Genomic DNA, 56,356 nt, shown 5'->3' on the forward strand with positions numbered 1-56,356 from the left:
AAGACGACCACGTTGATAGGCTGGGTGTGGAAGTGCGGCAACGCATGAAGCTTACCAGTACTAATCGTTCGATTGGCTTGATCGTTCCCATTGCTTGTGCTCATCACCAAATGAGCGACGTGTTCAAAACAAAACGAGTTGGCATCACCAACTCACCAGCTTCTCAATCCGGTTTGAGCCCGCAAGCTCAAATCTTGCGCTTTGCCGACCTGGTGGTTCTGGCGGGGTGGCTGCACCCGTTCCCATTCCGAACACGGCCGTGAAACGCCCCAGCGCCGATGGTACTTCGTCTTAAGACGCGGGAGAGTAGGTCGCTGCCAGGTCTGCAAAGCGCAAGAAATACCGGAAAACATCTTCTCTTCATCCCTCGGCCCAGCCGAACACGGGCCGCCACCAAGCGGCCCTTTTGTTTTGCTAGGTTTGAGACAAACAACGGGATTTTGCGCACGCAAAACCCGGACCGGAAAAGCATAAACCGCAAAGCGGTTTACGCGATCGCGCCAAATCCCAAAGGGATTTGCGCTGGACGCGGGGTGGAGCAGCCCGGTAGCTCGTCAGGCTCATAACCTGAAGGCCGCAGGTTCAAATCCTGCCCCCGCAACCAAATCATAAAGCCCGCTCGGAGAAATCCCGCGGGCTTTTGTCCGTTCTAAGGCACAGGAAACCGAGCAAACGCCGGCGCTAAACTCAACCTCGCTCCTGTGACCCAATGACATCGCGCAGGATGGCATTCAGCGCCAACGGTCGCTCCAGCGGGACTTAATGGCCGCAAGCCGGGAGGATGTGCAGGTGGTCAGCGATGGTGCTTGCCGCTTCACAGAGGATGACATCCCGCAAACATCGAGATCAGGCACGAGGCCTGAGCGCCCAACGCAACCGATCTATTACGCCCCCGACACCGACACCGACACATAACGACCCGACGCGTAACGCATAGGCTTGGCTCGCTCATCGGAGGAAGAGCAGGGCCTTTGTCGCAGTGTTCGGCAAGGAGAAGCGTCGTGCGAGGCGCTCAAATCGGAGCGCATCGTCGGGTTTCGCTTCGGAGAATGGGCGAGGCAGCTGCATGGTCTGCTTCGATGATTGGCGTTACCCGTTTATTAAGATATGCAATCGATAGTTGCTTTCATCCTTGATTCCCGCGATAGCATGAGGCTGTGCGCACCCATTCGGCAGGCAGGTGCAGGAGCACCGCCTTCGCCGCGGAGATCCACCCGTGACCACCATATCGCCAACGAGCAATGTTGCCTTGGAAATCCTCAGGCGGACAGCCACCGAGGCCGAGGAGAAAGCTGGTTCTGCCGACAGCGCGAACAGCATCCTCAAGGTCGCGAACGGCGTTTCAGCGGAGCCTGGCAGGGCAACGACGCAGGCGCAGGGTGCGGTCAACAACAGCATGCTGGAGCTGAAGGCGAGGGCTGACGCTTTTGTCGGAACCGCGCTGGAATTGCTGAACTCCGACCGCTTCAAATCCAGCGACCCCAATGTGAAGGCAGTGCTGAAGGAGATCCTCAACGAGCAGGGTGAGATTTTCGCGGGCCGGGTCGAAGCGGAACTGGTCAACAATCCCGGTCTCAGACATGAAGAGGCGATCGCCAATGCGCTAACCGCGACGGTGCGCGGCAATCGCAGCCGTTTTGCCGAGACCGAGATCGTGCTCGGTTATAATCTGAAAACCGCCGGCAGGCAGTTGCACCATGTTGCCGATGCCGAAGGCCATAGCTCAGGCCAGTTCCTGGCGGATGCGCAGGCAGAAGCGCGGATCGGTCTCGACATCGCGCAAAAGGCGCGCGCCAATGCAAAGGGTGATGCGGCGCTGGCGGAGGCCTTGAAAGCGGAGGAGGAGGCCGAGAGGATTTACCGGCGAACGCAACAGTCGGCGAATGATTGGAACGGCTATTGGACGAAGAAATTCGGCTGGCCGGAGCCCCGGTGACGGCGCGATAAGGCATCGCCTCTGCCTCGGATGAGGCGCGATGGGCGGGCCTTGGGGCGAACCTTCCTATGCCCGACCCGGGAAAGCGCCTTGCCGGTTTGTCTTCGGGCGCCTGACGCCCCCTCATCAACGATGCCTGTGTCTCGCCGGACTATCGTTTCCGGCGGAGTGACCAGCGATTGAATTCCACACGTTAGAGGATCTGCCAAGCACTTGGTCGCCGCCCCGCTCTGCCGCCTGCGCTCTAATACCTAACTAGCCGCGTAGCGTGACCACAAACCGCGGCGCATTTCCCGCTGCATGGTTCAGCCCTAAGCGCCGGTCTCTCCTTCGAAGAGATCCTGGCTTACCAGCTTTCCGTGATCGCGGCCGGAAAGCCATGCCCGCGTCTCATCGAGAATTTCCGTCGACAGGTCGGGGTCGTCGGTCATCCGCGCCAGGATAAGCGCGCCGATCATGGCTGCAGAACTGCCGATCGCCGCGCGGCGCTTCTCATGCTCATCCGTCCCCGGCGCCACCTTGCCGAACCGGGCGAACTGGCGCTTCAAGGCGCCTGTCATCTCCGACCGTGCAGCCCCCGGTTGGCGGCTCACCTCCGATGCGAGGGCTGCAAGCGGGCAGCCGTGGCCAAAATCGTCCCGATGCTCCGGCGTAAGGTAACGTCGGGCGACGGATGCCAGATCCATCGTTAGCGGCTCGGTTTCTCCCTGCAGCCCGGCCAATGTCTGCGCGATCAGATCCTCCTTCGACTTGAAGTAGCCGTAGAAGCCGCCATGGGTGAGGCCCGCCGCCTTCATGACATCGGTAACGGTGACGGCCTCAAAGCCGCGCTCCCGGAACAGCTGTCCGGCCGCCTCCAGGATCGTCTTCTTGTTCTCTTCGACCTGCTTCCGGCTCACGCGCATCATCGTCTCCTGAAATTTCGATTGACATTATACATGATGGCGATCATATATCAAAATACATGATGACTGTCATGAATAAACCCAAGGAGCACAATCGATGAGCAGGAAGCCTGTAGTCCTTGTAACCGGTGCCTCCACCGGTATTGGTGCCGTCTATGCGGAGCGATTTGCGCGTCGCGGCCATGATCTCGTTCTGGTTGCACGCAACGCGGAGCGGCTCGACGCTCTCGCGACGCGCCTCACGAAAGAAACCGGCGTGGCGGTGGATGTGGTGCCGGCCGATCTGACGGACGAGCGGGACCTCGCCAGGATCGAGCAGCGCCTGCGCGAAGACCGGAGCATCGGTGTGCTGGTCAATAATGCCGGGACCTCTATCCCGCGCGGCTTTCTTCAGCAGCAGAACGAGGACATCTCGAAGCTGATTGCGCTCAACGTCACTGCAGTCACCAGGCTTGCGCATGCGGCGGCCCCTGGTTTTGCGGAGAGAGGCGAGGGGGCGATCATCAACATCGCGTCGGTCGTCGGGCTTGCACCGGAGATGGGCGCAACTGTCTACGGTGCGACCAAGGCCTTCGTGCTGTTCCTCTCTCAAGGCTTGAATGTCGAGCTCGCACAGAAGGGGGTCTACGTTCAAACGGTGCTGCCGGCAGCGACACGCACGGAGATCTGGGATCATGCCGGCGTCGATATCGACACGCTTTCAGGCGTGATGGAGGTCGGCGATCTCGTCGATGCGGCGCTGATCGGCTACGACCGGCGCGAACTGGTGACCATCCCGCCGCTTCCCGATGCCGATCAGTGGAACACACTCGATACGGCACGGCAGGCACTGCTGCCCAATTTTGCCCAGTCGTTGCCGGCCGAGCGCTATCGGTCCGCGGCCTGACCGGTCCAGGCAGGGGCGGGCGTTCGACGTCTGCCCGGACCGCCCGCGCCTGTTGGGACGTCCGATGCCCTGACCTTTTCCGCTTGGGTGCAGCGGTCGCATAGTCTCCAGGGTTTGTCCCAAAGGCGTTTGCCAAGCGCCCTTGGGCTGCTTAGAGATTGAGGATCAAAGATTTCGCAAGGTCGGCCGCGCCGCACCTTTGCGAAAATCCTCCCTCGAAACGATGTTGATGGTGCGAGCCGATGAAAAGATTCAATCTGGGACCAACCGACCTTTCCGTTTCCTCTGCCGTTCTCGGCCTGATGCGGATTGTCGATCTCAGCGATGACGCCATAAACCGGCTCTATGGCAAGGCAAGGGACGTCGGGATCAACGTCTTTGACCATGCCGATATCTATGGTGGCGAGCTGCATGCCTGCGAGCGCCGTTTCGGCGATGCGTTGCGGCTGAAGACGGCAGAGCGCGAACAGATCGTCATCCAGAGCAAGTGCGGGATCCGCCGCGGTTATTTCGATTTCTCCAAAGAGCACATCCTGCAATCGATCGATCGATCGTTGGCGGCGCTGAAGACCGACTATCTCGACCTTCTCTTGCTGCATCGCCCGGACGCGTTGGTGGAGCCGGAGGAGGTGGCGGAGGCCTTCGACACATTGCACGCGGCCGGCAAGGTCCGGCATTTCGGCGTCTCCAACCACACGCCGCGACAGATCGATCTCTTGAAAACGGCGGTGCGCCAGCCGCTCGTCGCCAACCAGATCCAGCTCAGCATAGCGCATGCGCCCTCGGTCGCCTTCGGGATCGCCGCCAATATGGCAGGTCTCGAGCAATCGATCGATCGCGATGGCGAAGTGGTCGTCTATTCGCGCATCAACCGCATGACGCTTCAGGCCTGGTCGCCGTTCCAGCAGGGGTTCTTCGGCGGCGTCTTCGTCGGCGACGAAAAGAACTTCCCGGAACTCAACCGCGTGCTGGACGAACTGTCGGCGAAGTATGCCGTGTCGCCGTCGGCCATCGCCTATGCCTGGATCGCCCGGCATCCGGCCAACATTCAGGTGGTGCTCGGAACGACCAGCGCGGAACGGCTTGCCGACATCGCACCCGGCGCCGATATCACGCTGTCGCGCGAGGACTGGTATCGGCTCCTTACCGCGGCGGGCCACGTGCTGCCCTGATTTCGATCTTTCGTCGACATCAAAAGGCCCGCTCGGATCCGAGCGGGCCTTTTGTTTTTAAACGTTGAACCGAGCGATCAGCTGCGCGGCTTCAGGTTTTCCGGGTCGTAGAGCGGCTTGTAGCCGATGCCGACAACTTCGACCGGATAGGTCTCGGCGAAATATTCGACATTGAGCTTGCGGCCGACCTGGCAATGGGACCAGGGCAGATAGGCAAGCGCGATGTTCTTGCCGATCGTCGGGCCGAAGGCGATCGAGGTGGTGTAGGAACGGCGGCCGAGTTCGTCGATGAGAACCTTGCCCGTTTCTGGATCGATGACCGGCAGGGTTCCGACCGGGTAGCGCTTGACGCCGTTCCTGTCGGTGTTTTCCGTCATGACCAGCGTGCAAAGCATGGCCGGCTGGTGCTCGCGCGCCTTGTACTCGAGGTGCTTTGCCTTACCGCGGAAGTCGACGTCCTTGACCTTCGGACGGGCAAGGTCGGCTTCGATCAGGTTGTACTGGGTAAGAAGGTCGGCGTTCTGTAGGCGCAGGCTCTTTTCCATGCGGCGCGAGTTCGCATAGGTTTCGACGCCGAAGGCCATGACGCCGGTCGAGCGCAGCGCGTCCCAGACGGCCAGACCGTCCTCGTACTTCATGTGCAGTTCCCAGCCCTGCTCGCCGACGTAGGAGATGCGGAAGGCGGTCACATGTTTGCCGGCGATCTCGATCGGCTTGATCGCAGCGAAAGCGAAGTTCTCGATGTCGAGGCCTGCCGGATCGGCAACCACCTTCTTCAGGTTCTCACGGGCATTCGGCCCCCAGATGCCGATGGTGATGAATTTTTCCGACACATCGGTGATGGTGACGTCGAGGCCACGGTCCTCGGCGACACGGCGCATATATTGGAAGTCGCGCGGGCCGGCGTCGGCGCCGTTCACGAGACGGCCGCGGTCTGCCATGCGGAAGACGGTGAAGTCGGCCCGCACCATGCCCTCGTCATCAAGGAAGTGGGTGTAGATGCCCTTGCCGATATTGGCGTCGCCGCCGACCTTGGCGGCGCAAAGCCACTCCAGAAGCTCGACATGGTCAGGGCCTTCGATGTCGACCATGTGGAAGTGAGAGAGGTTGACGATGCCGCAATCCTCGCTCATCGCCAGATGTTCGGCGTTGGAAACACGCCAGAAATGGCGGCTGTCCCATTCGTTTTCACGTACCGGTACGCGGTCGCCGTACTTCTCCAGAAGGTGCTCGTTTGCGGCGTAGCCATGGGCGCGCTCCCAGCCGCCGAGTTCCATGAAGTAGCCGCCGAGCTCCTTTTCGCGCTCGTAGAAGGGCGAGCGCTTGACGTTGCGGCCAGTGGCATAAGGTTCGCGCGTGTGCACGGCGGGGTAATAGATCTTCTGCGCCGCCTCGAAGCAGCGGCCCTCGATGAACTTCTCTTCGAGCTGGTGCGGATAGAAGCGGGAGTAGTCGATCGAGGCGTGGTCGATCTTAGTGCGGCCGTCGGTCATCCAGTCGGCGATCAGCTTGCCGTAGCCGGGACCGTCCTTCACCCAGATGGCGACGCAATACCACAAGCCGCGCACCTTCTGGCTCTCGCCGCAGGAAGGACCGCCGGCGGCCGAAACCTGCAGCAGACCGTTGAAGGAATGGCTCTCGTTATAGCCGAGTTCGCCGAGGATTGGCGTCAGCTCCATGGCGCGCTCGAGCGGCTCGATGATCTGTTCCATCTCGAGGTCACGCTGCGAGGGCGACAGGCGCGCCTCGTGCTTTTCAAGGATGTTACGCGGATGGCAGAGGCGCGGATTGGTGGTCTCGTAATAGCCCCACTCGATCTGGCCGCCCTCGGTGGTCTTCGGGTCGCCGGTGTCGCGCATATAGGCGGAGTTGCCCTGGTCGCGCAGAAGCGGAAAGCCGATTTCCTTACCGGTGCCCTCGAACTCGTTGTACGGGCCGAAGAAGGTGAGCGGGTGGTCGACGGGCATGACCGGCAGATCCTCGCCGACCATTTCGGCGATCAGGCGGCCCCAGATGCCGGCGCAGACGATGACGTGGTCGGCCATGATCGTGCCGCGATGGGTGACGACGCCCTTGATACGGCCGTTTTCGACGATCAGCGATTTTGCCGGCGTGTTGCCGAAGACCTGCAGCTTGCCCGACTTTTCCGCCGCATCGACCAGCTTGCCGGCAACCGTCTGCGAGCGCGGGATGACGAGGCCGGCGTCCGGATCGAACATGCCGCCCATCACCTGATCTTCTTCGATCAGCGGGAACATCGCCTTGATTTCAGCCGGCGAAACATAGTGGGCGCGGGTACCGAAGGCCTTGGCGGAGGAAAGCTTGCGCTTGATCTCTTCCATCCAGACATCGTCACCAGTGCGGGCCACTTCCAGGCCGCCGATGCGGGCGTAGTGGCCCATCTTCTCGAAGAAATCGATCGAATACTGCGTCGTCCAGACCGAGAGATAATCGTGGCTGGTGGTGTAGCAGAAGTCCGAGGCGTGCGCGGTCGAGCCGATATCGGTCGGCACGCCCGACTTGTCGATGCCGACGATGTCATCCCAGCCGCGCTCGATCAGGTGATGCGCGATCGAGGCGCCGACGATGCCCCCCAGCCCGATGATTACGACTTTCGCCTTTTGCGGAAACTCTGCCATTGATTGCGACCCTGGTTGGATTGGATGCCGGATTTTAGGGCGTGACGGATCACGACCAGAGCCTGTCTACGACATAATCATCAAACTGCACGACCAGAGCCGAGCATTTTGCGGATCGCGGAACGAGAGCTGTCGAGACGGTCATGCCACTGATTTCTTGAGAAAAAGCGCCCTCCGCGCCAATCTGATTTCATCTAGCATATCGCAAATGGCGACGCATCCGAATGCGTCATCGCCGTTGCCCTGTTTCTCCGCAGACCGCGCCGTTCGCCATGAAAGATAATCCTATCGGGCAAGATTGACAGCGATGCCTGATCTTAATAAGTTCGGTAACAGAACGAATTAAAAGAGGTCCCCGTGAACGACAGCTTGCGCATCTCCCGGAAGTTCTCCCAGCGCTCCGTCATGGAGGCGATCGTCCAGGGCGGGCCAATTTCGCGTGCGTCGATCTCGAAGCAGACCGGCCTTTCCAAGCAGACCATTTCCGAGATCGTTCGCGGCCTCGAGGAAGAGGGCTGGGTGCAGGAGACGGGGCGCACCAGCGGCCATGTCGGGCGCACGGCCGTCACCTACGAACTGGTGTGCGATGCCGCCTTCATCATCGCCGTCGACCTCGGCGGCACGAAAGTGCGCGTGGCGATCACCGATCTCGCCTGCCAGATCTTTGCCGAAGACACGGCGCCGACCGATCCGCGTGGCGGCCGCTTCGTCGTGGAGCAAATTGCCGCCATGGCCTTTGATGCGGCAGACCGGCAGCAGATTGCCCGCGAGAAGATCCGGCTAGCGGTCGTCGGCGTTCCCGGCGCGCCCTGCAGCGAGACCGGCCGTGTGCTGCTTGCGCCGAATATCGCCGGCTTCGACACGATGGATGTCGTCGGTGCCTTCGAAGAGGTGCTCGGTTTCGGCGCGATGCTCGAGAACGATGTCAATCTCGCCGTCCTCGGCGAAAACTGGCTGGGGCAGGGGCAGGGCATCGACAACCTTGCCTATGTGGCGCTCGGCACCGGTGTCGGTAGCGGCCTGATGGTCGGCGGCCATCTGGTGCGCGGCGTCAGCAATGCCGCCGGCGAAATGGGTTTCCTGCCGCTCGGCGCTGATCCGTTCGAGGCGGAATCGCTGCGCACCGGCGCCTTCGAGCGGGCAGTTGCCTCGCATGGCATGGCGGAGCGCTACGCGGCACTTTCGGGCAACACGGTCACCGTGCCCACCATCTTTGCCAAGGCGGAAGCCGGCGATGCGGCAGCGCTGACGGTGCTGGACGACACGGCGCGGTATCTGGCCGCCGGTGTTGCGGCGATCGCTGCCATCGCCAACCCGCAGAAGGTTATCCTCGGCGGCTCGATCGGGCTTCGTCCGGAAATGCTCGAGCGGGTGAAATCCTTCCTGCCGCAGTGCTTCCCTTATCCGGTCAATGTCGAGACCGGTGAACTCGGCGCGCGCGCCGCAATCATCGGGGCGGCGGCGATCGGGCTCGGTCAGTTGCACAATACTCTCTTCGGGGTCGATGCACCCGACGGTCGGATTTCGCTGCCGCGGGCAAACGTCAACGCGCTTCGGGAGGCGATGTGATGACGATGAATGACGGTCTGGTCGAACGTTTGCGGGCGGTGCTTGACCGCGACGCGGCGGTCGATCTTTTTCGTGGCGCGATCGGGCGTGAGAGCATTACCGGCAACGAGGCGAATTTCGTCGCCTTTCTGGCCGAAACGATGCAGCGCCTTGGCCTTGAAGGCTTGCAAACGGCGGAGTTTTTGCCGGGTCGGCCGAACGTCTGGGCGGAGCGCAAGGGCCGTGGCAAGGGGCCACGCCTATTGTTCATCGGCCATACGGATACGGTGCATGTCGACGGCTGGCGCGAACATTGGGCCGGTACCGAGCGCGAGGATCCCTTCGCCGCACCGATCATCGACGGCGCGGTCTGGGGGCGCGGCTCGGGCGATCTGAAGGCCGGCATCTGCGCGTCGCTGGCGGCGCTGTCGCTGCTCGACAAGGCTGGCGTGGATCTGGCCGGCGACGTGGCCTTTGCGTTCATCGGCGACGAGGAAAGCGGCCAGCCGGGCACCGGCGTTTCGGCCGGTATCAAGGATCTGGTCGGTCGCATCGAAACCGGAGAGATCGAGCGGCCAGATTTCGTCGTCTATGTCGAGCCGACCCGGCTGTCCGTCTATCCGGCGCAGATCGGCTTTTTCATCACCGACATCACGATTACAGGCAAGTCCGCCTATTTCGGCGTACCGGAACTTGGCAAGGATGCGCTGCGCGCCAGCCATGCGGCGATGTCGGCACTCTGGAAACACTCCGACGAAATCGCTGCACGGGCCGAGCACAAGCTGATCGGCCGCAGTTTCCTGCTGATCACGGGCCTTGCCGGCGGCGGCTACATTGCCGTGCCCGAGCGCTGCACCCTGTCGCTGATCCGCAAGCTCCTGCCGGGGGAATCGCTGGACACGGCGGCAGCCGAGATCGAGGCTGCGGTGCGCTCGGCGATCACCGATCCGGAAATCACGGTCGAGTTTTCCTATCCGGCCGGTCGCGACCACGCGCTTGGCGGCACGGCGGCTGAAATCGACGAAACGGCCGGCGAAGTCGGCGCGCTGTCGACCGCCATGGCGGAAGCCATGGCCGGACGCGGGGTGATCGAGGGTGCCCCCTTCTGGTCGGAATCGCCGTTCTTCGTCAACCGCTTGGGCGTGCCTGCCGTCTACTGCGCGCCCGGCGACATCCGCAATTGCCATACCTACGAGGAACGGGTCGAGGTGGAGGAATACCTCGCCGGGATCGTCGGATTTGCCGCCTTCATGGCGCGCTACTGCGGCGTCATGGACTGAACTGCCAAACAAGAGGGAGAACGACAATGATCTTGAAGAAATTGATGGCTGCTGCGCTCGTCAGCGGTTTCGTGCTTGCCGCCAATGCCGCATCCGCCCAGACGGTCGGTCCGTCCGGGGAGACCGCGACGCCGAGCGCCGATGTCGCCTTGACCGATGCCGATATCGGCGCGCTCAAGGGCAAGGGCTACAAGGCAGCGCTGCTGTGGCACACCTCATCCGACTTCACCAATGCCGTTTCGGCCGGTGCCAAGGATGAGTTTGCCCGCGCCGGCGTCGAGATTGCGGTGACGACGGATGCAGGCTTCGACGCCGCCCGCCAGCGTAGCGACATCGAGACCGCGCTTGCCGCCAAGCCGAACGTCATCCTGGCGCTGCCGCTCGATCCGGTCACCTCGGCCGAAGCCTTCCGCCAGGCCGTCACCGATGGCAGCAAGCTGGTTTTCCTCTCCAATCTGCCGAGCGGTTACAAGCAGGGCACGGACTATGCCTCGATCGTCACCGACGATCTCTTCCAGATGGGCAAGCAGGCGGCCGATGCGCTGGCCAAGGCGATCGGCGGCAAGGGCAAGGTCGGCTACATCTTCCATGACGCCAGCTACTATGTGACGAACCAACGCGACCAAGCCTTCAAGTCGACGATCGAGAAGGACTATCCGGATATCAAGATCGTTGCCGAGCAGGGCATCTCCGACCCGGCACGTGCCGAGGAACTGGCAAGCGCGATGCTGCTGCAGAATCCTGATCTCGACGGCATCTACGTGACCTGGGCCGAGCCTGCCGACGGCGTGCTCTCCGCCCTGCGCTCGAGCGGCAATACCAAAACCAAGATCGTCACGCTCGATCTTGCCGAACCGGTGGCACTCGACATGGTCCAGGGTGGCAACGTGACGGCGCTTGTTGCCGACAAGGCCTATGAGCTTGGACGCGCCATGGCTGCGACCGGCCTGAAGTCGCTGCTCGGGCAGCAGACGCCGGCCTTCGTCGTTGCCCCGGCTTTGACCGTCACCAAGGAAAACGTCGCGGACGGCTGGAAGCAGTCGCTCAACCGCGATGCACCGCAGTCGGTGCTCGACGCGGCCAAGTAATCCGGCAGCGAAATAATCCGATGGCCGCCGGGAGAGAGGACGTTTCCGGCGGCACCATCCCAAAGGGAGGCAGAGATGCACAGGGCAGTGAGACATTTCGCGTTGCTGGCGACGGTATTTGCCGCAACATCCGGCTTTGCCGCAGACGGCAAGACCACAGGGCCGCATGGTGAGGCGCCGACGCCCGCGAGCAGCCTGACGCTGACGGCGGAGCAGGAACAACAGATCAAGGACGGCAAATTTACCGCAGCGCTCGTCTGGCACGAGATGAGCGAGTACACCAATGCCGTCAACAGCGGCGCCCAGGACGAATTCAAGCGCCTCGGCGTCGAGGTGGTCGCACAGACCGATGCCGGCTTCGATGCCGCCCGCCAGAAGGCGGATGTTGAGACGGTGCTTGCCAAGAAGCCCTCGATCATCCTGTCGCTGCCGGTCGATCCGGCGACCGCCGCCGTGGTCTACGATCCGGCGCGCACCGCCGGCGTGAAGCTCGCCTTCGTCGACAATTCGCCGGCCGGCTACGAGCATGGCAAGGACTATGTGACGATCGTCTCGGACGACCTGTTCCAGATGGGCAACAAGGCGGCCGTTGCCATGGCGGATGCGCTCGGCGGCAAGGGCAAGCTCGGCTACATCTATCACGACGCCGATTTCTATGTGACCAACCAACGCGACGGCGCCTTCAAGTCGACGATCGAGCAGGACTATCCTGACATGAAGATCGTTGCCGAGGCCGGCATGGCGGATCCGGCCCGCAGCGAGGAAATCGCGCAAGGCATGATCACCCAGAACCCGGATCTCGACGGGATCTATGTGACCTGGGCGGAGCCGGCACTGAGCGTACTTTCGACGCTGCGCGGCGCCGGCAACAGCCACACCAAGATCGTGACGCTCGACCTCAACGAGCCGGCAGCACTCGACATGGTCAAGAGCGGCAACATCGCAGCTCTCGTCGCCGACGAAGCTTACAATATCGGCGTCACCGCCGCGCGCGCCGCGGCAGGGTCTCTGGTCGGCAAGAAGGCCGAGCCTTTCCTGGTCGTCGACTCGCTTGCCGTGACCAAGGCGACCGTCGCCGACGGCTGGAAGAAGTCTCTGAACAAGGACGTACCCGCGACGATCGCGGATGCGATGAAGTGATGAAATGATGCCCGCTGCATGCGTCCCAAATCGTCGTCGATTTGGGACAGAACATGCAGCTTCTCATAGTGCTGCGGCGACCTTTGCGCGTCTGACTGGACGTGCGGCGCCGTAGTGCAGGGGGAGCATTCTCCCTGCCTTCGGAGGAAGAATAATGTCCAGTGCCCATTCCAGCGCGAGCGGCCAGCCGGCAAGCCTCGTCAGCCGCCTCAACCTGCAGCAATACGTCGTCTATCTCGGCTTCCTGGCGATCTTTCTGTTCTTCGCCATCGTGCTTCGGGACAGCGGCTTTCTGACGGTTCGCAACCTGTCGAACATCATGCTGCAGACAGCGCCGGTGACGATCATGGCGATCGGCCTCGTCTTCGTCATGTCGGCCGGCGAGATCGATCTGTCGATCGGCTCGACCGTTGCCGTCTCGGCGCTGGCGGCGGCGGTGACAATCAACGAATACGGCCTGGTGGCCGGCGTCGTCGCCGGGATCGGCGCGGGCCTGCTGGTCGGGCTCCTGAACGGCGCGCTGGTCGCCTATGTCAAACTGCCGTCGTTCCTGGTGACACTGGCGACGCTCGGGCTTTTCGCAGGCGTCTCCCGCTCGATGACGAACCTGCGCTCGATCCCGGTAACCGACAGCACCTTTACCGGCTTCTTCGGCTCGGGCTCGTTCCTCGGTGTTCCCTCGCTGATCTGGTGGACGATCGTCGCGGTCGTCTGCGGCCACATCATCTACCGCGAAACCCGCTTCGGCGCCCATGTGCTGGCGACCGGCGACAACAGCCGTGCGGCGAGCGTGTCCGGCATCAGCGTGCCGCGCATCCGGCTCGCCGTGCTTGTCATCAGCGGCGGTCTCGCGGGGCTTGCCGGCCTGCTCTACGCCGGCCGGCTGCAGGCGGCCAAGTACACCCTTGGCGAGACCGACCTGATGACGGTGATTGCCGCCGTCATCGTCGGCGGCACGCTGCTCAACGGCGGCAAGGGCACGATCATCGGCGCGCTCGTCGGCTCGCTGATGATGGGCATGCTCAACAATGGCCTGATCCTGATGGGCCTTTCCGTTTCCGACCAGATGATCGTTCGCGGTCTTATCATCCTCGCCGCGGTCGCCGTGTCGCTGCGCGAAAAGTCCCGCTGAAGGAGGATTTCATGTTTCTCGACGTTCTGCGCCGCCGCAACCCGGCATTCATCGAAGCGGCGATGGCCCTGCACCAGCAGGGCAAGATCCCGGCCAACGCCTACGTGCTCGACCTCGATACGGTCGAGGGCAATGCGGCGATCATGAGCAACGAGGCCCGTCGCCTCGGCCTGAAGACCTTTGCCATGACCAAGCAGGTTGGCCGCTCCAGCTCGTTCTGTGATGCCGTCCAGCGCGGCGGCATCGATCGTTCGGTTGCCGTCGACATGGCCTGCGCCCGCGCCACCCACAAGGCAGGCTTGAAGGTCGGCCATCTCGGCCACCTGCAGCAGGTCGCGCGCCATGAGGCGGCTGCCGCGGCGAAGACCTTCCGGCCGGACTACTGGACGGTCTTCAACGCCGAGAAGGCTGCAGAAGCGGCAGCCGGTGCCCATGCCGCCGGCTATCGACAGGATCTGCTCGCCCGCATCAGGGCGGAAGGCGACACCTTCTACCGCGGTCATGAAGGCGGGTTCGATGCCAGCGACGTTGCTGCGGTTGCCGATCGCCTCGACGGCCTCGCCGGTGGCCGTTTTGCCGGCATCACCACGTTTCCTGCGCTGCTCTTCGATCATGAAAGCCGCAAGGTGAAGCCGACGCACAACCTGGCAACGCTCTCGAAAGCGGCCGAGGCGCTGGCCAAGGCCGGGCGGACAGGGATCGAGGTGAACGCACCGGGCACGACCTCCAGCGTCATGCTGCCGGCCCTTGCCGAAGCGGGTGCGACGCAATGTGAGCCGGGCAACGGCCTGCATGGCACCACCGCGCTGCACGTGATGGAAGACCTGCCGGAACTGCCGGCGGTGCTCTACCTTACCGAGGTCTCCCATCTCTCGGGCGGCAAGGCCTATTGCTTCGGTGGCGGCTTCTACATCGACCCGATCTTCCCGGATTACGACGTCAAGGCGATCGTATCGACTGAGCCGACCACGGCTGCATCGGCGCTTCGAAGCGTCGAAGTGCCGCCACCCTCGGCGATCGACTATTACGCGATGATCGACGCCAGTGGACCGGCTGCGCCCAAGCCTGGCGATACGGCGGTGTTCGGCTTCCGCGGGCAGGCCTTCGTCACGCGCGCTTATGTCGTCGGCGTGTCGGGCATCTCCAAGGGCGCACCGAAGGTGGAAACGATCGAAAACGGTTTCGGCGAAACCGCAGCCTGGCCGGTTTGAGGGGGGATGACCGTGAACACGAATTCCGCAAACGAACCGGTCCTGAAGCTCAAGGACATCCGCAAGACCTTCGGCGGCGTCACCGCGATCGAGAACTTCTCGCTGGAGGTCCGTCCGGGCGAGATCGTGGCGCTCGTCGGCGACAACGGCGCCGGCAAGTCGACGCTGATCAAGATTATCTCCGGCGTCTACACGCCGACCTCGGGTACGATCACCATCGAGAACCAGACCGTGGCGATGTCGAACGCCACCATGGCGCGGGCTCATGGCATCGAGGTCGTCTATCAGGACCTGGCACTTGCCGACCAGCAGACGGTCTACATGAACATGTTTCTCGGCCGCGAGCCGGTAAACCGTTTCGGCCTGCTCGACCGTCGCCGGATGATTTCCGAGACGGAGACGCTGGTGAAGGAACTGGATGTCCGCATCCCCTCGGCCCATGCGACGATCCGCGACCTCTCGGGCGGGCAACGCCAGGGCGTCGCCATTGCCCGCGCCACCCATTGGGCGAGCAAGCTGATCCTGCTCGACGAACCGACGGCGGCACTCGGCGTTGCCGAAACCGCCAAGGTCGAGGAGATCGTGGAATCGCTGAAGAGCCGCAATATCGGCGTACTGATCATCAGCCACAGCCTCGATCAGGTGTTCAAGCTATCGGATCGCATCTGCGTCCTGCGTCGCGGCAAGCAGATCGGCATTCGCGAGACGGCGAAGACCGACAAGAACGAGATCATCGCGATGATCACCGGGCTTCAGCAACACTGAGGCACAAAGCAGCCAGCGCCGCCGCCTGCTCGGGCGGCGCCGCTTTCATGCTCACGGCGCCGCGCCGAAGAAGGTGAGGCGGGTGAAGAGCACGTAGTGCGATTCCGAGACCATCAGCGCCACGAAGACCAGCACCAAAAGCGGTGGCAGCAGGATGGCGTAGATCAGCGCCAGCCGCTCCCAGGCCATGTGCATGAAGATCGCCACGATCAATCCCGCCTTCAGCACCATGAAGATCAGGATCAGCGACCACCTGAGATAGCCTTGTAGCCCGACATAGTCGACGAGGTAGGAAAAGGTGCTGAGCACGAAGAGCAGCAACCAGACGACCAGGTAGAGGCCGATCGGATGCTGCTGGTGGGTTTGTGCGTGGCCTTCCGCTTTTGCTGCCGGTGCCGCGTGGGTGTGAACAGTCGTTTCCGTCATGGCCATGCCTCACCACAGATAGAAGAATGCGAAGATGAAGACCCAGACGAGGTCGACGAAGTGCCAGTAGAGGCCGGTGATCTCGACGATCTCGTAGTGTCCTCTTCGGCTCGTGAAAAAGCCGCGCCGTTCGGTGTCGAAATCGCCGCGCCACACTTTTCGCGCGATGATCAGCAGGAAGATGACGCCGATCGTGACGTGGGTGCCGTGGAAGCCTGTGATCATGAAGAAGGTCGAGCCGAATTGGGCCGCTCCCCAAGGATTGCCCCACGGGCGCGCACCCTCGGTGATCAGCTTCGTCCACTCGAAGGCCTGCATACCGACGAAGGTGGCGCCGAAAAGGGCGGTCAGAAGCATGAGAAGTGCGGTCTTCTTGCGATCGCGCCGGTAGCCGAAGTTGACGGCCATGGCCATCGTGCCGCTCGAGGTGATCAGCACGAAGGTCATGATGGCGATCAGGATCAGCGGCACGTCCGAGCCGCCGATGTGCAGCGCGAAGACCTCGCTCGGATTGGGCCAGGGCACGGCCGTCGACATGCGCGCCGACATGTAGGCGATGAGGAAACAGCCGAAGACGAAGGTGTCGCTCAAGAGGAAGATCCACATCATCGCCTTGCCCCAGGAGACGTTCTTGAACGTCCGCTGGTCCGACGCCCAGTCTGCGGCAAAGCCCGCAAGTCCCGCCGGGCGGTGGAGCGGCTCTCGGACAGGCGAATGTGTCTCGGCGGACATGCCTTGGCTCCTTCAGGTCAAGAGGGATCGGCAGAGCTCGACGAAGTCGTTGGCCCAGCCGGAAAAGAGCGCGTAGAGCACCAGCCATACGGCCAGCATGAAATGCCAGTAGGTGGCGCAGAGCGTGATCGACAGCACGGCCTTGTCGCCCATCGCGCCGGCGCGCGTCTTGACGATGACCCGCGTCAGGGCGAACAGGCCGCCGAGAATGTGCAGGCCATGCATGCCCGAGATCATGTAGAAGAAGCTGTTGGCCGGATTGTCGGCGAGCAGGAAGCCGGCGTCAGAGAGTTCGCGCCAGGCAAAGACCTGGCCCGCAAGGAAGGCGAGACCGGCGGCAAGCGCTGCGATCATCGCCGTGCGGCTCGCCTCTTCACGATGCTGTTCGGCAGTCACGCGGGCCGCATGCAGGAGCAGGCTGCCGAGTGCGAGGATGGCGGTGTTCAGCCACAGGATCTTCGGCATCGGCGTCGACCACCAGTCGGTGGAGGCCATGCGCATGAAGTAGGCGCTGATGAAGAGGGAGAAGAGTGCTGCGACGACGGCGAGGAAGACGCCGAGGCCGATTTTTGCAGGCGGGATCGAAGGCCTGCCGAGTGGGCGCGGGTCGTGGGCGTGGCCGACCTCCAGCCAGGGTTTCGAGAACAGCCGCTGCCGGCTGAGCCACCAGGCGGCGATCGCGAAGATCACCGCCAGGAAGACGAGGGTGACGTTCATGAGGCACCCTCCGGCGCGTGGCCTACCGGACCCGGCTCAGTTTGCGGAATGAAATCCTCCGCAGCTCCCGGCACGCTGTAGTCATAGGGCCAACGGTAGACGACCGGCAGCTCCTTGCCCCAGTTGCCGTGGCGCGGCGGCGTTTCCGGCGTCTGCCATTCGAGCGTTGTTGCCCGCCAGGGATTGCCGCCGGCCTCGCGGCCATGGCGGATGCTCCAAATGAGGTTGAAGAGGAAGACGATCTGGGCGGCACCGACGATCAGCGCCATGATGGTGATGAACTCGTTGAGCGTGTGGGCGGACGCCGGCACGAAGGCCGTCTCGCCCATCTCGTAATAGCGGCGCGGAACACCGATCAGCCCGAGATAGTGCATCGGGAAGAAGATCAGATAGGCGCCGACGAAGGTGACCCAGAAATGGATCTGCCCCATGGCCTGATTGAGCATGCGGCCGGTGATCTTCGGATACCAGTGATAGATCGCCCCGAAGATCACCATGATCGGCGCGACACCCATGACCATGTGGAAATGGGCGACGACGAACATCGTGTCGGAGAGCGGCACGTCGACGACGACGTTGCCGAGGAAGAGGCCGGTCAGCCCGCCATTGACGAAGGTCACGATGAAGGCGAGCGCAAAAAGCATCGGCAGCGTCAGGTGGATGTCGCCACGCCAGAGCGTCAGGACCCAATTGTAGACCTTGATCGCCGTCGGCACGGCAATGATCAGCGTGGTCGTTGCGAAGAAGAAGCCGAAATAGGGGTTCATGCCGCTGACATACATGTGGTGCGCCCAGACGATGAAGGAGAGCGCGCCGATGATCACGATCGCCCAGACCATCATGCGGTAGCCGAAGATGTTCTTGCGGGCGTGGGTGCTGATGAGATCCGACACGATGCCGAAGGCGGGAAGCGCCACGATGTAGACCTCGGGATGGCCGAAGAACCAGAAGAGGTGCTGGAACATGATCGGACTTCCGCCGCCATGCTGCAGCTGTTCGCCCATCTCGACGATCGCCGGCATGAAGAAGCTGGTGCCGAGCACCCGGTCGAACAGCATCATGACGCAGGCGACGAAGAGGGCGGGGAAGGCGAGCAGCGCCATCACCGTCGCGGTGAAGATGCCCCAGACTGTGAGCGGCATGCGCATCAGCGTCATGCCGCGCGTGCGACCCTGGAGCACGGTGACCACGTAGTTAAGCCCGCCCATGGTGAAGCCAATGACGAAGAGGATGAGCGAGGACAGCATCAATATGATGCCCCAGTCCTTGCCGCCGGGCGTTCCGGACAGAACCGCCTGGGGCGGATAGAGCGTCCAGCCGGCGCCGGTCGGTCCGCCCGGCGCAAAGAAGCTGGCGACGAGCACGAGGACGGCGAGCAGATAGAGCCAGTAGCTCAGCATGTTGGCATAGGGAAAGACCATGTCGCGCGCGCCGAGCATCAGCGGGATCAGGTAGTTGCCGAAGCCGCCGAGAAACAGCGCGGTCAACAGATAGATCACCATGATCATGCCGTGCATGGTGATGAACTGGTAGTAGCGCTCGGCATCGATGAAGGCGAAGGCGCCGGGAAAGCCGAGCTGCAGCCGCATCAGCCAGGAGAGCACCAGGGCGACCATGCCGATGGCGATCGCGGTCGAGGCATATTGCACGGCGATGATCTTAGCATCCTGGCTGAAGACATAACGCGTCCACCAGCTATGGGGATGATAGAGCTCCACGTCCTCCACTTCCGCGGGGCCAATCTGTTCGCCCGTGCTATGCCGGATATCGACCATCTGCGAGAACCTCCCAACACCGGATCATCTCGATCCAACGCCTTGAACCTGCAATTCCGAACGTCCAACAATGGAATTGCGTCTCCTCACGTGCGGGACGCGGGCGGATACCGCGAGCACTTTTCCTCATCCCGCTTGGCCGTCGGGGCGCCTCTATTGCGCCGGGGCGGCATTTAATGCCTGCGCCGTTTCCTTCGTCTGCACTCCTGCTTGTGCCTGCAGCTGCGAGAAGGTTTGCTGCTGCGAAAGCCAGGCCTGATAGTCCTCCGCACTGTCGACGACGACGGTGCCGCGCATCTGCGGGTGACCGACGCCGCAAAGCTCCGCGCACAGGACCTCGAACGTGCCCGTGCGGGTGGGCGTCAGCCAGAAATAGGTGACCATTCCGGGCACCATATCCATCTTGGCGCGGAACTCCGGCACGTAGAAATCATGCAGCACATCGACGGAGCGAAGCAGCATCTTGACCGGTTTGCCGACTTCCAGATGCAATTCGCCGCCCTCGATGACGACGTCGTCAAGCGCTGCCGGATCGTTGCGGTTGAGGCCGAGCGAGTTCTCCGGCGTGATGTCGCGGGTCTCGGAAGTGCCGAGCTTGCCGTCGGCGCCGGGGAGCCGGAAGCTCCACAGCCATTGCTGGCCGACGACCTCAACCTGGGCCGCTCCATCGGGAACGGTCACGAACTGGTGCCAGACGAAAAGGCCGGGGGTGAGCATGGCGGCGACGCCGAGAGTCGTGCCGCCGGCAAGCCACCCTTCGAGCTTGCGGTTTTCCGGTTCATAGGCCGCCCGGTTTCCCGGGCGATGGCGAAAGCGGAGCACGCAATAGGCCATGAAAAGAACCACGGCGACGAAGACGACGCCGGTAATCCAGAAGGTGATGATCAGCGTATTGTCGATGTAACTCCAGTTGGACGCGATCGGTGTCCACCACCACGGGCTCAACAGATGAAACAATACCGATCCGACGGCCAGTAAAACCAGAATAACGACCACGGCCATTTCTGTCCCTCCTCGCCGCTGGCGGCTGTGGGCATGAAGACGCAATCCGTAGATCTCTGCTGCACGTTTTCCTTGGTCGTCGTCGATCCAGGGATGAAAACATGCAGGAATTCAAAGTTCTACAGCGACCTCTCTGCGTCTGGTCAGGCGCGCGGCGCTGTAGATGCAATTATTGCACGAACGTCCAATAGTCGCAATTCGCCGCCGACGTGGCGAGCGGCGGTTGCGTTTCGTCTTTTCAGCCTACTGCGAATACTGCTTGAGATAGGCGAGAAGATTGGAGATGTCCGTGTCGTCCTTCAGCCCGACGAAGGCCATTTTCGTGCCCTTCACCTTGGCCTTGGGATTGTGCAGATAGTCGCGCAGCGTCGTCTCGTCCCAGACCAGACCACCCTTGCCGGCATCGACCATAGCCGTGGAGTAGCTGAAGTTGGGATGGGTGCCGGCGGTTCGCCCCAGGACATGGTTGAGCGAGGGCCCGACCTTGTTGGTATCGCTGTCGACGATATGGCAGACGGCGCATTTCTTGAAGACCGTGGCTCCGGCCGTGGCATCACCCTCTTGCGCGAGGGCGGCGAGCGGACAGAGCAAGGTTGTCGAAAAGGCAAGGGCAACAACAAGAATTCGCATGACACTTCCTCAAAATCGCCGGGCGCAGGCAAGGAAGGCTATCGTCAATCTGTCGTTTTGGCGGTGCTTGCTTCTCTTAAGTTGGCGCCACGGCGGTTGATACTTGCGACACCGAAACGGTACGCCTCGTCCTCAGGAAGTCAACCGGCGGCGTCGGCCAGTTCGCCGACGCCGCCTAATTTTTCACCATGGCCGGTGTCGGCAATCAGACGCGATTGCCGTCGGCATCGAAGAAGTGCAGCCGTTCGACGGGCAGGCGCACGGGCAGCGAGCCGGAAACGTTGAGGAACCGGCGGTCGTTGGTAAACGCCTTGAAGCCGGCACGGCCGAAGGAAAGATGCAGGATGATGCCGAAGCCGGTCGGCTCGACCAGGTCGACATTGGCCTTCAGCGCATCCGGGCCTTCGACGCCGATCTCCACATGTTCCGGCCGGATACCGAGCGTCGCCTTGCCGCCGTCGGCGAGGGCAGGATGCGGCTGAGCCGGGATGACGATGCCACCATCTGTTTCGAAGCGGGGAGTGGTGCCGTTTCGGTAGGTGCCCTCGAAGAAGTTCATGCCGGGCGAGCCGATGAAGCCGGCGACGAAGAGATTGGCCGGCCGGTCATAGAGGTCGAGCGGGCTTCCGACCTGTTGTACGAAGCCGCCGTTCATGGCGACGATGCGGTCGGCGAGCGTCATGGCCTCGATCTGGTCGTGCGTGACGTAGATCGAGGTGGCGCCGAGATCCTTGTGCAGCTTCTTGATTTCGGCGCGCATCTGTTCGCGCAGGCGAGCGTCGAGGTTCGAGAGCGGCTCGTCGAACAGGAACGCCTTGGGTTCGCGAACGATGGCACGGCCCATGGCGACGCGCTGGCGCTGGCCGCCCGAGAGCGCGCGCGGACGGCGCTCGAGCAGCGGATCGAGCCCGAGCTTGGCGGCTGCCCCTGAAACGACGCTTGCGATCTTCTCCTTGGCGGTCTTCCGGAGCCTCAGGCTGTAGCTCATATTCTTGGCGACCGACATATGCGGATAGAGCGCATAGGACTGGAACACCATCGCGATGTCGCGGTCCTTTGGCGCCAGCTCGTTGACGCGTTTGCCGGCGATGCGGATCTCGCCCGAGGTGACGCTTTCAAGGCCGGCGATCATGCGCAGAAGCGTGGATTTGCCACAACCGGACGGGCCGACGAGCACGACGAACTCGCCGTCGCCGATCTTGAGATCGACGTCGTGCAGGACCGGGTGGATGCCGTAGGATTTCTGGATATTGGCGATATCGATGGAAGCCATGAGAGCAATCCTCAGCCTTTGACCGCGCCGGCCGTGAGGCCCTGGACGAGATAGCGTTGAATGAGCAGGAAGAAGAGGCAGGCGGGGATGAGCGCGAGCACGCCGGCAGCCATCATCTGCCCGAAGTCGACGGAGAACTTCGACACGAAGGACAAAAGTCCAACCGGGAAGGTCGCCTGGTCGTTGCCGGAGATCAGCATCAGCGAGAACAACAGCTCGCTCCACGCCGCGGTGAAGACGAAGCCGAGTGTGGCGGCGATGCCGGGCAGCGTCAGCGGCAGGATGATCTGGCGGAAGGCGACGAACTGTGTTGCGCCATCGATCATCGCCGCTTCCTCCAGGTCCTTCGGAATGCCGTCGAAGAAGGACTGCATCAGGAAGGTGGCGAAGGGCACGTTGAAGGCGGTGTAGACGATAACGAGGCCGGTCAGGCTATTGGTGAGGCCCATCGGCGAGAGGATCTTGAAGATCGGCGCGACCAGCATCACCAGCGGGAACATCTGTGTTAGAAGCATCAGCGCCACCAGCCAGTACTTGCCGCGGAAGTTGAAGCGCGACAGCGCGTAGCCCGAGAGCGAGGCGAGAATGGTGACGATGACGGCAGTCGAGCCCGAGACGATCAGGCTGTTCTTGAAGAAGACAGGAAAGGCGCTGTGGCGGAGCACGAAGTCGAAATGCTCGAGGCTGGCGCGCGACGGCCACATCCGAATGCCTTCGGAATAGAGCAGGTCGTTCGGCGTGACCGCGACCTTCAACAGCCAATAGAGCGGGAAGAGCGCAAACGCGATATAGGCAAGGATTGCCAGCCGGTGCGCGATCATGAGGAAAAGCGGTTTGGCGCGCATCGGTTCAATCCTTGCTCAGGAGCCATTGGCGCAGGATGACGATCAGCATCGAATAGGCGAGCAGCAGCGCCAGCAGCACCAGCGCGATCGCCGAGGCGTAACCGAAATCCAGCCGCTTGAAGGCCTGGGTGAAGATGTAGCTGGCGACGATCTGGGTGCGATCGGCCGGTCCGCCATTGGTCATGACGATGATCAGGTCGGCGAAGTTGGAGATCCAGACGGTGCGCAACAGGATGGTGATGGCGATCGTCGGCGCGAGGAATGGCAGGGTGATCGAGAGGAAGCGCTGGACCGGGCCGGCGCCGTCAATGCTTGCGGCCTCATAGAGGTCGCGCGGGATCGCCTGGAGGGCGGCTAGCAGCGTGATGGCGAAGAAGGGAATGCCCCACCAGACATTGGCGACGATCGGCCCCCACATGGCAAGCTGCGGGTCGGACAGGATGTTGTGCGGCTCGCTCATGAGGCCGAGCGCGTAGAACCAGTGCGGCAGGGGGCCTACGACCGGATTGAACAGCCAGGCCCAGTTGAGGCCTGCAAGGAAACTCGGCACCGCCCAGGGCAGGAAGACGAGAGCCTGGGCGAGGCCGCGGCCATAGAAGGGTTTATCGAGCAGCAGGGCCAGGATCAGGCCGAAGACGAACTGGAAGAACACAGAGGCGCCGGTCCACCACAGCGTATTGCGCAGCGCCCGGTAGAAGGCCTGATCCTCCGACAGCGCCCGGAAGTGATCGAGGCCGATATAGGCGCCGGAGAACGGATTCAGGAGCTGAATATCGCGGAAGGCGTAGGAGACGCCGAGCACCAGCGGCACCAGCATCACGGTGACGATCAGGATCAGCGCCGGCGCGCCATAGAGATAGGGTGCGGCGCCATCGGCGATGCGCTTCTTCAGCGGCGTCCTGCTTGCCGGCAGGCCGCTTTGGCGGGCGACATAGGCCATCGATCGAAATTTCCCCTGTGCGGCCGCCGGTTTTTCGGGCGTGCCTCGATTCTAGGTCGGAGCGGAAAGGGCGGAGACCGCGCCCACTTTGTTCCGCGCGAGATCAAACGGCCGGCGGCGGAAAGCCGCCGGCCGAAGGCTTACTTCTTGCTGGCAAGGAACTTCTGCTGCGCCTTGGTCAGGTAGTCTGCCCACTGGTTGGCGAGCTGTTCCGGCGTGATGTCGCCGAGCAGCGCTTCCTGGGTCGTCTTGATGGCGAGCGAATCCTTGAAGAAGGCGAATTCCTCGAGGTAGGTCGGCATGACCGTCAGGACGACGTCCTTGTCGGCGAGTTCGTCGAACCAGCCCTTGAACTGAGCGCTGGCATAGAAGGGGTCCTTCTCGGCCGACTTGTGCACCGGCAGCGCGCCGGTGCGCTTGTTCCACTCGATGTTGCCTTCCGGCCCTTCGAGGGTTTCGATCAGCTTCCAGGAGAGATCCTTGTTCTGGCTTGCAGACAGCATCGACCAGCCGGCAAAGCCGATGGTGGTGAACGCCTTGCCGCTTGGGCCCTTCGGCATGGTAGTGACGCCAAAATCTTCCGATTTCATGCGCTCGGCAATGGCGATCAGCGCATCCGGATCCTGGTCGAGGAAGGCGCAGGTGCCGCTGTAGAAGCCGGCGACGATTTCGTTGAAGCCCCAGTTGACGCTGTCCTTCGGTGCCAGCCCGTTCTTGTAGAGGTCGATCACCCAGGTCAGACCCTTGACCCAGCCTTCGCTGTTCATGGTCGAGGTGCCGTCCTCGTTGAAGAACGTGTTGCTGCCGGCCATCGTCGCGCCGAACATCACCCAGCCGTTGAGGCCGCCCGGGCCGCCGCGCAGGCAGTAGCCGGATTTGCCAGGAAGCTTGGAGACGGCTTCGGATGCCTTGACGAAATCGTCCATCGTCTTCGGCGGCTCGCTGACGCCGGCTTCCGACAAGAGCTTCTTGTTGTAGAACATCGCGCGCAGATAGAAGCCGTAGGGCAGCATGTAGGCGGTATCGTTGATGTCGCGGCCGAGTTCGAGCGCGCGCTCCGTTAGCCCGCCCGTGTGCTCCCACTTGGCGAGATAGGGCTCGAGGCTTTCGAGCATGCCGTTGTTGGCATAGAGCGACAGCCAGGTGTCGGGCATTTCCATGACGTCAGGCAGTTCGCCGGCCGAGACCATGGTCGCGAATTTCTGGAAGGCTTCGCCCCAGGGAAGCGAGATGATCTCGACCGTCGTGCCAGGGTTGGCGGCCTCGAACTTGGCGACGATCGACTTCAGCGTCTCGGTGCGCTCCGGGCTGGTGATGACTTCGACCAGTTTCAGCTTGGTGTCGGCGAGCGCGCTTCCGGCCATCAGGGTGGCGAGAAGCGTGGCAGTGATCAGTTTTTTCATTTTATGTTCCCTCTTTTCTTCGTTGGTTTGCTTCAAAGTGGGGAGAAGCGGGACCTTGATCCCGCCCCTGTCAGTCAGTCGAAGCGACGGTGAGCGCCGCTTCGAGATCGCTCCAGAGGGCCTCCGTTCCCTCCAGACCGACATGCAGCCGTACCGACCGCGGCGAGATGCCGAAGGCGGCCGCGGAATTCGGCTGGGCTTTCTGCGACAGCACGACTTCGCCCGGCACGATGAGGCTTTCGTGTCCTCCCCAGGAAACGCCGAGCTTGAAGAGTTCGAGATGATCGGCGAAGCGCCGGACGTCCACGCCCTCGCGGAAGATGAAGGAGAAAAGGCCGGATGTGCCGGAGAGACCAGGCGGCAAGGTGTTGCCGAGGCCGGGATGGCAGACTTTTTCAACCAGCGGATGGGCCTGCAGCCGCCGCGCGACTTCAAGCGCCGAGCGTTCGTGCGACTTCATGCGGATCGGCAGGGTGCGCAGGCCACGGATCAGGAGCCAGGCGTCGAAGGGCGAGAGCTTGCCACCGAGATAGGGATAGGCTTCCGAGCGGATGCGGCCGATCAGTTCCTTCGATCCGGTGACGACGCCGGCGACGACATCAGAGTGACCGCCGAGATACTTGGAAGCCGAGTGGATGACGAGATCGACGCCGAGCGAGATCGGCTGCTGGAAGATCGGGCTTGCCCAGCTGTTGTCGATCGCGGTGATGATGCCCTGGTTCTTGGCAAGGCGGGCAAGGGAAGCGACATCGTGGGTGTCCATCACCCAGCTCGTCGGGCTTTCCATGTAGAAGAGCTTGGCGCCGGGTAGCGCCTTGGCGACCGCTTCCTCGTCGCGGCCGTCGACATAGGTTACCTCGATCTTCATGCGCTTCAGATGCGTGCCGAAGAGCCGGAAGGCATCAGGGTAGACGTGGTTGACGGCGACGATGCGATCGCCCGGCTCGACGAAGGAGAGCACCGTGGAGGAGATCGCCGACATGCCGCTCGCAAAGCCGATCGCGTCCTCGCCGCCTTCGAGTTTCGCCAGCATCTCCTCGAACATGCGCACGGTCGGGTTGAGGCCACGGGTATAGATCGGCCGCACGCGCTCGCCCCGATAGGAGGCGACCATGTCGTCATAGTCCTTGAAGGTGAAAAGCGAAGTCTGCACGATCGGCGGCACCACTGCGTCGAAGGCGTGGCCCTCGTCATGCGCGACGATCAGCGAGGCGTGGTCGAACGGATCGAGGCCGTTGGTCATTTGGACATTTCCTTGATGTCTTCCTCGACGATCGCGAGGATTTTCAGCGTTTCTTCGCGCGCCGTCTCAGGGTCCTGAGCGGCGATCGCGTTGAAGAGGGTGCGGTGGAACGGGAAGGAGCGACGGGCGAAGTCCGTTCGATCGAAAGGATGGTCCCAGAAGCGCTCGAAGGCCTCGCGCATCTGTTCGAGCAGCTGGCGAAACAGCGGATTGTGGGTGGCGTCGTAGATCGCCAGGTGAAAGGCGAGGTCTTCCGGCCCCGACGTGCCCTTGGCGATATGGACGCGTTCCATCTCGTTGAGCTTGATTTCGATGATCTTCAGGTCGTCTTCGGTGCGCCGGCGGGCGGCGACCATGTTAGCCTCGACCTCGATGCCCCGGCGCACTTCGAGCGTCATCAACAGCACGTCACGCAGATGCGCGGTGTCGAGCGTCAGCGGCATATGGACGGTGGCGCCGGAGATCGTGCGCAAGAGATAGGTACCGCTGCCCTTGCGTGCCTCGACGACGCCGAGTGCCTGGAAGTGGCGGATGACTTCGCGGATGGTCGAGCGGCCGACAGCCAGCGCCGTCATCAGTTCGCGCTCGGCCGGCAGGCGCTCGCCGGGTTTGAGGCCCGATTGTTCGATGTAGTCAGCCAATGCGGCAATCACCTGCTGGGCCCGGTCGGCCGGGGGCAGGGGCATCAGTGCCGCTCTTGCCGGTTCATTCATTCGGCTCCCTCCCCAGAGGCCAAATTGGTCTGACATCTCACCAATATGATCAAGCTGGTTGGGGTCGTCAAGCAAGAACTGATAGATGCACAGCGGTTGACCCCGCCCGCCTCAGGCGTAGACAAGGGAGGCAAGGAGCTCTGGTGATGATGAAATCGGAATATCAGTTCGTGGTCGCAGCCGTGCTCGGCGCATTCTTCGTCATGGCGACGGCTGCGGGGGATGCCGAAGCGCAGATGCGGACGCGGAAGGGCGAGTATTACGAGGGGATCCAGCGCAAGCCCTATGGTTATTACTGGATCTGGCCGCCGGTCGAGCAGCAGCAGCCCGTCTACAAGAAGCAACCTGGCAAGAAGGGGAGCGAGGTGGCGAAGCCGCGCAAGCGGCCGGTTCAATAGCCGCAAGGCTGGCAAAAGCGCAAAGAGAAGCGGCGCCCTGGGGCGCCGCAACTTCGATCAGACCTTCGCGACGTGAACGTCGCGGGGAAGCGAGGAGAGAACCTCCGGCCCATCCTCGCGCAGGATGACGATATCCTCGAGGCGGATGCCGAAGCGACCGGGCAGATAGATGCCAGGCTCGATGGAGAAGACCATTCCTTCTTCCAGCACGGTTTCCGAGGTCGCGGTGATGTAGGGTGGCTCGTGACCGTCGATGCCCATACCGTGGCCGGTGCGGTGAACGAAGTACTCGCCGTAGCCGGCGTCCGAGATCACTTTACGGGCGGCAGCATCGACCTCTTTGGCGAGAACGCCCGGACGAGCCGCCTTCAGGGCCGCCTGGACAGCTCTTTCGACGATCGTGTGGATCTGCCCGTAGCCTTCGGGCGCGCGGCCGACGATTGCCATGCGGGTAATATCGCTCGGGAAGCCCTGTTTGCGGCCGCCGATGTCGATGACGACGGCGTCGCCTTCCTCGATCACCCGCTCGCCCGCCGAATGATGCGGGAAGGCACCATTGCCGCCCGCGCCGACGATCCAGAAGGCGGGTGCTGCACCTTCCGATGCGAAGTGCGCGCGGATGTCGGCGGCCAGTTCCTTCTCCGTCATGCCCGGACGGATCTTGGAAAACGCCGCCTGCATGGCGCGGTCGGCGATGCCGGCGTTCATCTTCAGCAGTGCGTATTCGCTCTTGTCCTTGCGCATGCGCAGGCTCCCAAGCGTTGCCGGGGTGAATTCGCGGGCGGTATCGGCGGGCAGCGCATCGATGAGCAGCAGCGCGAAATCTGCGCGCATGGTTTCGTCGAGCACGACGCGGCCGGGCTTTGCGGCGCCGACATCGGCAAGCGCTGCGGTCAGGGCGTCGCTCGGGCCAATGTCGTCGGCCCAGTTGTGGAAGGCGATATCGGTGTGCTCGCGCGTGCCTTCGGCATTCAGCGCCGGCATCAGGAATGCTTCCTTTTCCGGGCCGATGAGAAGCAGGCACGGACGTTCGTCGGGATGCGGATGGTAGCCGATCAGCCAATCCATGTGCGATCCCGGGGCCAGCGCGACGAGGCCGACATTGCTTTCGGCCATCGCGCGGCGGAGCGCCGCAAAACGGCTCTTGGTGAATTCTTTCATGGTGTTTCCAATTCTGGCTTGAGAAAATCAGATGCCGCCAACCGGTCAGGCGGCTGTGGTCGAAGTGATGGGTGAAAGGAGCGCCGGAGATCGGCGCAAAGTCGGCTATGGGGAATGCTTGAGGCCCGCGCCGGTCTTGCGGCGGGACCTGGACCTTTGGCTCTTCAAGCGGACTCCTCCCCCTCGAATGCACGAACATGAAGCCGGGAACTGCTCGCTTCCCGTCACTATGCGTCTGTATTTGCACGACTTTGGTGCCGTGATTGAACGTTGTCAATACGGAATTTTAGTAATACTAAAATTTTGACGGCAGTGATCTCACGCGGCCAAGCGCAGCAACCGCGCGACCGCCTGCTGGTCGAAGCCACCAATGCCTTCCCGGATATCGGCGGCGATCGCGTCGGCAACGGCATCCTCGTCGCGGCGCCTCAGCGCCTCGATCGCCTCGCGGTGGCGATCGACGACGTAGAGTTCGGTCACGTGTTCCATGGCGATCCCGAGGATCGGGCCGAGCTGCAGCCAGACACTCTCGATCAGCGGCATGGCGACCGCGTCGGGATTGGCCGTGTAGATCATCCGGTGAAACGCCTGGTTGGCGATCAGCGCCGCCACCTTGTCACCCCGACGGATCTCCGTCTCGATGCTGTCGTCGATCGCCATGATCTTCTCGATCTGGCGTTCGGAGAGATGGGCGACGGCCCGGCGTGCGGCATGGCTTTCGAGCGCGATGCGCAACGAGATCAGTTCCTCGAACCGGGCAGGGGTGATGTGCGGCACGACGATGCGGCGGTTTTCGAGGAACTGCAGCGCGCCGATCGAAGTGAGTTGTCGCAAGGCCTCGCGCACCGGAGTGGGGCTGCTTTCAAGCGCCTCGGCCAGGCCGCGGATCGTGACGGAAGTGCCGGGTCGGAACGCGCCGACCATGATCGCCTGGCGCAGCCGATGAAAGGCATAGTCGTGCGTCGTCATGCCATCGGGGCGCACCAGCGGCGGTAAGACAAGGGGTTTCAAGTGCGCATGTCCTTTTGCCCGAATTGCGATGGTTTTCTCATCAGCGAGAGCGGCGTTTGGCAAACGCCTGCATACACTTTTGCGCGCCCCGCTCTACGTCAAATGCCTGATAGCACTGCCGCTGCTTGACTCCAATTCCTGAATTATGTCAACTTTCTGAAAATGTGATCACAAAAAGAGATTTGCGATATGTCGCTCGACGCGGAAGATCCCAGCGCATTCAAGGCATGGCTCGAGCAGAACGGGCCGATCGAAAGCATCCAGGCGGTCGTCTGCGACCTCAACGGCATCATGCGGGGCAAACGCGTGCCGGTGGAGCAGGCGGGCAAGGTTCTCGGCGGCGGCATCCGCATGCCGCTCTCGATCGTCGGCGTCGACGTGTGGGGCGAGGACATCATCAACAGCGAGCAGGTGTTTGCGAGCGGCGACCGGGACGGTATTTGCGGCGTCACCGGCCGCGGCGCGCTGCCGGTCAACTGGACCTCGCGGCCGAGCGCGCTTGTGCCGCTGTGGCTGCAGCTCGAGGACGGCAAGCCGTTTCTTGCCGATCCGCGCCAGGCCCTGGCGGCGGTCGTGCGGGAATACAAGGAGCTCGGCCTTCGCCCCGTCGTCGCGACCGAACTGGAGTTTTACCTGATCGATCCTGAGCCCGACAGCGCGGTGCCGCCGATCTCGCCCTATACCGGCAAGCGTCTCGATTCCGATGCGATCCTGTCGATCGACGAGCTCGACGACTTCGGCGAGTTCTTCTCCGACGTCTACAAGGAATGCGCCCGGCAGAACGTGCCGGCGGATGCGGCGATCGCCGAAAATGGCATCGGCCAGTTCGAGATCAACCTGCTTCACACGGATGACCCGCTGAAGGCGGCCGACGACGCGATCTTCTTCAAGCGCATCGTCAAGGGCGTGGCGCGCAAGCATGGTCTTGCTGCGACCTTCATGGCCAAGCCCTATGGCACCCGCTCGGGCAATGGCATGCATGTCCATTTCAGCCTGCTCGACGAGGAGGGCAACAACGTCTTCAACGACGGAAGTGACGAGGGGTCTCCGATCCTCAAGAATGCCGTTGCCGGTCTCTTGCGCGGCATGGCCGAGACGACGCTGCTCTTTGCCCCGCATTTCAATTCCTACCGGCGGCTGCGGCCCGACACGCATGCGCCGACGGCCGTGTGCTGGGGGTATGAGAACCGCACCTCGGCGATCCGCATTCCCGGCGGCAATCCCTACGCTCGCCGCATCGAACATCGTGTCGCCGGCGCGGATGCCAATCCCTATCTCGTCATCGCCGCGATCCTCGGTGCCGCCTTGGTCGGCATCCGCAACAAGTGGAAGCCGCCGGCGCCGGTTTCAGGGCGTGCCTATGCAACGGAGAAATTGCCCAAAATTCCCTCCGAATGGGGGCAGGCGGTCGATAGCTTCGAGGCAGGACCGATTGCCGCCGAAATCTTCGATCCCGTGCTGCGCTCGATGCTGATCGCCTGCAAACGACAGGAGATCGCGGGCTTTGCCGAGCAGGTCACGGACTACGAATTCAGCGCCTATCTGGAAATCGTCTGATGCTCAACAAGCAGAAATCCTATGCCGGCGACGGCAGCTACCCGACCAGCTTTTATGCCGCCTCCCGCAACATCATCCGCACGCCGGTCCGGCTGCAGGGTCGCGTCGAGACCGACGTCTGCGTCGTCGGCGCCGGCTATTCCGGTCTGTCGACGGCGATCCACCTGGCGGAAAAGGGCTACAAGGTCGTCGTCATCGAGGGGGCTCAGGTCGGCTGGGGTGCTTCGGGCCGCAATGGCGGCCAGGTGGTCAACGGCCTCAATGCCAGTCTTGCCACCATCCAGCGCCGCTATGGCGACGATGCGGCGCGCTTCATCGGCGGGTTGGTGCAGGAGGGCGGCAAGATCATCCGTCGTCTCGTCAGCCAGTACCAGATCGAATGCGACCTGAAGCCGGGCAACATCTACGCCGCCTATACGCCGGCGCACATGAAGGAGCTCGAAGCCAAGCAGGCGCTCTGGCGCAAATACGGCATGGATGATCACCAGCTTCTCGACCGTGAGGCGCTCAGCAAGCTCGTCACGTCGGACGCCTATTGCGGCGGCATGCTGGATACGACCGGCGGCCACATGCATCCGCTCAATCTCGTGCTCGGCGAGGCGCGCGCCTTCGAAAGCATCGGAGGCACGATCTATGAACAGTCGCCGGTGACCCGGGTCGACCACGAGGCGGCGCGGCCGACGGTCTATACCGAAGGCGGCGAAGTCGAGGCGCGTATCGTCGTGCTCTGCGGCAATGCCTATCTCGGCGATGCGGTGCCGAAGCTCGTCTCGCGCGTCATGCCGGTCTCGACCCAGATGATCACCACGGCGCCGCTTGGCGAAGAACTCGCCCATTCGCTCATCCCGAGCGACATGTGCGTCGAGGACGTGCGCTACATTCTCGATTATTTCCGGCTCTCGGCCGACAAGCGCATGATCTTCGGCGGCGGCACCGTCTATGGCGGAACCGACCCGGCCGACGTTGTCGCCAAGCTCAAGCCCAACCTCGAAAAGGTGTTTCCGCAGCTGAAGGGGGTGAAGATCGATTACGCCTGGAGCGGCAATTTCGCGCTCTCCTTCACTCGCGTGCCGCAGATGGGCCGGATCGGCAGCAATACCTATTTCGCCCATGGCTACAGCGGCCACGGCGTCACCGGTTCGCACCTCTTCGGACGCACGCTCGCCGAGGCGATCGACGGCGACACGACGCGCTATGATGTCTTCGAGAAACTGCCCTGGTACCCATTCCCCGGCGGGCGCATGTTCCGCGCGCAATATTCGACGATCGGCTCCTGGTGGTACCAGTTCAAGGACGCCGTCGGTCTTTAGGCTGAAGACTGGCGACTGCAGCCTAAGCGAATGCGCACGCGGCAAGGGGCGTTTTCGCGACGATCGCGATATCGCCTCGCTGCCGGATGCGCTACTATCGGCTCCGGGATCGGCCTGTCCGCGGGAGGGCATGGCGCGTAGCAATTGCTGACATGGGGCCGACTGCGCGGCCCTGCCTACGGATACCAAGGGGGTGCCACGTCATCGGGCGGGGCAAGACAGACGGAAAGCATTGCTTTCCGTCGAACTTGGAGGTCTGAGATGTTCGTACGCTTCGGCTATGAGATCGGTATTCGCTGTCCGCAACCAACGCCGATGATGACCTATCTTTCCGTGGTGAAGGAGCGACGAGCGGGGCTTCGCCGCGAGCACGGGCCATTGCCGTCTCCGCTGGTTCAGATGGAGGAAATTACCGACCCGCATGGCAATGGCTGCCTGCGGATGACGGCTCCGGAGGGGGATTTCAAGCTTTCCTATGACGCAGTCATAGAAGACGACGGCAGGCTCGATGCGTCAGATCCCCTGGCCGAGGCGGTGCCCGTCGAAACCTTGCCGCCGGCAACGCTGCCCTATCTGGCAGCCAGCCGCTACTGCGAAACGGACCGGCTTGGCGCGCTTGCCTGGCGTTTGTTCGGCGACGTGCCGGCCGGCTGGGAGCGCGTCCAGGCGATTTGCGATTACGTGCACGAGCGGCTGGTCTTCAGCTACGGCTATGCCCAGGCGATGCGCACGGCCCTTGAGACCCATGAGGATCGTGTTGGTGTGAGCCGTGACTACGCCCATCTGGCGATCACCCTCTGCCGCTGCATGAACATGCCGGCGCGCTACGTGAACGGCTACATGGCAGACCTGCCGCAGAGCGACCATCCTGCGCCGATGGATTTCAATGCCTGGTTCGAGGTCTATCTCGGTGATCGCTGGCATACCTTCGACGCCAAGAACAACCAGCGGCGGGCAGGGCGCATCGCGGTCGCCCGTGGCCGCGACGCCGCCGACATTCCGCTGATCCAGACCTTCGGCAAACACGAGCTGACCGCTTTCACCGTCTGGACCTGCGTCGAAACGGACAGCGCGCTCAAGGGTTCGCACCGTGCCTCCGACGTGTCGCTGCTCACCCCATGGTTCAGCGAAACCTGGTCGAAACATCTTCAGGACCGCGACCGCAACCGCCATTGACGAGGGCGATCGCGGCGAACCGATTTTTTACGATTTATGCGATTTGCGGAATTTAATATCTACAAACTCAATGGAGAATATAGGAGAACAAGACAGTCGATGGGCCGTGGCCCGCGCAGGAACGGAGAGACGCGATGAACGCAGCGAAACCGATGATCCAGTCCCGCTACGCTGTTTTCGGGGCGACACCGCAACGCCGCTCACATGTTCATCTGGTTCCGCACGCAATTGCCATCGTGGCCGCGTTTTCCTTCGTCAGCGCCGTCGTCGTCGGCGCCTTCTGACGCCAGTCTCAGTTTTGCCGTGACAGATGCTCGTGCACGGCGAGCCATTCTCCCGATGCCGCCCGCCCGAACACGATGGTTTCCCGCTCGTCGGCAGTCGCCGGCTCTCCATTGAATTCCAGTTCGGTCTCGACGCGGTGCGTAAAGACGGCGACATCACCCAGCGCCTGAACATGTCGTTCGCTCGACCGACAGGCGCGCACCCGAAACCCGTCCCGTTCCTCCCAAAGCGACCATTCTGCCTCGTATTCGGCACGGCTTTTCAGGGGCCGGTCGAGCGTGTGGAAGATGAAGGTCGCTTCCGGCGCAAAGGCCGAGAAATAGGCGGTCCTGTCGTGGCGGGCGAAGGCGGCAACCAGCCGGTCGGCGGCCTGAAGCACCGACTGCTCGAGATCGTTCATGGGGTTCCCTCTTTATCCGGAAGCAGATTGCTCCGGTGGTTTTTGTGATGGTCAGCGCACTGCGATCAGCGTCGCCAGCGGGCGGTTCTGGCGCGAGACGCGCGCCTTGAGGTCGTCGAGCGTCATCGGCTCCCGCTTGGCAAACTCGGTGAACATCATGTTGAGATTGTTGAAGAACATCTCGCCGACCGCCTCGGCGTCGATATCGATTGCGACGACGCCCTTGGCCTGCAGCTTGCGGATCAGCGTCGAAACCTGCTCGCACAGCCGACGGTCAAGCTCGGTATAGCGCTTGCTGAACGGGCTTTCCGGCTGCTGGATGGCGATCGCCATGGCGGTGCGCCACATCTCCTTGCTGAGATAGTAGAGCGAGTGGTCGTAGTATTCGCCGATCAGCGCATCGAGTGCGCCCATGACGGAGGCGGGCGGGTTGTCGACGATCGATCCGCCGCCGGCGAGCACTTCCTCGACTTCCATCGACACGGTCGCAAGCAGGATGTCACCCTTGTTTTCATAGTAGTTGTAGAAGGTTCCGACCGAGATTTCGGCACGCTCGGCAATGTCCTCGATGCGCGCGCTGTCATAGCCGACTTCGCGAAAAAGCACGGCGGCGGCGTCGAGAATTCGCCTGTTGCGATCCGCCTTTTGCCGTGCGCGCAGCCCTGTCATTCCAGTGTTCCCTCGAATTATGAATTGGTTCAAAATTGAGATTGACTTAAAAAATGAATTCATTCAATCTTTTTTTGAAGACGCCGAAACGAGCGTCAAAACAAGAGGGCAACAGCATGATTCAGTCAGTTCATGACGGTGCGCGCCTGCGCCGTTTTTTCTCCTCCACGGCCGCAATCGCGATCGCCGCTCTGTCGACAGTCGCAGCCCCCGCGCCGGTCTTTGCCCAGGAAGAGCTCAATGCGCTCGTCTGGTGCGACCACACCGATCCGGCGCTTCTGGAGCCGTTCGAGAAGGCCAACGACGTCAAGGTCAACGTCAAGGTCTATGAGGGCACCGGGGCAGGGCTCTCGATCCTCGACCAGTCGCAGCCGGGTGACTGGGACGTGCTCGTGATCGACGGTGTCGATGTGCATCGCGCCATCGATCTCGACCTACTCGCCGAAATGCCGGCCGATGCGCTGCCGACCGCGGATATCTTCCCGGAAGTGCGTATGGAGGCGAACAACATGAAGGACGGCAAGACCTACGCCGTCACCGAGAAGTTCGGCTACAACACGATTTCCTACGACAAGACCAAGGTCGACCCGCAGGACATGCAGGACCTGTCGATCATCTGGTCGGACAAGTACAAGGGCCGCATCGCGCTCTACGACTACTACCTGCCGATGATCGGTCTCGTCGGGCTTGGCCTCGGCAAGAAGACTGCCGATCTGAGCGACGCGGACATGCCGGCGATCAAGGAAAAGCTCGCAGCGATGCGCGCGGTTTCCAAGCAGGTGAGCGACGTCGTCTCCTCGCAGACGGCGCTGGCGACCGGCGAAGTCGACATCCTCGTCGGCGGCGGCGAATGGATCACCGCGGTTCTCTCGGCCGATAAGCCGAGCCTCGACTGGACCATCCCCGAGCAGGGTGCGGTGCGCTGGGCGCAATCGATCGGCGTGATGAAGGATTCGACCAAGCAGGATCTGGCGCTGAAGTTCGTTCAGTACATCGTCAGCCCCGAGGGCCAGGCGCGGCTTGCAACCTCCTCCTGCTACTGGGCGATGCCGGCCAATGCCAAGGCGGGCGAGCATCTGACCGACAAGCAGAAGGCAGCACTTCGCTTCGACCAGCAGGCCGAATACCTGAAGAAGACGCAGCTCTATCCGATCCCCTCGGCCGAACTCGACCAGAAGTTCCAGGATGCCTGGACGGAGATGCTGCAGCAGTAACGACAGCAGCGGGCGCGTCGTGTCGCGCTCGCCCTTTTTCTTTGCTCGCCCGAAATCCTTTGATCTGGGACGGTAATGGCAGACACCGCTTTGACATCAGCGACAGCGCTTGAAGACGCCGACCGCCGCAAGGCCTGGGGCTTCGTTGCTCCAGCGCTTCTGTGGACCGTCGCCTTCTTCGTCGTGCCCTTCGCCTTCATGGCGGCGATGAGCCTCTGGAAGCGCGAGGGGCGGGACATCGTCCATGCCTGGAACTTCGACAACTACATCCGCTTCTTCTCCGAGAACGCGCTGTTCCGAGGGCTCGTCAACTCGCTTGAGATCACCGTCATCGTCACGGTTATCTCGGTGTTGCTTGCCTATCCGCTGGCCTGGATCATCGCCGAGCGCGTGCCGAAGCGGCTGCAGCGCATGGCGCTCATCCTGGCGATCCTGCCGTTCTGGACCTCCTACGTGGTGCGCTCCTATTCCTGGCTGCTGGTCTTGTCGAAGAACGGCGTGATCAACCAGATGTTCATGACCATCGGCCTGATCTCCGAGCCGCTGGAACTCGCCAGCACCCGCACGGCGACGGTGATCGGCTTCGTGCATTTCTTCGTGATGCTCCTGACGCTGACGATCTATTCCAACCTCATCCAGCTGTCGCCCAACTACCGACGTGCGGCTGCCGACCTCGGCGCCAACGCCTTCCAGACCTTCTGGCATGTGGTGCTGCCCTTGACGCTGCCCGGCATCATGACCGGCGCCTTCCTCACCTTCGTGCTCTGCATCGGTGACTACGTCACGCCGCAGATCCTCGGCGGCAACAATGAGCTGGTGCTGCCGCAGATCATCATGCTGCAGCTCGGACGTCGGGCGGATTTCCCGATGGCGGCGGCGCTGTCGATCGTGCTGATGCTGGCCGTCACCGTCGCCTATCTCGCCTGCGCCCGCTGGCTGAAGATCGAGAGGGCCTGACGATGCTGCGCCAGATCTTTGCAAGCGTGCTCTCCTGGACCTATCTCGTCCTCGTCTACGCCTTCATTTTCCTGCCGGTTGCCGTGCTAGTGCTGTTCTCGTTCCAGGACGGCCGCCTGCCTGTGCCGCCGTTCAACGGCTTTTCGCTACAATGGTACGAGGCGGTGTTCGCCGACCGGAAGCTGATGGCAGCGCTTGGCAACTCGATGGTCGTCGCGCTCGTCTCCTCCACCATCTCCGTGCTGCTCGGCTTTCTCGCGGCTTACGCGCTGGCGCGATACAAGCTGCCGGGTTCGGCGCTGCAGCGCGGCCTGCTGATCGCGCCGATGACGGTCAGCTACCTGATCATCGCGCTCGGCCTTTTGTCGCTGATGAACGCGCTGCATATCCCGCTGTCGCTGATGACCGTCGGCATCGGTCATGTGGTGATCAACCTGCCGCTCTGCTTTGCCATCATCTATGCCTCGATGGGTGATCACCACATCAACATCGAGCGTGCGGCGCGTGACCTCGGCGCGAACGATTTCAAGGTGATGGCGCTGGTAACGGCGCCGATGCTGATGCCGTCGATCCTCGCTGCCTTCTTCCTCTCGGTCACCTTCAGCTGGGACGAGTTCATCATCGCCTTTTTGCTGTCGCGCTTCGACGTGACGCTGCCGGTGGAGATCTGGAGCCTGCTGCGCTCCGGCCTTAACCCCAAGAACAATGCCATCGGTTCGCTGGTGTTTCTCGCTTCGGTGGCCGTGCTCCTCATCCTTGAGCTTTCCCTGTTCGGAAGGACGAAAAAACAATGACCGCTTCCGTCTCGATCGAAAACGTCAGCAAGATTTTCGGCGCTTTCACCGCGCTGGACAATGTCTCCCTCGACATCCGGGCCGGCGAGTTCATCGTGTTGCTCGGGCCGTCGGGCTGCGGCAAGACCACGCTGCTCTCCATTCTCGGCGGCTTTCAGTCGCCGAGTACCGGCCGCGTGACGATCGCCGGTCAGGACATGACCTATGTGGCGCCGGCCAAGCGCCCGACGACGACGATGTTTCAGGACTATGCGCTGTTTCCGCACATGCGCCTCGTCGACAATGTTGGCTTCGGGCTCCGGATGCGGGGCCTTGCCAAGGCAGAGCGCGACGAAAAGGCGCTCGGTTTTCTGGATCTCGTGGGTCTGAAAGCGTCTGCCGGCAAGCGGCCTCATGAGCTCTCAGGTGGCCAGCGCCAGCGCGTGGCGCTCGCTCGGGCGCTGGCCGTCGATCCGGACGTGCTTCTGCTCGACGAACCGCTCGGTGCGCTCGATCTCAAGCTCCGCCGTCAGATGCAGGACGAGTTGAAGGCGATCCAGAAGCGGGTCGGCACCACCTTCGTGCATGTGACCCACGACCAGGAAGAGGCGATGGCGATCGCCGACCGCATCGTGGTGATGAACCAGGGGAGGATCGAGGATTTCGGCCCGCCGTCTGAGATCTACATGCGGCCGCGCTCGCTGTTTTCGGCGGGTTTCATGGGTGAGGTCAATTTCGTCTCCGGCCGTGTCGCGGCGGCTGACGCAAGCTCCGCTCATGTTGAAACACCGCTCGGCAGCCTGGCATTGCCGGCGAAGAACTTTACCGCATCCGCGCCAAAAGCCGGCGATCGCATCACGCTGACCATCCGGCCGGAACATTTCCGCGCCGACGACAAGGCGGGAGGGCCGACGGTGGCGCTTGGCGAGGCGCGCGTCGCCGGCAGCGCCTTCTTCGGCACCCACTATCGTTGCCACCTGCAGCCTTGCGCCACGGACACCAGGGCGCTGGTGGCGCATCTGCCGCAATCGGCAAGCGTGCGCGAAGGCGAGATCGTGCCACTTGCGGTGCGCGCCAGCGACGTCGTAGCCTTGCCCGCGTCAGGCGGACATGCGTAGCACCATGCAGAGAATTGCCCCCAGGGACTGGTATCGCGTCAGGCGGCTCGACGACGACGTCACCGCCATCGACGAGCCCTACATCCAGGAATTCTATCGCTGCAACATCTGGCATGTGCGCGGCCGCGACCGTGACATGCTCGTCGATAGTGGCATGGGCGTCGTGTCGCTCCGGCAATGGGTGCCGCTCGTCACCGAGCGCGCCTTGGATGCCGTCGCCAGCCACACCCATTTCGACCATATCGGCTGCCATCACGAGTTCGACTGCCGTTGTGTGCACTCCGCTGAAGCCGATCTTCTGGCGCATCCCACCCGCAAGAACACGCTCGCCGACCCCTATGTGGCCGACGAGATCTTCGATGCGCTGCCACCCGAGCCCTATCTCTCGACCACCTACGCGGTGAAGGCGGCGCCGGCGACACGGCTGCTCGAAGACGGCGACCATATCGATCTCGGTGACCGGGTCTTCGAGGTGATCCACACGCCCGGCCATTCGCCCGGCGGCATCGCACTCTATGAGGCGAAGACCGGTATCATGTTCTCGGGCGACATCCTCTACGACGGGCCGCTGATCGAGGACACCTATCATTCCAATGCCGACGACTACCTGGCGTCGATGGAACGGCTGCTGACGATACCCGCGCGTATCGTTCACGGCGGACATTTTCCGAGCTTTTCAGGCGAGCGCTACCGAACGCTGATCCGAGACTGGCTCGCGGAAAAACAAAAGACAAACTGACGGGAAGGAGGAGCGAATGCTCGACAAACGCAAGTTCTACATCAACGGTGCCTGGGTCGACCCCATTGCCGCAAACGACCTCGAGGTCCTGAACCCGGCGACGGAAAAGCCTGTTGCCGTGATCTCGATGGGTACGGCCGCGGACATCGAGCGGGCGGTTGCCGCCGCCAAGACGGCCTTTGCCACCTACAGCCAGACCAGCGTCGAGGAGCGCCTGGCGCTGCTCGAAAAGCTGCTTGCCGTCTACAAGCGCCGCTACGACGAGATGGTCGACACCATCACCATGGAGCTCGGCGCGCCGAAAACCATGACCCGCGAACAGCAGGCGGATGTCGGCGTCGGTCACCTGCAAGGCTTCATCGACGCGCTGAAGCGGCTGAAGAGCCGCGACAGGTTGCCGAACGGCGACGTGATCCTGCGCGAGCCGATCGGTGTATGCGGCCTGATCACACCCTGGAACTGGCCGATCAACCAGATCGCCCTGAAGGTGGTGCCGGCGCTTGCGACCGGCTCGACCTGCATCCTGAAGCCGAGCGAATTCACGCCGCTCAACGCCATGCTTTACGCCGAAATGGTGCATGAGGCAGGCTTCCCGGCCGGTGTCTTTAACCTCGTCAACGGCGACGGCATCAACGCCGGTGCAGCACTTTCGAAGCATCCTGATATCGACATGATGTCGTTTACCGGCTCGACCCGCGCCGGCATCGCCGTCAGCAAGGACGCGGCCGAGACCGTCAAGCGCGTGACGCTGGAACTCGGCGGCAAGTCGCCGAACATCGTCTTTGCCGACGCCGATCTAGAAGATCGCGTTACCGGCAGCGTGCTCGAATGCTTCAACAATTCCGGCCAGTCCTGCGACGCGCCGACCCGCATGCTGGTGGAGCGCAGCGTTTACGACCAGGTGGTCGAGATCGCCAAGCGCGTCGGCCGCGAGGCGAAGGTGGGTGACCCGACGCAGGAAGGCAGCCATATCGGTCCGCTCGTCAGCCATGTCCAGTTCGGCCGCGTGCAGGCGCTGATCGAGGCCGGCATTGCCGAAGGCGCGCGGCTGCTCGTCGGTGGCGCTGGCAAGCCGGAGGGCTTCGAGACCGGCTACTTCGTCAAGCCGACGATCTTTGCCGACGTCAACAACGACATGCGCATCGCCCGCGAGGAGGTGTTCGGTCCGGTGCTTGCGATCATCCCCTTCGACACCGAGGAGGAAGCGATCGCCGTTGCCAACGACACCAATTACGGCCTTGCTGCCTATGTCCAGACTGGCAACCCGGAGCGGGCCGAGCGCGTTGCCGCGCGTCTTCGCGCCGGCATGGTGCACATCAATGGCGGGCCGCACCGCTATGGCAGCCCGTTTGGAGGCTACAAGCAGTCGGGCAACGGTCGTGAAGGTGGCATCTTCGGTCTCGAGGACTTCCTCGAAGTGAAGACTGTCCACGTTCCCGACGCTGCCTGAAAACAGCGCCACACAGTTTGAACGACGGCCGTCGCAATCTACGGCGGCCGTTTTTCTTTCAGGCTTCGGCGCTGACAGGGCTGTCACCGGCCGCCCGCATCTGGTAGCTCGTCGGCTTCCCGCCTCAGACCGCGCCTTTCCGGATGCCTCCCGTGACCCAAGCTTCCCAATCCCATAACCGCGTTGCCATGGCCGCGCTCCTCATCGGCGGCGCTGCGATCGGTGGCTCGCCGATCTTCGTGCGGCTGTCGGAAGTGGGGCCGATGGCGACTGCCTTCTGGCGCGTGGCGCTGGCCTTGATCCCGCTTCTCGCCTGGACCTGGTTCCGCCCGGAGGGCGCCGGCGGGCGGCGACCGGAAAAGCTCTCGGAATATTCGCTTCTGATCCTGCCCGGCGTGTTCCTGGCGATCGATCTCGGTGCCTGGCACTATGCGCTGACCAGGACATCGGTTGCCAATGCGACGTTGCTGGCCAATCTCGCGCCAGTCTTCGTGACACTTGCCAGTTGGCTCTTGTTCAGGGCGCGGATCAGCGTTGTCTTTGCCGTCGGCCTGGTGACGGCTGTGGTCGGTGTGATCACCCTCAAGGGCGGCCCAATGGCGCTGGGTGATGGCAATCTGCTCGGCGATGGCGTCGCCGTCGTCGCGGCGATGTTTTATGCGGGCTACATCCTGGCGATCGGGCAGCTGCGCAGTCTCTTCAGCACCGTACGCATCATGATCTGGAGCACGGCTTCGGCTGCAATCTGCATGCTGCCGATGGCTGTCCTGTTCGAGCCGACGCTGTTACCGCCGACGGCGTTCGGTTGGGCGATGCTTTTCGGGCTAGCCTTCGTCAGCCATGCCGGCGGGCAGGTGGCGATCACCTATGCGCTCGCCTATCTGCCGCCCGCCTTCTCGTCGCTCACCCTGCTGTTGCAGCCGGTCGTGGCGGCAATCCTCGCCTGGATCCTGCTTGCCGAGCCTGTTGGCATGATGCAGGCGATCGGCGGGGCGATCGTCCTTGTCGGCATCCTGATCGCGCGGCGCGGATAACGCCGCGCGATCATGTTCCGATCAGAGACCGGGTGGCGTGAAGTTCGCCAGCCGCTCTTCGAGCTTGCGGATGGTATCGGCATCGGCGTTTGCAAAGGCGAAGCGCAGGTAGTTTTCCTGGCCCTCGCCGAAATAGTCGCCCGGCAGGCAGACGACGCCGGCGAGCTTTGCCAGTTTCTCGGCGATGAACTGCGAGTCGATGTCGGGGAAGGGGTGGCGGACATAGGCGAAATAGGCGCCGACGGCCTGCAGCTTCCACTTCGGCAGGCGGCTCATCACATCGCGCAGCGCATCGGCGCGGGCGGCGATCTCAGCGCGGTTGGCCTGACGCCACTCGACAAGCGCGGGAATGGCCTTGGCGACGGCCGCCTGGGCGGAACGCGGCGCGCAGATCTGCAGATTGTCCATGATCTTCGTCACCTGCTCGATGACCTTGGGGCCGGCGGTGATCGCGCCCAGACGATGGCCCGGAATGCAGAAGGATTTGGAGAAGCTGTAGAGGCCGATGAAGCTGTCCTGCCATCCCTCCGTTGCCAGAAGGCCGTGCGGTGCCGCGGACGCGTCGGGCAGGAAGTCGCGATAGGTTTCGTCAAGGATCAGCCAGACGCCCTTGGCGCGGCAGGCTTCGTGGATGCGGGCGAGCAGCTCCGGCGGATAGACAGCGCCGGTCGGGTTGTTGGGCGAAACGAGCGCCAGCGCGCGAATGCCGGGGTGAAGCGCCGCGGCAATTGCATCGACCTCCGGCAGGAAGCCGGCACCGGCGTCGCAGGGCGCGAGCTCGACATTGATGCCGAGCATCGACAGCGTCGTTTCCTGGTTGAAGTAATAGGGGTTGGTCATCAGGATCGTGTCGCCCGCGCCTGCGATCGCCATCGCCGCGCAGATGAAGGCCTGGTTGCAGCCCGAGGTAATGTGGATGTTGTCGGCCGTGACCGAAGCACCATAGAGCCCGGCGACATGGGCCGCATAGGCGTCGCGCAGCACCGCTTCGCCCTCGATCGCGCCGTATCCGGTATAGGCGGTTGAGGCTGCTGCCTCACCGAGCCAGGCCAGCATGTCCGGATGGGCGGGATAGCCGGGCACGGCCTGCGACAGGTCGATCAGCGGGCCACGGGAGCCGTCGTAGGATTTCGCCCAGGCCAGCACCGAAGGCACGGGCGGCGGCGAGAGCTTTTCGACGAGCGGGTTGAAATGCGGCATGGGTGGTCTTCCTGTGGTTAGGCCTTGGCTTTGCGTTTCTGCGGACGATCGGTGCGGCGAGCATGGCTCGGCGCCGAAACCGGCTGAAAACCGTTCTTCTCCGATTTACGATCAGTCGGCTCGGATTTCGAGGTGCGGCTGCGAATAATCGTGCGCGCCGATGTCTGCAGTTCCGGCATCGGGTCGCTTTCGAGTGTTTCGAACATCCAGTCGATGAAAATGCGCACGATCGGTGCCGCCAGCACCTCGTTGCGGCAGGCGACGAAGAAGGCGTCGTTGGCGGGCACCGTCAAGTCGAAGGGGGCGATCAACTCGCCGCGCGCGATCAGGCTGCCGGCGGTGATCGTATCGCCGAGTGCGACGCCCTGGTTATGCAGCGCTGCTTCGGTCGAAAGCCGCGCGTCGCTCATGAAATGCTGCTGGCCGCGCTGCAGGTCGCTGGCATCAGCCGCCGCCAGCCAGGTGTTCCACTCGCGTCCATCGTCGCCATGCAGCATCACGTGGTCGCGCAGGTCCCGCACCGAGCGCAAGGGCCGCATGTTGAGCAGCGTTGGGCTGACGACAGGGAAAAGTTCCAACCGGCTCCAGAGTTTTGCCCAGGCACCGGACCAATTGCCGTCACCGTAGATCAGGCAGACGTCGACATCGGGCGAATGCAGGTAGGCCTCGTCATTGGAGGCGATCAACGTCAGCCGCACGTCCGGATACTGCTCGGTGAAGAGATGCAGTCGCGGGATCAGCCAGAAGGAGAGCAGCGCCGGGACGCAAGTAATGCGCAGTTCGCCGCTCGTCGTCGGCCGCGTCATCGCCGCCGTTGCCGCGGCGATTTCGGCAAAGGCGTGGGTGACCGCCGGCAGCAGCAATGCGCCCTGGGGTGTCAGTTTCAGCCGCTTGCCGCCGCGCTCGAACAGCGCGGCCTTGACCGAGAGTTCGAGTGCCCGGATCTGGTGGCTGATGGCACCGTGGGTGACGTTGAGTTCACGTGCGGCCGCCGAGACGGAGCCCCGCCGCGCCGTCGCTTCGAAGGCGCGCAAGGGGTTCAAGGGAGGCAGGCGGCTGGACAAATCGAGACGATCCGGCGGTTGCTATCATGTGAATTTTTCTCACACGAAACGCTATAACAATGTCAATTGATTTTCTAGGGGAATTGCCGCCTAATATTCATCAACAAAGGCGAAAACGCCTGGGGAACATGAACGCGCCGGACGAGCCGGCCCCTTCCGCAGACAGATATCTGTGGCGCCTTCGCGCGCATGCCTCAGGCTATGGAAGACGGAGGATTGACTGATGGCCTGGAACGACAACAAGCTTGCCGAATTGAAGGCAAAGTATGGCGAAAGCCATGGCGGCGAGCTGTTCGACCCGACCTTCCGCAAGGTCGCCGACAAGATCTTCAACAAGAGCGGCACGCGCCTTGCGCCCTATTCCGGCATCCCGACCTTCCTGACCGCGCCGCATATGCCCGTTGACGCCGAGAACCCGGATTTCGGCAACCTGCAGGTGGCGATCGTCGGCATTCCCATGGATCTCGGCGTCACCAACCGTCCGGGCTCGCGCTTCGGACCGCGGGCGCTGCGCACGATCGAGCGCATCGGCCCCTACAACCACGTGCTCGGTTGCACGCCGGTTCAGGAACTGCGCGTTGCCGACATTGGCGACGTGCCGTTCCAGAGCCGCTACCGGCTGGAACTCAGCCACGACGACATCGAAAAGCGCATCAACCAGATCGTCGATGCCGGCGTGCTGCCGCTCTCGGTCGGTGGCGACCATTCGATCACCCATCCGATCCTCAAGGCCGTCGGCAAGAAGCGCCCGGTCGGCATGATCCACATCGACGCCCATTGCGACACCGGCGGTGCCTACGACCTCACCAAGTTCCACCACGGCGGCCCGTTCCGCAACGCCGTGCTCGACGGTGTGCTCGACCCGACGCGCGTCGTGCAGATCGGCATCCGCGGCTCGGCCGAATATCTCTGGGAGTTCTCCTACGAGTCCGGCATGACCGTGATCCACGCCGAAGAGGTGACCGGCCTCGGCATTCCCGCGATCATCGAGAAGGCGAAGAAGATCGTCGGCGAAGGCCCGACCTATCTCTCCTTCGACATCGACAGCCTCGATCCGTCCTTCGCACCAGGCACCGGCACGCCGGAGGTAGGTGGCCTCACGACCCGCGAAGTGCTCGAACTGATCCGCGGTCTCAAGGGTATCAATCTCGTCGGCGGCGACGTCGTCGAAGTGGCGCCACAGTATGACTCGACCACCAACACGGCCCATGCGGGTGCGCAGGTGCTGTTCGAAATCCTGAGCCTCATGGTCTTCAGCCCGGCGATCACCGGCAAGTCCGCCTGAGGCCTGACTAAGGGTTCGTCGGCTGCCGGACCGGAAACGGCGGCCGACCACCAGACTGCACAATCACAAAGCTTCCGGGTAGGGGAATTACCATGACGATCCATACCAAACTGAAGACAGCCTTCGCCGCCGCCCTGATGCTTGGGGCCGCCGCCGGCATCGCCAAGGCCGATGCGCTCGCCGACATCAAGTCCGCCGGCCAGATCAATGTCGGCATCTTCTCTGACTTCCCGCCGTTCTCGTCTGCCAGCGCCGACATGAGCATCAAGGGCTATGACGTGGACGTCGCCCAGCAGATCGCCGACGATCTCGGCGTCAAGCTCAACCTCGTCAGCGTCACCGGGCAGAATCGCATTCCCTATCTTAACGACAAGCGCGTCGACATCCTGATGAGCGTCGGTTTCTCGAAAGAACGTGCGGAAGTCATCGACTTCGCCGCGGCTTACGCGCCTTATTACATTGCTGTCATCGGCCCGGCGGAACTCAAGGTCGCCGGCAAGGAAGACCTTGCCGAGAAGACCATCGCCGTCAATCGCGGCACGCTCGAAGACACCTCGCTCACCGAGGCAGCGCCGGCCAATGCCGACATCCAGCGCTTCGACAACTACAATGCGGTGATCCAGGCCTTCATTTCCGGCCAGACCCAGCTGATGGTGGTCGGTAACGACGTCGGCGCCCAGGTGCTGGCGCGCCAGGAGGCCTTGAAGCCTGAGCAGAAGTTCCAGCTCCTGACCTCGCCGTCGCATATCGGCCTCAACAAGAACGAAGAAGGCCTGAAGAAGGCCGTCAACGACGTGGTCGCCAAAATGCTCTCGGACGGCAAGCTGAATGCGAGCTCCGAGGCGTGGCTGAAGACGCCGCTCAACCCCGACAACCTCAAGGACTAACAAGCTCGGTGGCCGCGGGGGCAATCCCCTCGCGGCCCGCTTGAGGAAAGGTTGCGACGATGGGCTACGGCCTCAGCTTCGGTTGGCTCAAGGACGCCGCGGGCGCAATCGCCCATGGCGCCGCCATGACCATGTTCCTGATCGCCTGCACGACGGTGCTCGGCATCCTGATCAGCATTCTCTTTGCCGCCGCTCGCCGCAGCCGCTACGGCATCTTGCGCAAGGCGGTGGCCGTCTATGTCGAAGTCGTCAGGAATACGCCGTTTCTGGTGCAGCTGTTCTTCATCTATTTCGGCCTGCCGAGCCTCGGCATCCGACTCGACCCGATCGTCGCGGCTATCGTCGCCATGACGCTGAACATGGCGGCCTATACGACCGAGATCGTCGGTGCGGGTCTCGATGCGGTGCCCAAGGGGCAGAGCGAGGCGGCGTTTGCGCTCGGCCTCAAGCCCCGCCAGGTCTTCGTCAAGATCATCCTGCCGCAGGCGCTGAAGGTGATCTTCCCGGCGCTCACCAGCCAGGTGATCATCATGATGCTGGAATCGGCCGTCGTCTCTCAGATCGCGGTGCGCGAGCTGGCGCATGAGGCGGACCTGCTGCAGGCGCGCACTTTCCGCTCATTCGAGACCTATTTCGTCGTCACGCTGATCTATCTCGGCCTGTCGATGGCGCTTCGGCGGCTGTTCGTCGCCGGCGGGCGCCGCGTGCTTGGAGCAGGTGTGTCATGATCGAGTTCACCTTCTGGGACATCCTGCGCAACCTGATCTTCGCCACGCGGTGGACAATCCTGCTGTCGATCGTCGCCTTTGCCGGCGGCGCGGCAGTGGGGCTTGCCATCCTCGCCGCACGCATTTCGGAGCGCCGCTGGGCTCGGCGCTTCGGTTCCGGCTATATCGCGCTCTTCCAGGGCACACCGCTCCTGATGCAGCTGTTCCTGATGTTCTTCGGCCTGCCGATGCTCGGTTTCCGCATCGAGCCGTGGACAGCAGCCGCTCTCGGATTGACCTTCTATGCCAGTGCCTATCTTGCGGAGATCTGGCGCGGCGGGGTGGAGGCGCTGCCGCGTGGGCAATGGGACGCCGGCGCAAGCCTTGGGCTTCACCGCCTGCAGGAGCTGCGCCTCGTCATCCTGCCGCAGGCCTTTGCCATCACCCGCCCGGCCGCCGTCGGCTTTCTCGTACAGCTGATCAAGAGCACAGCGCTCACCTCGATCATCGGTTTCGAAGAGCTTCTCAGAACCGCAAATGCGATCAATAATGCAACCTTCGAACCTTTCACGGTCTATGGGCTGGTCGCGGTGATCTTCTTCGTGCTGTGTTATCCGCTGACGCAATATTCGCGCATGCTGGAGCGCAAAACAGCCGCGCACTGAGACTGAAAATGTGCAAGAAATCAAACAGAACAGGGAACAAGGCGGATCACCGCCGAAACAAAGGAGAACGAGAATGATCACCACTTCCATCAAGCGGCGCACGCTGCTCGGCGCCGGTCTTGCCGGTGCTTCCATGCTGGCTATGCCGTCGATCCTCAGGGCACAGGACAAGTCGCTGAAGGTCGGCGTCTATGGCGGATACTTCAAGGATTCCTTCGACAAGAACATCTTCCCGGAATTCACCAAGGCGACCGGCATTGCTGTCGAGTCGATCGCCGAACCGACCGGTGAGGCCTGGCTCGTCCAGCTCGAACAGGCCGCCCGCGCCGGCCAGGCACCAGCCGACGTCTCGATGATGTCGCAGGTGGCGATGCTCAAAGGTCAGTCGACCGATCTCTGGACGCCGCTCGACACCGCCAAGATGAAGAACGCCTCGAACCTGCTCGACCGCTTCGTCAACAAGTACCCGGATGGTCGCATTGCCGGCATCGGCGCCGTCTCCTGGTACATCACGCTGGTGACCAACACCGACGTCTACAAGGAAGCGCCGACCTCCTGGACCGCCTTCTGGGATCCGGCCAACGCCGACAAGCTCGGCCTGCTCGCACTCGTCTCCAACTCGTTCCTGCTCGAAGTGACGGCGAAGACCTTCTTCGGCGGCACCAATGCGCTCGACACCGAAGAAGGCCTCTTGAAGGCATTCGACAAGCTTGCCGAAGTCAAGCCGAACGTTCGCCTGTGGTACCGCGACGAGGCGCAGTTCGAGCAGTCGCTGAAGTCGGGCGAAATCCCGATGGGCCAGTACTATCACGACGTGACCGGTCTTGCCGCCGCTGACGGCCATCCTGTTCGCTCCACCTTCCCGAAGGAGGGCGGCATTCAGGATTCCGGTTGCTGGGCGCTGTCGCGCGCTTCGCAGAAGTCCGAGGAAGCCCATATCTTCATCGACTACATGTGCCAGCCCTCGATCCAGGCGACCTTATCGCGCAAGGTCGGAACGTCCCCGACCGTCAAGCGTGAAGTTACGGACCTGACCGACAAGGAATTCGCAGCCGTTTCGTCTGATATCGAGCCGATCATTCCGCGCTACGATCTCTACCAGACCAAGTCGGATTGGCTGAACCAGAAGTGGACCGAGCTGATCGTCGGCTGATCCTGCGTCCCGGGCAACCGGGAAGAGCCACAAGCGTAACGACGGGGAGGGGCCTTGCCGGCCGCTCCCCGCCCGAAACCCTCCCATGAGGCGGAGGGGACAATCCTCGCGGAGACACAATGTCCGGACTTGCCCTTCAAAACGTCGTCAAGGAATTCGGAGCCTTCAGGGCCGTCAACAATGTCGACCTGACGGTGCCGCACGGCACCTTCGTCTGCATGCTCGGACCATCAGGCTGCGGCAAGACCACGCTGCTGCGGATGATTGCCGGTCTCGACCTGCCGACCGGCGGCGCGATCCGGCTCGACGGCGAGGACATCACCCGCGTGCCCACGCACAAGCGCAATCTCGGCATGGTGTTCCAGTCGCTTGCGCTGTTTCCGCACCTGACCGTCGGCGAGAACATCGCCTATCCCCTGCGCATCCGCGGTGCGGCAAAGGAAGACCAGAAGAAGCGCGTCGATGAACTTCTGTCGATGATCCATCTCTCCGGCTATGCCGACCGGCCCGTCGCCAAGCTCTCGGGCGGCCAACGCCAGCGCGTGGCGATCGCGCGCGCTTTGTCGATCTCGCCGAAACTGTTCCTGCTCGACGAGCCGCTGTCCGCACTCGACGCCAAGCTGCGCGAAGCGATGCAGGTGGAACTCCGCCAGCTGCAGCAGAAGCTCGGGATCACCACTATCGTCGTCACCCACGACCAGCGCGAAGCGATGACCATGGCCGACACCGTCGTCGTCATGAGCGGCGGCGAAATCCGCCAGGCCGCCTCGCCGATCGAAATCTATCGCCGCCCGGCCGACAGCTTCGTCGCCGACTTCATCGGCCAGACCAACCTGCTCGAGGTTCAGGCCGACAGCGCCGGCCGCGCCGAGGTGCTCGGCCACGTCGTGCCGGGCCTCAGCCTGCCAGCCGGTGCCAACAAGGGCACGCTGTCGGTTCGCCCCGAAGACGTGCACCTGACTGCGCCCGGCGCTGGTGCGCTCACCGGCAAGGTCACCTTCGTGCGCGATCTCGGCGGCACGATCGAAACCTTTGTCGATATCGCCGGCCACCAGATCGTCGCCGTTTCCACGCCGCGCGCCCGGCCCGATGTTTCCGTCGGCCAGGAGGTCGGCATTGCACTCACCCCGGATGTCTGCGTGGTGCTGAAGAAATGAGACGCGAACCGCCCCAGACCCTCGGCGATTATCTGCCACTCCTCTTTCCCGCAGCGATGCTGACGATCTTCTTCGTCGTGCCCTTCGGCACGATGATCGCCGTCAGCTTCTTCCAGCGCCAGCAGGGAGGTTTTTACACGCCGGCCTTCGTCTTCGACAATTACGCCCGCTTCCTCTCGGTCTTCTTCGGCGGCGTGCTCGGCTTCTCGCTGATGCTGGCTGTCATCGTCGCCATCTGCTGTGTCGTGCTCGCCTTGCCCTTTACCTACATGCTGACGCGCATGGCGCGTAAGGTGCAGGTGGTCTGGCTGGTGGCGCTTCTGTCGATCCTGTCGCTGTCTGAAGTCATCATCGGCTTTGCCTGGTCGACGCTGTTTTCGCGCACGGCGGGGATCACCAACATCCTCGTCGCACTCGGGATCATGGAGCAGGCCAAGGCCTTGACGCCGAGCTTCGGCGCGGTTCTGACCGGCATGGTCTACCAGGCGTTCCCCTATACGGTGCTGGTGCTCTTCCCGGCGCTCGTGCGTCTCGATCCGACGCTGACGGAGGCGGCCAGAACGCTTGGCGCGTCGCCGCTCAAAGCCTTCTTCACCGTGGTCGTGCCGGCGCTGCGCAACACCATTACGGCCACCTTGATCATGGTGTTCATCTTCGCGCTCGGCTCCTATCTCTTGCCGCAGCTTCTCGGCCGGCCGCAGCATTGGACGCTTTCGGTGCTGATCACGGACCAGGCGATCTACCAGTCCAACATGCCGTTCGCCGCTGCCATGGCCGTGTTCCTCGTGCTCGTCACGCTCGGGCTGGTGGCGCTCACCGTGATTGCCGGACGCAAGGGAGAAGCGGCATGACCTCGATCTTCCGCAAGGCCTATTTCTTCCTGATCGGCCTGTTCCTGTCCTTGCCGCTGATCGTCGTTGCCGGCGTCTCGGTGAACGAGAAGCAGACGCTCGCCTTTCCGCCGCAGGGCTTTTCGCTTTCCTGGTATGGCGAGATCTTCCTCAATCCGGAATGGCGAAACGCGCTCTTCGCCTCGGTGACGCTGGCGGTGCTTTCGGCAGCGCTTGCCGTCGCAATCGCGTTGCCGCTCTCCTGGTTCCTGTGGCGGCGGATAGCGCCCTGGGCCAACATCTTCCAGGTTCTGGGCGTCGCGCCCTTCACGTTGCCGCCTGTCATCACCGCGCTCGGCATGCTCACCTTCTGGGCGACGGTCGGCTTTTACGGCCAGCCCTGGACGGCGGTCGTCAGCCACGCGATCTTCTTCGTGACGTTGCCGCTGGTCACGCTGTCGCTCGGCTTCTCCTCGATCGACCGGTCGCTCGTCGAGGCCGCCTCGACCATGGGCGCCGACGAGCGCACGATCTTCCGCACCGTCGTGCTGCCGCTGATCCTGCCCTATATCGTTTCTGGCTATGCGTTCGCCTTCGTGCTGTCGCTCAACGAATACATCGTCGCCTACATGACGGTCGGCTTTACGGTAGAAACGCTGCCGATCAAGATCTTCAATGCGCTGCGCTACGGCTATACGCCGACCATGGCCTCGGTGACGGTGCTCTTCGTCACGACCGCCGCGGTGATCTTCAGCCTTGTCGCCCGTTTCGGCGACCTGCCGAAGCTGCTCGGCGCTATGTCGTCGGATGGAAAATGATGAAGCTCGCAGCCCTCCAGATGCAATCGGCGGCGGGTGACGTCGCCGCCAATCTCGACCGCATTGCCCGCGCTGCGGCGGAAGCCGCGGCCCAAGGGGCGACGCTGCTTTTGACGCCCGAGCTCTGCGTCACCGGCTACGGCGCCGGAGAAGCGCTGACGGCACTCGCCGAAGCGCCTGACGGTGCGATCGTTCAGCGCCTCAAAGCGATCTCGGGGGAAACCGGCATTGCGCTCATCGCTGGCTTTGCCGAGCGCGACGGCAGCGACGTCTATAACAGCGCCGTCTATGTCGATGGCGATGCCGCACCGGTCGTCTACCGCAAGTCCCATCTCTACGGCGACTATGAGCGTTCGATCTTCCGCGCGCCGGAACCGTCGACCCGGCTTTTCGCGCACCGCGGCGTCACCTGCGGCATGCTGATCTGCTACGATGTCGAGTTTCCGGAAAACGTCCGGCGGCTGGCGCTTGCCGGTGCCGAGGCCGTGCTGGTGCCGACGGCGCTGCCGGCGGGCTGGTCCGGCGATTTCATCGCCGAGCACATGATCCAGACGCGCGCCTTCGAGAACCAGGTGTTCGTCGCCTACATCAACCATTGTGGTTCGGACCCGCTGTTCTCCTTCGCCGGGCTGTCGCGCATTGCAGCACCCGACGGGCAGCTGCTCGCCAAAGCGGGATCGGGGCAGGAAGCGGTTCTCCTCGTCGACATCGACCCCAAGACCTACGCAATCTCCCGCCTTGAAAACACCTATCTCGGCGATCTCAATCGCCGTTGAGGGCGCGCCGATTGCAGTTGTGTCTCAGCGACGACAGCGCTGACGGGCCGTTTGTTGTTCACCTGAGGAGAACGTTCTGTTCTCTATTGGTCCACTGTCGGAAACGATAGGACATCCCATATGGTGCTCAACAGCAATGCCAACGCATTGGAGGCAATCATGAGCATGCAACTGACTGGGATCCATCACCTGACGGCAATCACCGCCAACGCGCCGGAGAACCTGCGCTTCTATACAGAAGTGCTGGGGCTGCGGCTGGTCAAGAAGACCGTCAACCAGGACGATACCACCGCCTATCACCTCTTCTATGCCGACGGGCGCGCAACGCCCGGAACGGACCTGACCTTCTTCGACTGGCCGGTCGGCCCCGAAGGGCGCGGCACGCACAGCATTTCGCGCACGGGTCTTCGGGTCGGTAGCGCCGAAAGTGTTCGCTGGTGGAAGCGCCGTTTCGACGAACTCAAGGTCACGAGTGGAGACGTCACCGAGATCGATGGCCGCATCTCGCTTGATTTCGAGGATGGTGAAGGCCAGCGTTTCCGGCTGATCGACGATGGCGGTCTTGAACCGTCGCATCCCTGGGAAAAGAGCCCGGTTCCGGCCGAGCACCAGATCAAGGGCCTCGGTCCGATCACCATCAGCGTGCCGGACATCACCAACACCGAGCTTGTCCTGACGCATGTGATGAACATGAGCAAGGCCCGGACCTATGCGTCGCCGGATGGCGAGGGCGAGGTTCATGTGTTCACCATGGGTGAGGGCGGTCCTGCGGCCGAACTGCATGTCGCGGTTCAGCCGGGCCTGCCGATTGCCCGGCAGGGCGCCGGTGCCGTGCATCACGTTGCTTTCCGGGCGCCTGACAATGCGGCGCTGACGGAGTGGACGGAACGGCTCAACGGCTTCCGCCTGCCGTCGAGCGGCGAGGTCGAGCGCTACTACTTCCGTTCGCTCTACTTCCGCGAACCGAACGGCGTTCTTTTCGAGATCGCCACCGATGGTCCCGGTTTCGCCGTCGACGAGCCGATGGAGACGCTTGGCGAAAGCCTGTCGCTGCCGCCGTTCCTGGAGCCGAAGCGCGCCCAGATCGAGGCACGGCTGAAGCCGCTGGTCTAACGGTCTGATCCGATCGAAAAGCCGGGGTTCGTCCCCGGCTTTTTTGTCTCTATCCCCCTGATCCCGTTGGACATCTGCTTCGCGCGGACCCATCATCACCGCTGTTGCGTTATCTCTATCGATCGCATGCCGCCTCGCTCTTCGAGGCGCGCCCGCACGGACTTGGAGTAGGAAGGACCAGATCCCATGACGAAAATCCTCGGAATTTCCGGGAGCCTGCGCAAGGCGTCGTTCAACACCGGACTGATGCGCGCGGCCGCGGAAAATCTGCCCGATGGCGTCGCGTTCGACACCGCGACGCTGCATGGGATTCCGCTCTATGACGGCGATGTCGAAAAGGAGAGCGGCATTCCGGATGCCGTGACGGCGCTGAAGCAGAAGGTGATGGCGGCCGATGGCGTCATCCTGTTTACACCGGAATACAACAACTCCATCCCCGGCGTGTTCAAGAACGCGATCGACTGGATGAGCCGGCCTTCCGCCGATATCGCCAAGGTGTTTCGCGGCCGGCCCTTCGCGCTTGCCGGCAGCTCGCCCGGCAATTTCGGCACCATCCTCAGCCAGAACGCCTGGCTACCGATCATGCGCACGCTCGGCGCCGAACTCTGGTCCGGCAAGCGGCTGATGCTGCCGAAAGCGGATACGCTTTTCGATGAGGCGGGGACGCTGACCGATGCCGATGCTCGCGACCGGCTCGCCGCCTTCGTCAAGGCATTTGCCGATTTTGCCGGTACAGAAGGAGCACGATAGACGGCTGGGATATCGCGGGCACGACTGGGTATGAATGCTCGGGCAAAGCCCGAGCATGAGAAAGCGAGCGTTGTTCGCTTTCCTAAAGCGTTCGCCGAAACGGCCCGAAGGACCTTTAGAGCCCCTTGTCCTGGAGCCACTGCTGGATGGCCGCGATATCCGGCGCACCGACCTCGTGGCCCATGTCGAGTTCGACCGCGGTCAGGTCCGTACCGGTGCGGGCGAGCTCTTCCTTGAGGCGTGGAGCGAAGTCGCCATAGCTGTCGTGCCTACCCGTCAGCAGCAGGACCTTGGTGCCCGAGAGATCCGGGGGCGGCACGTCGTCAAGCACCAGCATCGAGCGCATCAGCACGACATTACGGATGAGCCCCGGATGCAAGAGCATCAGCGCCACCAGCAGGTTAGCGCCGTTGGAGTAGCCGATGAAGACAGTCTTCCCGAGATCGATGCGGTAGCCGTCCCGCGCGCCTTCGACGAAGGCAGCGAAGGCTTCGGCTTCCGAGCGCACATCCTTCTGGTCGAAGGTCGTCGGCGAATAGCGGCGGAACCAGCGCGGCGTTCCCTCCTCGTTCGACCGGCCGCGAATGCCGACCAGTGTCGCTTCGCGGTCGACCTGGTGGGCGAGATGAAGAAGCTGGGTCTCGTTGGCGCCGCTGCCGTGTAACAGCATGAAGGTGCGGTCATCGAGCACGTCAGGGTGATAGAAGCGGTGCACGAAGGGCAGGTCGCGCTCGGTCAGCCGCGGTTCTCCCGGCAGCGCGAACTGCGGCATGGCGAGCAGCATTTCTTCGCGAGCGGCGCTGAAATGCGCGGGGACGAAGAGCTCGGTGCCCAGCGTTTCCTTGGGCTCGTCGACGGTGAAGCCGGGAATGTCGCTGGCCAGTTCATAGAGCGACCCCCCGGGTTCGCGGACGTAAAGCGAATAGAAGTATTTGCGGTCATGCGCGTTGATTGCGCCGGCACCGTCGCGCTTCAGGTCGTCGTGCACCCGCTCCACGGCCGCGCGGTCCGGAGCGCGAAAAGCGATGTGATCGATCGTTCCGGTTCCGGGAGCCGACGTCCAGAAACCGGTCGCATTGCGCACGTCGATGGTATCGCCGGAGGCGGAGGTGAGCCGCCGGATCGCGTCGGTTGCGCCGGTTTCCGTGTAGCCGAAATGGGACGTCAGGAAGCGAACGGATTCCTCCGGCTTTTCGGTCAGGATCGTGGCGCCGCGCAGGCGGCGGATCGCGTCTTCAGCGGGGATATCGCGCGTACTCCAGGGGGCTGCACCCGAAACCGCCTCGGTGCCGACGAGC

General features: G+C 62.8%; 54 protein-coding genes, 1 tRNA gene and 2 rRNA genes (1 of these 57 cut by a window edge). 36 read left to right on the top strand and 21 right to left on the bottom strand.

The genetic code is table 11. The features are described 5' to 3' along the window. The 4 genes from OKW20_RS15805 to OKW20_RS15820 all read left to right on the top strand — a co-directional run. A 23S ribosomal RNA gene (locus OKW20_RS15805) occupies window positions 1-85 on the top strand; the annotation flags it as partial. 123 nt (window positions 86-208) lie between these two features. Continuing rightward, window positions 209-323, top strand: a 5S ribosomal RNA gene (gene rrf / locus OKW20_RS15810). Between the two features lie 204 nt (window positions 324-527). After that, window positions 528-604 (top strand) — tRNA-Met (locus OKW20_RS15815). 612 nt (window positions 605-1,216) lie between these two features. Next, window positions 1,217-1,936, top strand: a complete 720-nt coding sequence (locus OKW20_RS15820; RefSeq protein WP_429173483.1) for a hypothetical protein — start codon at window positions 1,217-1,219, stop codon at window positions 1,934-1,936. A 311-nt stretch (window positions 1,937-2,247) separates the two neighbouring features. Here the strand turns inward: OKW20_RS15820 and OKW20_RS15825 are convergent, their stop codons facing one another. Beyond that, window positions 2,248-2,841: a TetR/AcrR family transcriptional regulator gene (locus tag OKW20_RS15825; protein ID WP_429173485.1), complete on the bottom strand. Its 594-nt coding sequence runs from the start codon at window positions 2,839-2,841 to the stop codon at window positions 2,248-2,250. Window positions 2,842-2,938: 97 nt separating this feature from the next. Here OKW20_RS15825 and OKW20_RS15830 point away from each other — a divergent pair, with 97 nt between their 5' ends. Then, window positions 2,939-3,727: an SDR family NAD(P)-dependent oxidoreductase gene (locus tag OKW20_RS15830; protein ID WP_429173487.1), complete on the top strand. Its 789-nt coding sequence runs from the start codon at window positions 2,939-2,941 to the stop codon at window positions 3,725-3,727. 242 nt (window positions 3,728-3,969) lie between these two features. Continuing rightward, window positions 3,970-4,899, top strand: a complete 930-nt coding sequence (locus OKW20_RS15835) for an aldo/keto reductase (RefSeq protein ID WP_429173489.1) — start codon at window positions 3,970-3,972, stop codon at window positions 4,897-4,899. A gap of 77 nt (window positions 4,900-4,976) precedes the next feature. Here the strand turns inward: OKW20_RS15835 and OKW20_RS15840 are convergent, their stop codons facing one another. Continuing rightward, on the bottom strand, window positions 4,977-7,538 hold the full coding sequence (locus OKW20_RS15840) for a GcvT family protein (RefSeq protein ID WP_429173492.1): 2,562 nt from the start codon (window positions 7,536-7,538) through the stop codon (window positions 4,977-4,979). A 357-nt stretch (window positions 7,539-7,895) separates the two neighbouring features. Between OKW20_RS15840 and OKW20_RS15845 the strand changes: the two genes are divergently transcribed. The 7 genes from OKW20_RS15845 (at window position 7,896) to OKW20_RS15875 (ending at window position 15,702) form a co-directional block, all read left to right on the top strand. After that, a complete protein-coding gene (locus tag OKW20_RS15845) occupies window positions 7,896-9,107 on the top strand; it encodes an ROK family transcriptional regulator (protein WP_429173494.1) in 1,212 nt (403 codons plus the stop codon). Further along, window positions 9,107-10,366 carry a M20 family metallopeptidase gene (locus OKW20_RS15850; protein WP_429173497.1) on the top strand — a complete coding sequence of 420 codons (1,260 nt, stop codon included), beginning with the start codon at window positions 9,107-9,109 and terminating at the stop codon, window positions 10,364-10,366. The genes OKW20_RS15845 and OKW20_RS15850 overlap by 1 nt, the downstream gene beginning before the upstream one ends. A 26-nt stretch (window positions 10,367-10,392) precedes the next feature. Next, a complete protein-coding gene (locus OKW20_RS15855; protein WP_429173500.1) occupies window positions 10,393-11,454 on the top strand; it encodes a substrate-binding domain-containing protein in 1,062 nt (353 codons plus the stop codon). Window positions 11,455-11,529: 75 nt separating this feature from the next. Continuing rightward, the gene (locus OKW20_RS15860; RefSeq protein ID WP_429173501.1) at window positions 11,530-12,594 is read left to right on the top strand and encodes a substrate-binding domain-containing protein; all 1,065 of its coding nucleotides are present in this window, start codon (window positions 11,530-11,532) and stop codon (window positions 12,592-12,594) included. Between the two features lie 154 nt (window positions 12,595-12,748). Then, window positions 12,749-13,726, top strand: a complete 978-nt coding sequence (locus OKW20_RS15865; protein WP_429173503.1) for an ABC transporter permease — start codon at window positions 12,749-12,751, stop codon at window positions 13,724-13,726. 11 nt (window positions 13,727-13,737) lie between these two features. After that, window positions 13,738-14,937 carry an alanine racemase gene (locus OKW20_RS15870; protein WP_429173505.1) on the top strand — a complete coding sequence of 400 codons (1,200 nt, stop codon included), beginning with the start codon at window positions 13,738-13,740 and terminating at the stop codon, window positions 14,935-14,937. Window positions 14,938-14,949: 12 nt separating this feature from the next. Then, window positions 14,950-15,702: an ATP-binding cassette domain-containing protein gene (locus OKW20_RS15875; RefSeq protein ID WP_429173507.1), complete on the top strand. Its 753-nt coding sequence runs from the start codon at window positions 14,950-14,952 to the stop codon at window positions 15,700-15,702. A 51-nt stretch (window positions 15,703-15,753) separates the two neighbouring features. On the opposite strand, the gene OKW20_RS15880 is transcribed toward OKW20_RS15875, so the two are convergent. The 12 genes from OKW20_RS15880 to OKW20_RS15935 form a co-directional block, all read right to left on the bottom strand. Beyond that, window positions 15,754-16,128, bottom strand: a complete 375-nt coding sequence (locus OKW20_RS15880; RefSeq protein WP_429173509.1) for a cytochrome C oxidase subunit IV family protein — start codon at window positions 16,126-16,128, stop codon at window positions 15,754-15,756. 9 nt (window positions 16,129-16,137) lie between these two features. Further along, window positions 16,138-16,860: a heme-copper oxidase subunit III family protein gene (locus OKW20_RS15885; RefSeq protein ID WP_429173512.1), complete on the bottom strand. Its 723-nt coding sequence runs from the start codon at window positions 16,858-16,860 to the stop codon at window positions 16,138-16,140. 12 nt (window positions 16,861-16,872) lie between these two features. Then, a complete protein-coding gene (locus OKW20_RS15890; protein ID WP_429173515.1) occupies window positions 16,873-17,577 on the bottom strand; it encodes a cytochrome c oxidase subunit 3 in 705 nt (234 codons plus the stop codon). Further along, window positions 17,574-19,352, bottom strand: coding sequence for a cytochrome c oxidase subunit I (gene ctaD, locus OKW20_RS15895; protein ID WP_429173517.1), 1,779 nt, complete (start codon window positions 19,350-19,352; stop codon window positions 17,574-17,576). The genes OKW20_RS15890 and ctaD overlap by 4 nt, the downstream gene beginning before the upstream one ends. Window positions 19,353-19,505: 153 nt before the next feature. Continuing rightward, the gene (locus tag OKW20_RS15900; RefSeq protein ID WP_192447118.1) at window positions 19,506-20,354 is read right to left on the bottom strand and encodes a cytochrome c oxidase subunit II; all 849 of its coding nucleotides are present in this window, start codon (window positions 20,352-20,354) and stop codon (window positions 19,506-19,508) included. 243 nt (window positions 20,355-20,597) lie between these two features. Next, window positions 20,598-20,984 carry a c-type cytochrome gene (locus tag OKW20_RS15905; RefSeq protein WP_043611241.1) on the bottom strand — a complete coding sequence of 129 codons (387 nt, stop codon included), beginning with the start codon at window positions 20,982-20,984 and terminating at the stop codon, window positions 20,598-20,600. A 205-nt stretch (window positions 20,985-21,189) separates the two neighbouring features. Further along, the gene (locus OKW20_RS15910) at window positions 21,190-22,257 is read right to left on the bottom strand and encodes an ABC transporter ATP-binding protein (RefSeq protein WP_429173521.1); all 1,068 of its coding nucleotides are present in this window, start codon (window positions 22,255-22,257) and stop codon (window positions 21,190-21,192) included. 11 nt (window positions 22,258-22,268) lie between these two features. Continuing rightward, the gene (locus OKW20_RS15915) at window positions 22,269-23,102 is read right to left on the bottom strand and encodes a carbohydrate ABC transporter permease (protein ID WP_429173524.1); all 834 of its coding nucleotides are present in this window, start codon (window positions 23,100-23,102) and stop codon (window positions 22,269-22,271) included. A 4-nt stretch (window positions 23,103-23,106) separates the two neighbouring features. After that, window positions 23,107-24,042 carry a carbohydrate ABC transporter permease gene (locus tag OKW20_RS15920; RefSeq protein ID WP_429173527.1) on the bottom strand — a complete coding sequence of 312 codons (936 nt, stop codon included), beginning with the start codon at window positions 24,040-24,042 and terminating at the stop codon, window positions 23,107-23,109. 140 nt (window positions 24,043-24,182) lie between these two features. Next, a complete protein-coding gene (locus OKW20_RS15925) occupies window positions 24,183-25,445 on the bottom strand; it encodes an ABC transporter substrate-binding protein (protein WP_429173530.1) in 1,263 nt (420 codons plus the stop codon). A gap of 70 nt (window positions 25,446-25,515) precedes the next feature. Beyond that, on the bottom strand, window positions 25,516-26,688 hold the full coding sequence (locus OKW20_RS15930; RefSeq protein WP_429116275.1) for a PLP-dependent transferase: 1,173 nt from the start codon (window positions 26,686-26,688) through the stop codon (window positions 25,516-25,518). Continuing rightward, complete coding sequence (locus OKW20_RS15935) at window positions 26,685-27,401, bottom strand: FadR/GntR family transcriptional regulator (RefSeq protein WP_429173533.1); 717 nt, start codon at window positions 27,399-27,401, stop codon at window positions 26,685-26,687. Before OKW20_RS15935 ends, OKW20_RS15930 begins: the two co-directional genes overlap by 4 nt. Before the next feature lie 146 nt (window positions 27,402-27,547). Here OKW20_RS15935 and OKW20_RS15940 point away from each other — a divergent pair, with 146 nt between their 5' ends. After that, window positions 27,548-27,799 carry a hypothetical protein gene (locus tag OKW20_RS15940; protein ID WP_429173536.1) on the top strand — a complete coding sequence of 84 codons (252 nt, stop codon included), beginning with the start codon at window positions 27,548-27,550 and terminating at the stop codon, window positions 27,797-27,799. A gap of 57 nt (window positions 27,800-27,856) precedes the next feature. Here OKW20_RS15940 and OKW20_RS15945 read toward each other — a convergent pair whose 3' ends face one another. Beyond that, on the bottom strand, window positions 27,857-28,960 hold the full coding sequence (locus OKW20_RS15945; protein WP_429173537.1) for a M24 family metallopeptidase: 1,104 nt from the start codon (window positions 28,958-28,960) through the stop codon (window positions 27,857-27,859). 318 nt (window positions 28,961-29,278) lie between these two features. Next, window positions 29,279-29,971 carry a GntR family transcriptional regulator gene (locus OKW20_RS15950; protein WP_429173538.1) on the bottom strand — a complete coding sequence of 231 codons (693 nt, stop codon included), beginning with the start codon at window positions 29,969-29,971 and terminating at the stop codon, window positions 29,279-29,281. A 189-nt stretch (window positions 29,972-30,160) separates the two neighbouring features. Here OKW20_RS15950 and OKW20_RS15955 point away from each other — a divergent pair, with 189 nt between their 5' ends. From OKW20_RS15955 to OKW20_RS15970, 4 genes are all read left to right on the top strand, one after another. Then, window positions 30,161-31,528, top strand: a complete 1,368-nt coding sequence (locus tag OKW20_RS15955; RefSeq protein WP_192447109.1) for a glutamine synthetase family protein — start codon at window positions 30,161-30,163, stop codon at window positions 31,526-31,528. Then, the gene (locus OKW20_RS15960) at window positions 31,525-32,838 is read left to right on the top strand and encodes an NAD(P)/FAD-dependent oxidoreductase (RefSeq protein ID WP_429174494.1); all 1,314 of its coding nucleotides are present in this window, start codon (window positions 31,525-31,527) and stop codon (window positions 32,836-32,838) included. The genes OKW20_RS15955 and OKW20_RS15960 overlap by 4 nt, the downstream gene beginning before the upstream one ends. Window positions 32,839-33,099: 261 nt before the next feature. Continuing rightward, window positions 33,100-34,014 (top strand): transglutaminase-like domain-containing protein, encoded by a 915-nt coding sequence (locus OKW20_RS15965; protein WP_429173540.1) that lies wholly within the window; start codon window positions 33,100-33,102, stop codon window positions 34,012-34,014. Window positions 34,015-34,148: 134 nt separating this feature from the next. Further along, entirely contained in the window at window positions 34,149-34,298 is a 150-nt protein-coding gene (locus OKW20_RS15970; RefSeq protein ID WP_043611259.1) for a hypothetical protein, read from the top strand. Between the two features lie 8 nt (window positions 34,299-34,306). On the opposite strand, the gene OKW20_RS15975 is transcribed toward OKW20_RS15970, so the two are convergent. After that, window positions 34,307-34,699, bottom strand: coding sequence for a YybH family protein (locus OKW20_RS15975; RefSeq protein ID WP_043611260.1), 393 nt, complete (start codon window positions 34,697-34,699; stop codon window positions 34,307-34,309). A gap of 51 nt (window positions 34,700-34,750) precedes the next feature. Further along, window positions 34,751-35,368, bottom strand: coding sequence for a TetR/AcrR family transcriptional regulator (locus OKW20_RS15980; protein WP_429173542.1), 618 nt, complete (start codon window positions 35,366-35,368; stop codon window positions 34,751-34,753). Window positions 35,369-35,484: 116 nt separating this feature from the next. Between OKW20_RS15980 and OKW20_RS15985 the strand changes: the two genes are divergently transcribed. The 7 genes from OKW20_RS15985 to OKW20_RS16015 all read left to right on the top strand — a co-directional run bounded on the left by OKW20_RS15985 (window position 35,485) and on the right by OKW20_RS16015 (window position 42,653). Continuing rightward, complete coding sequence (locus OKW20_RS15985) at window positions 35,485-36,582, top strand: ABC transporter substrate-binding protein (RefSeq protein ID WP_429173544.1); 1,098 nt, start codon at window positions 35,485-35,487, stop codon at window positions 36,580-36,582. A 75-nt stretch (window positions 36,583-36,657) separates the two neighbouring features. Next, window positions 36,658-37,539, top strand: coding sequence for an ABC transporter permease (locus OKW20_RS15990; RefSeq protein ID WP_429173546.1), 882 nt, complete (start codon window positions 36,658-36,660; stop codon window positions 37,537-37,539). Between the two features lie 2 nt (window positions 37,540-37,541). Further along, window positions 37,542-38,333 (top strand): ABC transporter permease, encoded by a 792-nt coding sequence (locus tag OKW20_RS15995; RefSeq protein WP_429173548.1) that lies wholly within the window; start codon window positions 37,542-37,544, stop codon window positions 38,331-38,333. Continuing rightward, complete coding sequence (locus OKW20_RS16000; RefSeq protein ID WP_429173550.1) at window positions 38,330-39,430, top strand: ABC transporter ATP-binding protein; 1,101 nt, start codon at window positions 38,330-38,332, stop codon at window positions 39,428-39,430. The genes OKW20_RS15995 and OKW20_RS16000 overlap by 4 nt, the downstream gene beginning before the upstream one ends. Before the next feature lie 4 nt (window positions 39,431-39,434). Next, window positions 39,435-40,169, top strand: coding sequence for an MBL fold metallo-hydrolase (locus OKW20_RS16005; RefSeq protein ID WP_429173551.1), 735 nt, complete (start codon window positions 39,435-39,437; stop codon window positions 40,167-40,169). Window positions 40,170-40,185: 16 nt separating this feature from the next. Beyond that, window positions 40,186-41,619 carry an aldehyde dehydrogenase family protein gene (locus OKW20_RS16010; protein ID WP_429173552.1) on the top strand — a complete coding sequence of 478 codons (1,434 nt, stop codon included), beginning with the start codon at window positions 40,186-40,188 and terminating at the stop codon, window positions 41,617-41,619. Window positions 41,620-41,762: 143 nt separating this feature from the next. After that, window positions 41,763-42,653 carry a DMT family transporter gene (locus OKW20_RS16015; protein WP_429173553.1) on the top strand — a complete coding sequence of 297 codons (891 nt, stop codon included), beginning with the start codon at window positions 41,763-41,765 and terminating at the stop codon, window positions 42,651-42,653. Between the two features lie 21 nt (window positions 42,654-42,674). On the opposite strand, the gene OKW20_RS16020 is transcribed toward OKW20_RS16015, so the two are convergent. Continuing rightward, window positions 42,675-43,853 carry an aminotransferase gene (locus OKW20_RS16020; RefSeq protein WP_429116253.1) on the bottom strand — a complete coding sequence of 393 codons (1,179 nt, stop codon included), beginning with the start codon at window positions 43,851-43,853 and terminating at the stop codon, window positions 42,675-42,677. 17 nt (window positions 43,854-43,870) lie between these two features. Further along, window positions 43,871-44,917, bottom strand: coding sequence for a LysR substrate-binding domain-containing protein (locus tag OKW20_RS16025; RefSeq protein ID WP_043611270.1), 1,047 nt, complete (start codon window positions 44,915-44,917; stop codon window positions 43,871-43,873). 223 nt (window positions 44,918-45,140) lie between these two features. Between OKW20_RS16025 and speB the strand changes: the two genes are divergently transcribed. From speB to OKW20_RS16080, 11 genes are all read left to right on the top strand, one after another. Beyond that, a complete protein-coding gene (gene speB / locus OKW20_RS16030) occupies window positions 45,141-46,202 on the top strand; it encodes an agmatinase (protein ID WP_429173554.1) in 1,062 nt (353 codons plus the stop codon). A gap of 92 nt (window positions 46,203-46,294) precedes the next feature. After that, complete coding sequence (locus tag OKW20_RS16035; protein WP_429173556.1) at window positions 46,295-47,089, top strand: transporter substrate-binding domain-containing protein; 795 nt, start codon at window positions 46,295-46,297, stop codon at window positions 47,087-47,089. A gap of 59 nt (window positions 47,090-47,148) precedes the next feature. Then, window positions 47,149-47,817, top strand: a complete 669-nt coding sequence (locus OKW20_RS16040; protein WP_429173557.1) for an amino acid ABC transporter permease — start codon at window positions 47,149-47,151, stop codon at window positions 47,815-47,817. Next, window positions 47,814-48,461 carry an amino acid ABC transporter permease gene (locus OKW20_RS16045; protein WP_043611275.1) on the top strand — a complete coding sequence of 216 codons (648 nt, stop codon included), beginning with the start codon at window positions 47,814-47,816 and terminating at the stop codon, window positions 48,459-48,461. The genes OKW20_RS16040 and OKW20_RS16045 overlap by 4 nt, the downstream gene beginning before the upstream one ends. A 73-nt stretch (window positions 48,462-48,534) precedes the next feature. Then, window positions 48,535-49,614, top strand: coding sequence for an ABC transporter substrate-binding protein (locus OKW20_RS16050; RefSeq protein ID WP_429173559.1), 1,080 nt, complete (start codon window positions 48,535-48,537; stop codon window positions 49,612-49,614). A 119-nt stretch (window positions 49,615-49,733) separates the two neighbouring features. After that, window positions 49,734-50,771 (top strand): ABC transporter ATP-binding protein, encoded by a 1,038-nt coding sequence (locus OKW20_RS16055; protein WP_429173561.1) that lies wholly within the window; start codon window positions 49,734-49,736, stop codon window positions 50,769-50,771. Next, window positions 50,768-51,622 (top strand): ABC transporter permease, encoded by an 855-nt coding sequence (locus OKW20_RS16060; protein ID WP_034798859.1) that lies wholly within the window; start codon window positions 50,768-50,770, stop codon window positions 51,620-51,622. The genes OKW20_RS16055 and OKW20_RS16060 overlap by 4 nt, the downstream gene beginning before the upstream one ends. Then, a complete protein-coding gene (locus tag OKW20_RS16065) occupies window positions 51,619-52,419 on the top strand; it encodes an ABC transporter permease (RefSeq protein ID WP_429173562.1) in 801 nt (266 codons plus the stop codon). Before OKW20_RS16060 ends, OKW20_RS16065 begins: the two co-directional genes overlap by 4 nt. Then, window positions 52,416-53,195, top strand: a complete 780-nt coding sequence (locus OKW20_RS16070) for a carbon-nitrogen hydrolase family protein (protein WP_429173564.1) — start codon at window positions 52,416-52,418, stop codon at window positions 53,193-53,195. The genes OKW20_RS16065 and OKW20_RS16070 overlap by 4 nt, the downstream gene beginning before the upstream one ends. Window positions 53,196-53,354: 159 nt before the next feature. After that, window positions 53,355-54,308 carry a ring-cleaving dioxygenase gene (locus OKW20_RS16075; protein ID WP_429173566.1) on the top strand — a complete coding sequence of 318 codons (954 nt, stop codon included), beginning with the start codon at window positions 53,355-53,357 and terminating at the stop codon, window positions 54,306-54,308. A gap of 186 nt (window positions 54,309-54,494) precedes the next feature. Beyond that, on the top strand, window positions 54,495-55,058 hold the full coding sequence (locus OKW20_RS16080) for an NADPH-dependent FMN reductase (RefSeq protein WP_429173567.1): 564 nt from the start codon (window positions 54,495-54,497) through the stop codon (window positions 55,056-55,058). Window positions 55,059-55,173: 115 nt separating this feature from the next. Here OKW20_RS16080 and OKW20_RS16085 read toward each other — a convergent pair whose 3' ends face one another. Continuing rightward, window positions 55,174-56,356 carry the 3' portion of a VOC family protein gene (locus tag OKW20_RS16085; RefSeq protein ID WP_429173568.1) on the bottom strand. The gene runs 374 nt beyond the window's last position, so 1,183 of the gene's 1,557 nt are visible here — the last part of the coding sequence; the start codon falls outside the window, past its right edge — the gene reads right to left on this strand; the stop codon is at window positions 55,174-55,176.

The sequence above is a fragment of the Ensifer sp. LBL genome, from assembly GCF_050435225.1.
In the GTDB taxonomy this organism is placed as follows: Bacteria; Pseudomonadota; Alphaproteobacteria; order Rhizobiales; family Rhizobiaceae; genus Ensifer.

Excerpts from the sequence above, each read along its gene's own strand:
- OKW20_RS15945 (WP_429173537.1), bottom strand. The coding sequence starts at position 28,960 with ATGAAAGAATTCACCAAGAGCCGTTTTGCGGCGCTCCGCCGCGCGATG.
- OKW20_RS16055 (WP_429173561.1), top strand. The coding sequence starts at position 49,734 with ATGTCCGGACTTGCCCTTCAAAACGTCGTCAAGGAATTCGGAGCCTTC.
- OKW20_RS16075 (WP_429173566.1), top strand. The coding sequence starts at position 53,355 with ATGAGCATGCAACTGACTGGGATCCATCACCTGACGGCAATCACCGCC.
- OKW20_RS16035 (WP_429173556.1), top strand. The coding sequence starts at position 46,295 with ATGACGATCCATACCAAACTGAAGACAGCCTTCGCCGCCGCCCTGATG.
- OKW20_RS16050 (WP_429173559.1), top strand. The coding sequence starts at position 48,535 with ATGATCACCACTTCCATCAAGCGGCGCACGCTGCTCGGCGCCGGTCTT.
- OKW20_RS15880 (WP_429173509.1), bottom strand. The coding sequence starts at position 16,128 with ATGACGGAAACGACTGTTCACACCCACGCGGCACCGGCAGCAAAAGCG.
- OKW20_RS15935 (WP_429173533.1), bottom strand. The coding sequence starts at position 27,401 with ATGAATGAACCGGCAAGAGCGGCACTGATGCCCCTGCCCCCGGCCGAC.
- OKW20_RS15900 (WP_192447118.1), bottom strand. The coding sequence starts at position 20,354 with ATGGCCGTGGTCGTTATTCTGGTTTTACTGGCCGTCGGATCGGTATTG.
- OKW20_RS15915 (WP_429173524.1), bottom strand. The coding sequence starts at position 23,102 with ATGCGCGCCAAACCGCTTTTCCTCATGATCGCGCACCGGCTGGCAATC.
- OKW20_RS15925 (WP_429173530.1), bottom strand. The coding sequence starts at position 25,445 with ATGAAAAAACTGATCACTGCCACGCTTCTCGCCACCCTGATGGCCGGA.
- OKW20_RS15985 (WP_429173544.1), top strand. The coding sequence starts at position 35,485 with ATGATTCAGTCAGTTCATGACGGTGCGCGCCTGCGCCGTTTTTTCTCC.
- OKW20_RS15905 (WP_043611241.1), bottom strand. The coding sequence starts at position 20,984 with ATGCGAATTCTTGTTGTTGCCCTTGCCTTTTCGACAACCTTGCTCTGT.
- OKW20_RS15995 (WP_429173548.1), top strand. The coding sequence starts at position 37,542 with ATGCTGCGCCAGATCTTTGCAAGCGTGCTCTCCTGGACCTATCTCGTC.
- OKW20_RS15870 (WP_429173505.1), top strand. The coding sequence starts at position 13,738 with ATGTTTCTCGACGTTCTGCGCCGCCGCAACCCGGCATTCATCGAAGCG.
- OKW20_RS15975 (WP_043611260.1), bottom strand. The coding sequence starts at position 34,699 with ATGAACGATCTCGAGCAGTCGGTGCTTCAGGCCGCCGACCGGCTGGTT.
- OKW20_RS15940 (WP_429173536.1), top strand. The coding sequence starts at position 27,548 with ATGATGAAATCGGAATATCAGTTCGTGGTCGCAGCCGTGCTCGGCGCA.
- OKW20_RS16060 (WP_034798859.1), top strand. The coding sequence starts at position 50,768 with ATGAGACGCGAACCGCCCCAGACCCTCGGCGATTATCTGCCACTCCTC.
- OKW20_RS15830 (WP_429173487.1), top strand. The coding sequence starts at position 2,939 with ATGAGCAGGAAGCCTGTAGTCCTTGTAACCGGTGCCTCCACCGGTATT.
- OKW20_RS15930 (WP_429116275.1), bottom strand. The coding sequence starts at position 26,688 with ATGACCAACGGCCTCGATCCGTTCGACCACGCCTCGCTGATCGTCGCG.
- OKW20_RS16045 (WP_043611275.1), top strand. The coding sequence starts at position 47,814 with ATGATCGAGTTCACCTTCTGGGACATCCTGCGCAACCTGATCTTCGCC.
- ctaD (WP_429173517.1), bottom strand. The coding sequence starts at position 19,352 with ATGGTCGATATCCGGCATAGCACGGGCGAACAGATTGGCCCCGCGGAA.
- OKW20_RS15920 (WP_429173527.1), bottom strand. The coding sequence starts at position 24,042 with ATGGCCTATGTCGCCCGCCAAAGCGGCCTGCCGGCAAGCAGGACGCCG.
- OKW20_RS15885 (WP_429173512.1), bottom strand. The coding sequence starts at position 16,860 with ATGTCCGCCGAGACACATTCGCCTGTCCGAGAGCCGCTCCACCGCCCG.
- OKW20_RS15980 (WP_429173542.1), bottom strand. The coding sequence starts at position 35,368 with ATGACAGGGCTGCGCGCACGGCAAAAGGCGGATCGCAACAGGCGAATT.
- OKW20_RS16070 (WP_429173564.1), top strand. The coding sequence starts at position 52,416 with ATGATGAAGCTCGCAGCCCTCCAGATGCAATCGGCGGCGGGTGACGTC.
- OKW20_RS16010 (WP_429173552.1), top strand. The coding sequence starts at position 40,186 with ATGCTCGACAAACGCAAGTTCTACATCAACGGTGCCTGGGTCGACCCC.
- OKW20_RS16000 (WP_429173550.1), top strand. The coding sequence starts at position 38,330 with ATGACCGCTTCCGTCTCGATCGAAAACGTCAGCAAGATTTTCGGCGCT.
- OKW20_RS15965 (WP_429173540.1), top strand. The coding sequence starts at position 33,100 with ATGTTCGTACGCTTCGGCTATGAGATCGGTATTCGCTGTCCGCAACCA.
- OKW20_RS15860 (WP_429173501.1), top strand. The coding sequence starts at position 11,530 with ATGCACAGGGCAGTGAGACATTTCGCGTTGCTGGCGACGGTATTTGCC.
- OKW20_RS15850 (WP_429173497.1), top strand. The coding sequence starts at position 9,107 with ATGACGATGAATGACGGTCTGGTCGAACGTTTGCGGGCGGTGCTTGAC.
- OKW20_RS15865 (WP_429173503.1), top strand. The coding sequence starts at position 12,749 with ATGTCCAGTGCCCATTCCAGCGCGAGCGGCCAGCCGGCAAGCCTCGTC.
- OKW20_RS15955 (WP_192447109.1), top strand. The coding sequence starts at position 30,161 with ATGTCGCTCGACGCGGAAGATCCCAGCGCATTCAAGGCATGGCTCGAG.
- OKW20_RS15910 (WP_429173521.1), bottom strand. The coding sequence starts at position 22,257 with ATGGCTTCCATCGATATCGCCAATATCCAGAAATCCTACGGCATCCAC.
- OKW20_RS16020 (WP_429116253.1), bottom strand. The coding sequence starts at position 43,853 with ATGCCGCATTTCAACCCGCTCGTCGAAAAGCTCTCGCCGCCGCCCGTG.
- OKW20_RS15835 (WP_429173489.1), top strand. The coding sequence starts at position 3,970 with ATGAAAAGATTCAATCTGGGACCAACCGACCTTTCCGTTTCCTCTGCC.
- OKW20_RS16065 (WP_429173562.1), top strand. The coding sequence starts at position 51,619 with ATGACCTCGATCTTCCGCAAGGCCTATTTCTTCCTGATCGGCCTGTTC.
- OKW20_RS15825 (WP_429173485.1), bottom strand. The coding sequence starts at position 2,841 with ATGCGCGTGAGCCGGAAGCAGGTCGAAGAGAACAAGAAGACGATCCTG.
- OKW20_RS16005 (WP_429173551.1), top strand. The coding sequence starts at position 39,435 with ATGCAGAGAATTGCCCCCAGGGACTGGTATCGCGTCAGGCGGCTCGAC.
- OKW20_RS15990 (WP_429173546.1), top strand. The coding sequence starts at position 36,658 with ATGGCAGACACCGCTTTGACATCAGCGACAGCGCTTGAAGACGCCGAC.
- OKW20_RS16080 (WP_429173567.1), top strand. The coding sequence starts at position 54,495 with ATGACGAAAATCCTCGGAATTTCCGGGAGCCTGCGCAAGGCGTCGTTC.
- OKW20_RS16015 (WP_429173553.1), top strand. The coding sequence starts at position 41,763 with ATGCCTCCCGTGACCCAAGCTTCCCAATCCCATAACCGCGTTGCCATG.
- OKW20_RS15890 (WP_429173515.1), bottom strand. The coding sequence starts at position 17,577 with ATGAACGTCACCCTCGTCTTCCTGGCGGTGATCTTCGCGATCGCCGCC.
- OKW20_RS15855 (WP_429173500.1), top strand. The coding sequence starts at position 10,393 with ATGATCTTGAAGAAATTGATGGCTGCTGCGCTCGTCAGCGGTTTCGTG.
- speB (WP_429173554.1), top strand. The coding sequence starts at position 45,141 with ATGGCCTGGAACGACAACAAGCTTGCCGAATTGAAGGCAAAGTATGGC.
- OKW20_RS15840 (WP_429173492.1), bottom strand. The coding sequence starts at position 7,538 with ATGGCAGAGTTTCCGCAAAAGGCGAAAGTCGTAATCATCGGGCTGGGG.
- OKW20_RS15970 (WP_043611259.1), top strand. The coding sequence starts at position 34,149 with ATGAACGCAGCGAAACCGATGATCCAGTCCCGCTACGCTGTTTTCGGG.
- OKW20_RS16040 (WP_429173557.1), top strand. The coding sequence starts at position 47,149 with ATGGGCTACGGCCTCAGCTTCGGTTGGCTCAAGGACGCCGCGGGCGCA.